This is a genomic window from Streptomyces mangrovisoli, from assembly GCF_000974985.2.
GTDB classification, from domain to species: Bacteria; Actinomycetota; Actinomycetes; order Streptomycetales; family Streptomycetaceae; genus Streptomyces; species Streptomyces mangrovisoli.
On record NZ_LAVA02000001.1, the window covers coordinates 113,459 to 165,670 of the forward strand.

The 52,212-nt window shown below is 73.3% G+C and carries 42 protein-coding genes and 2 pseudogenes (1 of these 44 running past the window's edge); 22 read left to right on the top strand and 22 right to left on the bottom strand.

Annotated features, from left to right (window positions below; all coding sequences use genetic code 11):
- Window positions 1-71, top strand: the 3' portion of a protein-coding gene (locus tag WN71_RS00485; protein ID WP_046582416.1) for a GNAT family N-acetyltransferase. Its footprint begins 787 nt before the window's first position; the window shows 71 of its 858 coding nt (coding positions 788-858); its start codon lies off the left edge, out of view; the stop codon is at window positions 69-71.
- A 355-nt stretch (window positions 72-426) separates the two neighbouring features.
- On the opposite strand, the gene WN71_RS00490 is transcribed toward WN71_RS00485, so the two are convergent.
- Window positions 427-1,098, bottom strand: coding sequence for a pyridoxine/pyridoxamine 5'-phosphate oxidase (locus WN71_RS00490; protein WP_046582414.1), 672 nt, complete (start codon window positions 1,096-1,098; stop codon window positions 427-429).
- Window positions 1,099-1,160: 62 nt separating this feature from the next.
- On the bottom strand, window positions 1,161-2,348 hold the full coding sequence (locus WN71_RS00495; RefSeq protein ID WP_420856436.1) for a thiolase C-terminal domain-containing protein: 1,188 nt from the start codon (window positions 2,346-2,348) through the stop codon (window positions 1,161-1,163).
- A gap of 87 nt (window positions 2,349-2,435) precedes the next feature.
- Between WN71_RS00495 and WN71_RS00500 the strand changes: the two genes are divergently transcribed.
- The 3 genes from WN71_RS00500 to WN71_RS00510 all read left to right on the top strand — a co-directional run bounded on the left by WN71_RS00500 (window position 2,436) and on the right by WN71_RS00510 (window position 4,656).
- On the top strand, window positions 2,436-3,629 hold the full coding sequence (locus WN71_RS00500) for an acyl-CoA dehydrogenase family protein (RefSeq protein ID WP_046582411.1): 1,194 nt from the start codon (window positions 2,436-2,438) through the stop codon (window positions 3,627-3,629).
- Entirely contained in the window at window positions 3,626-4,102 is a 477-nt protein-coding gene (locus WN71_RS00505; protein WP_046582410.1) for a nitroreductase family deazaflavin-dependent oxidoreductase, read from the top strand. Before WN71_RS00500 ends, WN71_RS00505 begins: the two co-directional genes overlap by 4 nt.
- Before the next feature lie 101 nt (window positions 4,103-4,203).
- Window positions 4,204-4,656: an Lrp/AsnC family transcriptional regulator gene (locus tag WN71_RS00510; RefSeq protein ID WP_046582408.1), complete on the top strand. Its 453-nt coding sequence runs from the start codon at window positions 4,204-4,206 to the stop codon at window positions 4,654-4,656.
- 116 nt (window positions 4,657-4,772) lie between these two features.
- Here the strand turns inward: WN71_RS00510 and WN71_RS00515 are convergent, their stop codons facing one another.
- Window positions 4,773-5,420, bottom strand: coding sequence for a TetR family transcriptional regulator (locus WN71_RS00515; protein ID WP_046582407.1), 648 nt, complete (start codon window positions 5,418-5,420; stop codon window positions 4,773-4,775).
- 122 nt (window positions 5,421-5,542) lie between these two features.
- Between WN71_RS00515 and kbpA the strand changes: the two genes are divergently transcribed.
- Both kbpA and WN71_RS00525 read left to right on the top strand, forming a co-directional pair.
- A complete protein-coding gene (gene kbpA, locus WN71_RS00520; protein WP_079177561.1) occupies window positions 5,543-6,277 on the top strand; it encodes an AfsK-binding protein KbpA in 735 nt (244 codons plus the stop codon).
- 181 nt (window positions 6,278-6,458) lie between these two features.
- Window positions 6,459-8,783, top strand: a complete 2,325-nt coding sequence (locus WN71_RS00525; protein ID WP_071369786.1) for a serine/threonine-protein kinase — start codon at window positions 6,459-6,461, stop codon at window positions 8,781-8,783.
- Between the two features lie 211 nt (window positions 8,784-8,994).
- Here WN71_RS00525 and WN71_RS00530 read toward each other — a convergent pair whose 3' ends face one another.
- The 3 genes from WN71_RS00530 to WN71_RS00540 are packed head-to-tail and all read right to left on the bottom strand — an operon-like array spanning window position 8,995 to window position 11,359.
- Entirely contained in the window at window positions 8,995-9,768 is a 774-nt protein-coding gene (locus WN71_RS00530) for an enoyl-CoA hydratase/isomerase family protein (protein WP_240529516.1), read from the bottom strand.
- Window positions 9,765-10,181, bottom strand: a complete 417-nt coding sequence (locus tag WN71_RS00535) for a Zn-ribbon domain-containing OB-fold protein (protein WP_046589767.1) — start codon at window positions 10,179-10,181, stop codon at window positions 9,765-9,767. The genes WN71_RS00530 and WN71_RS00535 overlap by 4 nt, the downstream gene beginning before the upstream one ends.
- An 11-nt stretch (window positions 10,182-10,192) precedes the next feature.
- Window positions 10,193-11,359 carry a lipid-transfer protein gene (locus tag WN71_RS00540; protein WP_046589765.1) on the bottom strand — a complete coding sequence of 389 codons (1,167 nt, stop codon included), beginning with the start codon at window positions 11,357-11,359 and terminating at the stop codon, window positions 10,193-10,195.
- Between the two features lie 98 nt (window positions 11,360-11,457).
- On the opposite strand from WN71_RS00540, the gene WN71_RS00545 reads away from it, so the two are divergent.
- Window positions 11,458-13,059, top strand: a complete 1,602-nt coding sequence (locus WN71_RS00545; RefSeq protein WP_046589780.1) for a FadD3 family acyl-CoA ligase — start codon at window positions 11,458-11,460, stop codon at window positions 13,057-13,059.
- Between the two features lie 125 nt (window positions 13,060-13,184).
- Here the strand turns inward: WN71_RS00545 and WN71_RS41690 are convergent, their stop codons facing one another.
- A complete protein-coding gene (locus WN71_RS41690; RefSeq protein WP_167382881.1) occupies window positions 13,185-13,361 on the bottom strand; it encodes a hypothetical protein in 177 nt (58 codons plus the stop codon).
- Window positions 13,362-13,580: 219 nt separating this feature from the next.
- The gene (gene afsR, locus WN71_RS00550; protein WP_046589762.1) at window positions 13,581-16,550 is read right to left on the bottom strand and encodes an SARP-family global regulator AfsR; all 2,970 of its coding nucleotides are present in this window, start codon (window positions 16,548-16,550) and stop codon (window positions 13,581-13,583) included.
- 197 nt (window positions 16,551-16,747) lie between these two features.
- Between afsR and WN71_RS00555 the strand changes: the two genes are divergently transcribed.
- From WN71_RS00555 to WN71_RS00580, 6 genes are all read left to right on the top strand, one after another.
- Window positions 16,748-17,983 carry an amidohydrolase family protein gene (locus WN71_RS00555; RefSeq protein ID WP_046589760.1) on the top strand — a complete coding sequence of 412 codons (1,236 nt, stop codon included), beginning with the start codon at window positions 16,748-16,750 and terminating at the stop codon, window positions 17,981-17,983.
- Window positions 17,980-18,900, top strand: a complete 921-nt coding sequence (locus WN71_RS00560) for an LLM class F420-dependent oxidoreductase (RefSeq protein ID WP_071369787.1) — start codon at window positions 17,980-17,982, stop codon at window positions 18,898-18,900. The genes WN71_RS00555 and WN71_RS00560 overlap by 4 nt, the downstream gene beginning before the upstream one ends.
- A gap of 10 nt (window positions 18,901-18,910) precedes the next feature.
- Window positions 18,911-19,681: an SDR family NAD(P)-dependent oxidoreductase gene (locus WN71_RS00565; protein WP_046589756.1), complete on the top strand. Its 771-nt coding sequence runs from the start codon at window positions 18,911-18,913 to the stop codon at window positions 19,679-19,681.
- Between the two features lie 109 nt (window positions 19,682-19,790).
- Entirely contained in the window at window positions 19,791-20,915 is a 1,125-nt protein-coding gene (locus tag WN71_RS00570; protein ID WP_079177563.1) for an LLM class flavin-dependent oxidoreductase, read from the top strand.
- A 79-nt stretch (window positions 20,916-20,994) separates the two neighbouring features.
- Window positions 20,995-22,773: an N-acyl-D-amino-acid deacylase family protein gene (locus WN71_RS00575; RefSeq protein WP_276208063.1), complete on the top strand. Its 1,779-nt coding sequence runs from the start codon at window positions 20,995-20,997 to the stop codon at window positions 22,771-22,773.
- Window positions 22,770-24,254 (top strand): aldehyde dehydrogenase family protein, encoded by a 1,485-nt coding sequence (locus WN71_RS00580; protein ID WP_046589752.1) that lies wholly within the window; start codon window positions 22,770-22,772, stop codon window positions 24,252-24,254. Before WN71_RS00575 ends, WN71_RS00580 begins: the two co-directional genes overlap by 4 nt.
- 8 nt (window positions 24,255-24,262) lie before the next feature.
- Here WN71_RS00580 and WN71_RS00585 read toward each other — a convergent pair whose 3' ends face one another.
- Complete coding sequence (locus tag WN71_RS00585) at window positions 24,263-25,690, bottom strand: CehA/McbA family metallohydrolase (protein WP_107469513.1); 1,428 nt, start codon at window positions 25,688-25,690, stop codon at window positions 24,263-24,265.
- A 130-nt stretch (window positions 25,691-25,820) separates the two neighbouring features.
- On the opposite strand from WN71_RS00585, the gene WN71_RS00590 reads away from it, so the two are divergent.
- The 3 genes from WN71_RS00590 (at window position 25,821) to WN71_RS00600 (ending at window position 30,064) form a co-directional block, all read left to right on the top strand.
- Window positions 25,821-26,666: an LLM class F420-dependent oxidoreductase gene (locus WN71_RS00590; RefSeq protein ID WP_046589751.1), complete on the top strand. Its 846-nt coding sequence runs from the start codon at window positions 25,821-25,823 to the stop codon at window positions 26,664-26,666.
- Window positions 26,667-26,822: 156 nt separating this feature from the next.
- Window positions 26,823-29,408 carry a bifunctional FO biosynthesis protein CofGH gene (locus WN71_RS00595; protein WP_046589749.1) on the top strand — a complete coding sequence of 862 codons (2,586 nt, stop codon included), beginning with the start codon at window positions 26,823-26,825 and terminating at the stop codon, window positions 29,406-29,408.
- Between the two features lie 83 nt (window positions 29,409-29,491).
- Entirely contained in the window at window positions 29,492-30,064 is a 573-nt protein-coding gene (locus WN71_RS00600) for a hypothetical protein (protein WP_167382882.1), read from the top strand.
- 6 nt (window positions 30,065-30,070) lie between these two features.
- On the opposite strand, the gene WN71_RS00605 is transcribed toward WN71_RS00600, so the two are convergent.
- Window positions 30,071-30,595 carry a DUF2165 domain-containing protein gene (locus tag WN71_RS00605; protein WP_046589747.1) on the bottom strand — a complete coding sequence of 175 codons (525 nt, stop codon included), beginning with the start codon at window positions 30,593-30,595 and terminating at the stop codon, window positions 30,071-30,073.
- A 173-nt stretch (window positions 30,596-30,768) separates the two neighbouring features.
- Here WN71_RS00605 and WN71_RS00610 point away from each other — a divergent pair, with 173 nt between their 5' ends.
- The gene (locus WN71_RS00610) at window positions 30,769-31,884 is read left to right on the top strand and encodes an ADP-ribosylglycohydrolase family protein (RefSeq protein ID WP_046589745.1); all 1,116 of its coding nucleotides are present in this window, start codon (window positions 30,769-30,771) and stop codon (window positions 31,882-31,884) included.
- Between the two features lie 22 nt (window positions 31,885-31,906).
- Here WN71_RS00610 and WN71_RS00615 read toward each other — a convergent pair whose 3' ends face one another.
- Both WN71_RS00615 and WN71_RS00620 read right to left on the bottom strand, forming a co-directional pair.
- Window positions 31,907-33,496 carry a sodium:solute symporter family protein gene (locus tag WN71_RS00615; RefSeq protein WP_046589743.1) on the bottom strand — a complete coding sequence of 530 codons (1,590 nt, stop codon included), beginning with the start codon at window positions 33,494-33,496 and terminating at the stop codon, window positions 31,907-31,909.
- 162 nt (window positions 33,497-33,658) lie between these two features.
- A complete protein-coding gene (locus tag WN71_RS00620; RefSeq protein WP_046589741.1) occupies window positions 33,659-34,444 on the bottom strand; it encodes an SDR family oxidoreductase in 786 nt (261 codons plus the stop codon).
- Window positions 34,445-34,525: 81 nt separating this feature from the next.
- Here WN71_RS00620 and WN71_RS00625 point away from each other — a divergent pair, with 81 nt between their 5' ends.
- Window positions 34,526-35,365, top strand: a complete 840-nt coding sequence (locus WN71_RS00625; RefSeq protein WP_046589739.1) for a hypothetical protein — start codon at window positions 34,526-34,528, stop codon at window positions 35,363-35,365.
- A gap of 69 nt (window positions 35,366-35,434) precedes the next feature.
- Here WN71_RS00625 and WN71_RS00630 read toward each other — a convergent pair whose 3' ends face one another.
- Together WN71_RS00630 and WN71_RS00635 are read right to left on the bottom strand one after the other, a co-directional pair.
- On the bottom strand, window positions 35,435-37,324 hold the full coding sequence (locus WN71_RS00630) for a hypothetical protein (protein ID WP_046589737.1): 1,890 nt from the start codon (window positions 37,322-37,324) through the stop codon (window positions 35,435-35,437).
- Window positions 37,325-37,486: 162 nt separating this feature from the next.
- Complete coding sequence (locus WN71_RS00635; protein ID WP_046589736.1) at window positions 37,487-39,961, bottom strand: D-alanyl-D-alanine carboxypeptidase; 2,475 nt, start codon at window positions 39,959-39,961, stop codon at window positions 37,487-37,489.
- Window positions 39,962-40,198: 237 nt separating this feature from the next.
- Between WN71_RS00635 and WN71_RS00640 the strand changes: the two genes are divergently transcribed.
- From WN71_RS00640 to WN71_RS00650, 3 genes are all read left to right on the top strand, one after another.
- Window positions 40,199-40,954, top strand: coding sequence for a GOLPH3/VPS74 family protein (locus WN71_RS00640; protein ID WP_046589734.1), 756 nt, complete (start codon window positions 40,199-40,201; stop codon window positions 40,952-40,954).
- 337 nt (window positions 40,955-41,291) lie between these two features.
- Window positions 41,292-42,149: a helix-turn-helix domain-containing protein gene (locus WN71_RS00645; protein WP_046589731.1), complete on the top strand. Its 858-nt coding sequence runs from the start codon at window positions 41,292-41,294 to the stop codon at window positions 42,147-42,149.
- A 203-nt stretch (window positions 42,150-42,352) separates the two neighbouring features.
- On the top strand, window positions 42,353-42,541 hold the full coding sequence (locus WN71_RS00650; RefSeq protein WP_046589729.1) for a DUF397 domain-containing protein: 189 nt from the start codon (window positions 42,353-42,355) through the stop codon (window positions 42,539-42,541).
- A 277-nt stretch (window positions 42,542-42,818) separates the two neighbouring features.
- On the opposite strand, the gene WN71_RS00655 is transcribed toward WN71_RS00650, so the two are convergent.
- The 3 genes from WN71_RS00655 to WN71_RS00665 all read right to left on the bottom strand — a co-directional run bounded on the left by WN71_RS00655 (window position 42,819) and on the right by WN71_RS00665 (window position 45,491).
- Window positions 42,819-43,685, bottom strand: a complete 867-nt coding sequence (locus tag WN71_RS00655) for a MerR family transcriptional regulator (protein ID WP_046589727.1) — start codon at window positions 43,683-43,685, stop codon at window positions 42,819-42,821.
- Window positions 43,686-43,775: 90 nt separating this feature from the next.
- Window positions 43,776-44,285, bottom strand: coding sequence for a glutathione peroxidase (locus tag WN71_RS00660; protein WP_046589725.1), 510 nt, complete (start codon window positions 44,283-44,285; stop codon window positions 43,776-43,778).
- A gap of 231 nt (window positions 44,286-44,516) precedes the next feature.
- Window positions 44,517-45,491: an ArsR/SmtB family transcription factor gene (locus WN71_RS00665; RefSeq protein ID WP_046589724.1), complete on the bottom strand. Its 975-nt coding sequence runs from the start codon at window positions 45,489-45,491 to the stop codon at window positions 44,517-44,519.
- Window positions 45,492-45,559: 68 nt separating this feature from the next.
- Here WN71_RS00665 and WN71_RS00670 point away from each other — a divergent pair, with 68 nt between their 5' ends.
- Window positions 45,560-46,849, top strand: coding sequence for an MFS transporter (locus WN71_RS00670; RefSeq protein WP_107469515.1), 1,290 nt, complete (start codon window positions 45,560-45,562; stop codon window positions 46,847-46,849).
- Window positions 46,850-47,222: 373 nt separating this feature from the next.
- Here the strand turns inward: WN71_RS00670 and WN71_RS00675 are convergent.
- The 5 genes and pseudogenes from WN71_RS00675 to WN71_RS41695 all read right to left on the bottom strand — a co-directional run.
- A pseudogene (locus WN71_RS00675) lies at window positions 47,223-47,747 on the bottom strand (SPFH domain-containing protein); the annotation flags it as partial.
- Between the two features lie 275 nt (window positions 47,748-48,022).
- Window positions 48,023-49,483, bottom strand: coding sequence for an FG-GAP-like repeat-containing protein (locus WN71_RS43160; protein WP_276208062.1), 1,461 nt, complete (start codon window positions 49,481-49,483; stop codon window positions 48,023-48,025).
- Between the two features lie 168 nt (window positions 49,484-49,651).
- The gene (locus WN71_RS00685; RefSeq protein ID WP_046589718.1) at window positions 49,652-50,839 is read right to left on the bottom strand and encodes an SPFH domain-containing protein; all 1,188 of its coding nucleotides are present in this window, start codon (window positions 50,837-50,839) and stop codon (window positions 49,652-49,654) included.
- A gap of 11 nt (window positions 50,840-50,850) precedes the next feature.
- Window positions 50,851-51,102 (bottom strand): hypothetical protein, encoded by a 252-nt coding sequence (locus tag WN71_RS00690; RefSeq protein ID WP_046589770.1) that lies wholly within the window; start codon window positions 51,100-51,102, stop codon window positions 50,851-50,853.
- A 188-nt stretch (window positions 51,103-51,290) separates the two neighbouring features.
- Window positions 51,291-52,212 (bottom strand): annotated as a pseudogene (locus WN71_RS41695) (transcriptional regulator); the annotation flags it as partial.

Consider the following 52,212-nt stretch of genomic DNA (forward strand, 5'->3'; position numbering starts at 1 on the left):
CGAGCAACGCGCTGTATGTGCGGGTGGGTTACCGGCCGGTGGCCGACTTCGCGGTGTACGCCTTCGGCTGAGACGGGGGCGATGGCGGGTCCCGGGGCCGTGGGGGCCGGTGGGGGCCGGTGGGGGTGATCGCGCAGTTCCCCGCGCCCCTGGTCACCTGCGGGCTCGTCGTGGCCGTTCGCGCAGTTCCCCGCGCCCCTGGGGGATGTGTGGCTGGGCGGGGTTTCCTCGTGTGGTGCCTCGCGCCTCTGGGAAAGTGCGGCTGGGTGGGGGTTGCTCGCGCAGTTCCCCGCGCCCCTTTCAGGGGCTTGGGCAGGTGCGCCCCGTCAGGGGCGCGGGGAACTGCGCGACCAGCCACGACGAGCCCGCAGGGAGGCACTTGAGGGGCGCGGGGAACTGCGCGAGGGGCTTGCCGTCGGGGCGCGGCTACGGCCACAGCAGTTCGTGTTGCCAGGTGGAAGCGGCCGTCAGGCGGTAGCGGAGGCGGACGTGGCGGCGGTGGGGCTCCCCCTGGAAGAACTCCACCTCGGTGGGCGCCAGATGGTAGAGCGTCCACGTCGTGGCAGGCGTCGAGGGAGACCGCCGGGCTCGCTCCCACGCCTCCTCGGACGCCGCCCGCAGCTCCTCGACCGAGCCGAGGACCTCGCTCTGCCGGCCGGTCAGCGCCGCCGCCAGCGCTCCCGTGGACCGCACCCGCAGATCCGCGTGCGCGTCCTCGGGCGGCGCGACGGCGACGGGCCCGCGCACCCGCACCTGGCGGCCCAGCACCGGCCAGTAGAAGGCCAGCGCCGCGTACGGGCGGGCGGCCAGGTCCCGCCCCTTCGCGCTGGTGGCGTGCGTCGCGAACGACCAGCCGTGCGCCGCGTCGGCACCGTGCAGCATCACGATCCGTACGTCCGGCCGGCCCTCCGCGTCCGCCGTCGCCAGCGACATCGTGTGCGGCTCGCGCTCGCCCGCGGCCACCGCGTCCGCGAACCACGCGGTGAACAGGTCGAGGGGGCCGTCCGGCGCGGCGGCCGGGTCCAGCTCCGGCAGCGAGGTGACCTCCGGGTCCCACACCCGCAGCGACCGCAGCAGCTCCTGAAGATCCGTTCCCATGGTGCGAGTATCGCCCCCCTCGCAGGGAAGGGTGGATCACCGCCCAGGATCACCGCCCAGGATCACCGCCCCAGGATCACCGTCCCCGACGAGCAGAACCACCCGCCGGTGCCGGACGCCAGGCCCAGTCGGGGTGGGTGGCCGTCCGTCGTGCGTATCTGCCGTGCCCCCGCCTCGCCCCGTAGCTGCCGTACCGCCTCCACCAGCAGGAACAGGCCGCGCATCCCGGGGTGCTGGGCGGACAGCCCGCCGCCGTCGGTGTTCACCGGCAGCGCGCCGCCCGCCACCAGCAGCCGGCCCTTCTCCACGAACGCCCCGCCCTCGCCCTTCGCACAGAAGCCCAGGTCCTCCAGCGTCACCAGCGTCATGTACGTGAAGGCGTCGTAGATCTCCGCGAAGTCGATCTCCGCCGGGCCCACCCCCGCCCGCTCGAAGGCCAGCCGGCCGCTGACCGCTGCCGGGGAGACGGTGAAGTCGGGCCACTGCGACAGGCTCGCGTGCGAGACGTGCTCGCCGGTGCCGAGCACCCACACCGGCGCCGTACGGCAGTCGCGCACGTACTCCTCGGCCGCGAGCAGCACCGCCGCGCCGCCGTCGGAGCGGACGCAGCAGTGCAGCTTCGTGAACGGGTCCGCGATCATCGGGCCGGACAGGACGTCGTCCACCGTGACCGGCTCGCGGAACATCGCGTCCGGGTTCAGCGCCGCGTTGGCCCGCGTCTGGACCGCCACCTCGGCCAACTGCTCGATCGTCGTGCCGTGTTCGATCATGTGGCGGCGGGCCGCCATCGCGTACTTCGCGATCAGCGTGTGGCCGTACGGCACCTCGAACTGGAGCGGCCCGCGCGCGCCGAAGGACAGGTCGCCGGTGCGGCGGCCCGCCCTGATGTCGGCGCGCGCGGTGGAGCCGTAGACCAGCAGCACCGCCTCGGCGTGGCCGCACGCGATCGCGTCCGCCGCGTGGGCGGCCATCACCTCCCAGGTGGAGCCGCCCACCGAGGTCGAGTCGACCCAGGTGGGCCGCAGGCCCAGGTACTCGGCGACCTCCGCGGGCGCCAGGGTGCCGAGGCCCGCGGAGGCGAAGCCGTCCACCACCTCCCGCCCGAGCCCCGCGTCCGCGAGCGCGCGGCGGGCCGCCTGGGCGTGCAGGGCGTACGGCGTGGCGTCCGCCACCCGGCCGCAGTCGGACAGGGACACCCCGACCGCGGCGACTCTCCGCCTGCGGGTGGACACATGGGACACGGCAGACACGACAGGGCTCCTCCCCGGTGCGACGCGCTTCCGTCCTGGCTCTCTCCCTCCTAATATGACGGCCCGTCAGATCCGGAGGGAAGAGCCATGGACGCCACCTTCACCGCCGAGCAGGACGAGATCCGCCGCACGCTGCGCGGCCTGCTGGCCGAGCGGGCGGGGCCGCACGCGCTGCGCGCCGCGCTCGACACCCCCGCCGGACACGACCGTGACCTGTGGTCCGCCCTCGCCGGACAACTCGGCCTGCCGGGGCTCGCGTTGCCCGAGGAGTACGGCGGCGTCGGCTGCTCGGCCACCGAACTCGCCCTCGCCGCCGAGGAGACGGGCCGCGCGCTCGCCCCCAGCCCGCTGCTGGCCACCGCCGTGCTCGCCGCCCCGCTGCTGCTCGCCCTCGGCACCGGCGCGCAACGCGCCGAGCTGCTGCCCCGGCTCGCCTCCGGCGCGCTCACCGCCGCGCTCGCCGTGCCCGGCACCCTGCTCGCCACCGCCCTCGCGCTGACCGGCGGCAACGGTGGCGACTGGGCCGGCGGCGGGCGGGCCGGCGGGGTGCAGGCCACCCGGTCGGCGGACGGCGGCTGGCGGCTGTACGGGCAGGCCGAGCAGGTGCTCGACGGCCACAGCGCCGGACTGCTGCTGGTCGCCGCGCACGCCGGCGGGTTCGCCCGGTCGCGCACCCTGCTCCTCCTCGTGCCGGGGGACGCGGCGGGCCTGGTGCGGGTGCGGCAGACCGCGCTCGACGCCACCCGCCCGCAGGCCCGCATCCAGCTCCGGGACGTGCCCGCCGACCTGCTCGGCGCGGACCCGGACGGCACCGGGGTGTCCGCCGCGCTCGCCGCGTGCGGGGACCTCGCCGCCGCGGTGCTCGCCTGCGAGGCCGCAGGGGCCGCCGCGCGGGCCCTGGAGCGCACGGTCGAGTACGTCGCGCAGCGCGAGCAGTTCGGGCGGGCGGTCGGCTCCTTCCAGGCGGTCAAGCACCGGCTGGCCGACGTCTACGTGCAGGTCCAGGCGGCCAGGTCGGCCGCCTACTACGCGGCCTGGGCGACCGCGCACGGTGAACGGGCCGGCGCCCTCGCGCTCGCCCAGGGCCTCAAGGCGCTGCGCGCGGCGAGCGCCGAGGGCATCCAGCTGCACGGCGGGATCGGTTTCACCTGGGAGCACGAGGCCCATCTGTACTTCAAGCGCGCCGCGGGCGACGAGCTGCTGTTCGGGCCCGTCCACCGGTTGCGCGCCCATGCCGCGGACGCGGCGCGGCTGTTCGAGGCGGCGGAGGTGACGGTGTGACGGCCATCGGCACACGCGTGGTCCAGAAGGTCTCCTCGACCCGCGCCTTCGCCAGGGTCGCGCCCCGGGTCGTCCCGGCCCTCGACCGGGCCGTGCACCGGCTCACCCGTGGAAAGGTGCTGCTCAGCGCGCTGATGCTGCCCGGGGTGATCCTCACGTCCACCGGCGCGCGCAGCGGACTGGCCCGCCGTACTCCCCTCGCGTGCATGCCCGAAACGGGCGGGCGCTCGTGGATCCTGGTCGGCTCCAACTTCGGGCGCGAGGGCCACCCCGCCTGGTCGCACAACCTGCTCGCCCACCCGGAGGCCGACATCAACCGCAAGGGCGCGGACATCCCGGTCACCGCCGTGCTGCTGGAGGGCGACGAGCGGGAGGCCGTCTGGCGCGAGCTGGTCGCCTTCTGGCCGCCGTACGCGACGTACCAGGGGCGGGTGCTGCGGGAGATACGGCTGTTCCGGATCGCCCGGCGGTAGGCGGGGCGGGCGGCCGTTCACCGGCGGACATCAGGCGCGATCCACCCGAAAACGCTTCCGGGATGTGCCCATGATCGCCCCTTGCGAGCAGAATCTCCCCCATGGACGACGTGGACCGGAAAATCCTTGCCGAGCTTCAGCAGGACGGGCGGCTGACCGTGACCGAGCTGGCCGGGCGGGTGCGGCTGAGCGTCTCGCCCTGCCACCGCAGACTGCGCGAGCTGGAGCGCTCGGGCGCCGTGCAGGGGTACCGGGCGGTGGTGGACCCGGCCGCGCTCGGGCTCCGCTTCGAGGCGCTGGTCTTCGTGTCGATGCGGCAGGAGGACCGGGACACGGTCGCCGGGTTCGAGCGGGCCCTCGGCGAGGTGGAGCAGGTGCTGGAGGCGCAGCGGCTGTTCGGGGACCCCGACTACCTGCTGCGGGTGGCCACGGCCGACCTGGCGGCCTTCCAGCGGCTGTACGACGAGCGGCTGGCGACCCTGCCGGGGGTGCAGCGGCTGACGTCCACGCTGGTGATGAAGCACGTGGTGCGGGACCGCCCGCTGCCCATGTGAACGGCGTCCGGTGGGGCGGCCGTCTCGGGGCGCGCGGCAGGCGGCAGTTCACCGAGGTGAACCACCGCCTGTCAGACAGGACTTGGCGCCCGGACGGGGATCTGCGAGCGGCCGGGCTACTTCGTCGGCTTCTTGCCGGTGACACCCAGGTGTACCAACAGCGCGAGATTCGGCTTGAGTTCGGCCTGCTTGACGCCCCAGGTCTGGAAGCCCTTCTGGTGTGCGGCCACCGCCGCGAGCATGGCGACCAGCGAGCCCGCGATCGCGGCCGGGTTCACGTCCTTGTCGATCCGGCCCTTGGCCTGCAACTCGGCGATGGAGTCGGACAGGGAGTTGTTCACGGAGTTCAGGATCTTCATGCGGATCTTGTAGAAGCGCTTGTCGCCCTCGGCGGCGCCGAGGTCGACCACCCGCAGGATCGCGTCGTTCTTGCGCCAGAACTCCAGGAATCCGTCGACGAGTTCCTGTGCCGTCTGCCAGCCCGCCTTGCCGGTCCAGCTGCGTTCGGCGACCAGCTCGGTCAACCCGGCGCCCTCGGCGGCCATTTGTTCGGCGATCTCCAGGACGGCGCCCTCGACGTCCGGGAAGTACTGGTAGAAGGTCGCGGGCGAAGTGCCCGCCTTCCGGGCGACATCGATGACCTTGACGTCCCGGTACGGAGAGGAGCTGAGCATCTCGCTGAGGCATTCGAGCAGCTTCTGCCGCGTCGCCTGCCCACGCCGGCCGGCCACGCGGCCGTCGACGGTACGCACTTGTCCTGTCATGCCGTCAGCTTACCGAGGGGTGATCGGAGCGCGATTCGGCCGACTGCAAATGGGGTGCATGGGGGTGCGGAGGGTGGTGTGCCTGGTCTGCGGGGTGCGGACACGGCCGTTACGTTGGCTGTATGGCCGAAAACAGGGCATCGGTGTACGGAGAGGACGTCCGTGAGGGCGTCCCGTGCTGGGTGGACGCGCAGCTTCCCGACGTGGCGGCGGGGCAGCGGTTCTACGGCGAGCTTTTCGGGTGGACCTTCGAGGAGGCGCGCGGGGAGTCGGTGTGGGCCCGGCTGGGGGGCGAGTTCGTCGCCGGCCTGGAGCACAAGACGGACGGCCGGATGCCGACCGTGTGGACGGTGTACTTCGCCACCCCGGACGCGGAGGGGTTCACCGCCCGGATCGGCCGGGCCGGCGGGCAGGTCGTCACGGCCCCGACGGTGGTCGGCGGGCTGGGCACCGCCGCGCTCGCCGCCGACCCCGAGGGCGCGGTCTTCGGCGTCTGGCAGCCCGCCGCCCACCGCGGCTTCGGCCGCCGCCACGAGCCGGGCACCTTCGGCTGGGTCGAGCTCTACGCCCGCGACACCGAGGCGGCCAACGCCTTCTACGGCGCCCTGTTCCACGAGGCCCTGTTCGGGCCCGGCGCCGACCCCGACTTCGGCCGTGCGCCCGTCTCCGGCGTCTTCGCGGCCGAGATGCCGCCGCACTTCCTCGTCCACTTCCGGGTGACGGACTGCGAGGCCGCCCTCGGCACGGTCCGGCGGCTCGGCGGGCGGGTCCAGGTGCCTCCTTTCGACGCGTCGTACGGAAAGGTGGCCGTCGTCACCGACAATCAGGGGGCGTCCTTCGCGCTGCTCCAGCGCTGAGATGTCTCATTGATCACGGGACATCCCGATATCGGACCGGGTTCGCAACCAGTGCCCGGGCCAGGAAGAATCGGGGTGCGTGCCGCCATGGCGGTGTGGTGGTGAGACGCTGCACGGGGTCGCGTACACAGGTGGGACGACGCGTGGGACGACGCGGCTCGTACGGGGAGGTGGCAGGCAAGTGGTGGATCAGCTGACGCAGCACGATCCGCGGCGGATCGGGCCGTTCGAGGTGCTGGGACGGCTGGGTGCCGGCGGCATGGGGCTGGTCTATCTGGCGCGCTCGGCGTCCGGCCGGCGCGTGGCGATCAAGACGGTCCGCACGGAGCTCGCCGAGGACCAGCTCTTCCGGGTGCGCTTCACCCGTGAGGTGGAGGCGGCGCGGGCGGTCTCCGGCTTCTACACGGCCGCCGTCGTCGACGCCGACCCGCGTGCCGCGGTGCCGTGGCTGGCCACCGCCTACGTTCCGGCGCCCTCCCTCGAGGAGATAGTGAACGAGTGCGGGCCGATGCCCGCCCAGGCCGTGCGCTGGCTCGCGGCGGGCGTCGCGGAGGCGCTCCAGTCGATCCACGGCGCGGGGCTCGTCCACCGCGACCTGAAGCCGTCCAACGTGCTCGTCGTCGAGGACGGCCCGCGCGTCATCGACTTCGGCATCGCCTCCGGTGTTTCGAACACCCGTTTGACGATGACCAATGTCGCCGTCGGCACCCCCGCGTACATGTCACCCGAGCAGGCGAAGGACTCCCGCAGCGTCACCGGCGCCAGCGACGTGTTCTCGCTCGGCTCGATGCTGGTCTTCGCCGCCACCGGCCATCCGCCCTTCCACGGCGCCAACCCGGTCGAGACGGTGTTCATGCTGCTGCGCGAGGGCCCGGACCTGGAAGGCCTGCCGGACGAGCTGCGCCCGCTGATCGAGTCCTGCATGCAGATGGAGGCCACCGGCCGGCCCAACCCCGCCGACCTCCAGGCGCAGCTCGCCCCGCACCTGTTCGGTTCCGGCTCCGACGACAGCGGTACGGCCTCGGCCTGGCTGCCCGAGAAGGCGGTCGGCCTGATCGAGTCCCGGCGCGGCGGCCGCCCGCCGGCCCGGCCCGCCCCGGCGAGCCCGCGCAGCGGCGGCCGGATCGGCGTGCCGCCCCCGCCGTCCCACGACCCCGTGCCGGTCGGCGCCCCGGCCGCCGGCGGCCCGGTCCAGCTGCCCGGCGCCGCCGTGCCGATCGGCCCCGGACCGCGGGTCGCCGACGCCCGCGCCGCGGCCGTCAAGGCGCCCCCGCCGGAGGCCGGTCTGGTCGCCGCCTGGTCCCGCCCCGGCGTCAACGGCGCCGACCCGGCCGTCCCCGCGCCGCAGGCCCCGCTGCCGGCGGAGACCGCGGGCGGCTGGCGCCCCTGGCGCTTCCGGATGTCGAACGACGTCTGGGGCACCCCCGTGGTCGGCGGCGACCTCGTCTACGTCACCTCCTTCGAGGTGCACGCGCTGGACGTGGCGACCGGCCGCCGCCGCTTCAAGACCCGTGACGTGGCCTGGTCGATGGCGGTCGCGGACGGCCGTGTGCACGCCTCCGACGGCCCCACGCTGTTCGCCCTGGACGCCCGCGAGGGCAGCGACCTGTGGCGGCTCCAGACGGACGCCTGGGTGTACTCCCTGCACGCCGACCGGGGCACGGTCGTCACCGGCACCCGCGGCGGCGGCGTCCAGGCCTGGGAGGCCTCCAGCGGGCAGAAGCTGTGGGAGCTGTCCGGTGCCCAGACCGACTTCGAGTCCCCCGAGGCCGGGCCCGCCGTGCACGACGGCACGGTCTACGTCTGGCAGGACGCCCGGCTGCGCGCCCTGGACGCCCGCACCGGCGACGAGCGCTGGTCCTACCCGGTCGGCGACGCCGCCTCCTGCGGCGGGGTCCCGCTGCGGCTGACCGCGGCCCCGGACGGACACGTCTACCTCGCCGCGGGCTCCCGGGTGATCGCCGTGGACGTGGCGAGCGGCATGGTGCGCTGGCACTTCGAGGCGCCCGCGGTCTTCCTCAGCCCGCCCGCCTTCGCGCCCGGCCCCGCCGTCACCGGCGGCGGCGTGTACCTCGCCGACTACCTCGGCACGGTCTACGCCCTCGACGCCACCGACGGCCGCGACCGCTGGCGCATCGCCACCGAGTCCCGTACGTCCATCGAGCCGGTGCTGGTGGCCGCGGGCCATGTGCACGTCGGCAGCGGCAAGGGCGTGTACACCCTGGACGCCGTGACCGGCACGCCCAAGTGGCGCTTCCAGGCGGGCGGCGACATCGTGGGCGCCCCGGCGGTGGCGGAGGGCCGCATCCACTTCGGCTCGACCGACCACCTGCTGTACACGCTGAAGGCGGACGACGGACGGCTGCGCTGGAAGCTGGCCACCGGCGGCGAGATCACCGGCTCCCCGGTGGTCACGGACGGTGTGGTGTACGCGTGCAGCAAGGACCGGTGCGTGTACGCGCTGGACGCGGAGAAGGGCACGGGCACGGCGCGCTCCGCGGGTTGAACCTGGGTCCGTGGCCGGCGTCGTTGTCGGCTGCGGGCCGGTCGTGGCCGTTCGCGCAGTTCCCCGCGCCCCTGAATCCTGCGGGCCGGTGGGGCTTGTTCGCGCAGTTCCCCGCGCCCCTTTCAGGGGCTCGGGCAGGTGCGCCCCGTCAGGGGCGCGGGGAACTGCGCGAACGGCCCACACCGGCCCGCGGAGGACCCCCGGCGCTCGTTCAGCGCACCCGGAACCCGCCCGGCTGGCGCGCCGCGAAGAGTTCCGCCTGTTCGGACGGGGGAAGGCTGCCGAGGGCGATCAGTGCGGGGGCCTGCGCGAAGCCCTGGGCACGGGCGGCCTCCTGGGCCGTCCACAGGGCGCGCACGGTGCCCTGCACGGCGTTCGGCGGATACCCGGCGAGGATGCGCGCGCAGCGGGTCGCGGCGGCCACCGCCTCGCCCGGCGCGGTGAGTTCGGAGACCAGCCCGACCGCGTGCGCCCGCTCGGCGGACAGGCGTTCCGCGGTGCCCATGAGCATCATCCGCGCCACCTCGCCGTAGGGCATCCGGGCGGCCATGAGGACGGATTCGTAGGCGCTGACCATGCCGTAGGCGGTGTGCGGGTCGAAGAAGACGGCGGTGGTGTCGGCGACGACGAACTCGGCCTCCCCGAGCAGGTAGAAGGCGCCCCCGCAGGCCATCCCGGAGACGGCGGCGATCACCGGCTTCCACAGGTCGTTCGCCTTCGGGCCGATCCGCAGCAGCGGATCGTCCTGCATGTACGGCGAGCCGGGCTGACGCACGGCGGCGTCCCGGTCGATCCCGGTGCAGAAGGCCCGCTCCCCGGCCCCGGTGAGGACCACCGCCCGTACGGTGTCGTCGAACCGGAACTCCCGCCACACGGCGGCCAGTTCGTCGGCGGTGCGCAGGTCTATGGCGTTGAGCCGGTGGGGCCGGTCGAGCGTGACGACGGCGACCCCGGAGTCCTTGTCGGCGCCGACCCTGAGGCTCACGACCGCTCCAGCACCCAGGCGGGCAGCCCGGAGCCGTCGAACACGGCCTGCACGCGCGCGCCGATGCGCACCCGGCCGGGCGGGACGGAGTCCAGCGGCGCCCCGGCGCGGGTGACCACGTTGCCGACGAGCCGGATTCCCGGCGCGTCCTCCAGCTCCACCAGCACCACGTTGTACGGCGCCACGGCCGCGTAGTCGGCCAGCAGCGGCGGGTGCGGGACGACGTACGACCACAGCCGGCCGCGGCCGCTCACGAGCCGCCACTCGGTGTCGAAGGACCGGCAGCGCGGGCAGCAGGGCCGGGGCGGGAAGCGGAGGGTGCCGCAGCCGGCGCAGGCCTGGACGCGCAGCTCGCCTCGGGCGGCGTACGCCCAGAAGGGGGCGCCGTCGGTGTCGGTGACCGGTTCCAGCATGGCGCTCTCCCTCAGTTCCTCAGCAGCAGCGCGGACGTGGGGACCCCCTCGCCCGCCGTGACCAGGCAGGTGGCGGCGCCGGGCACCTGGGCGGTGCTGGTGCCGCGCAGCTGTTTCACGCCCTCGTTGATGAGGTTGAAGCCGTGCACGTAGGCCTCCGACAGGCCGCCCCCGCCGGTGTTCAGCGGCAGCCGCCCGCCGATCTCCAGCGCGCCCTGCTCGGTGAAGGCGCCGCCCTCGCCGCGGCCGCAGAAGCCGTAGCCCTCCAGGGACAGCGGTATCAGCGCCGTGAACGCGTCGTAGATCTGGGCGACGTCGACGTCCTCGGGGGTCAGGTCGGCGTGCTTCCACAGGTGCCGTGCGGCGGTCCAGGCGGGGCCGGTGAGCGGGTCGTCGGTCCAGTAGTTGACCATGCCGTGGTGCTGCGCGGGCAGGCCCTGGGCGGCGGCGTGGACGTAGACGGGGGCGCCTCGGCAGTCGCGGGCCCGCTCGGCCGAGACCACCACGCAGGCGAGCGCGCCGTCCGTCTCCAGGCAGTTGTCGAACAGGCAGAGCGGCTCGCTGATCCAGCGCGAGGTCATGTACATCTCGCGGGTCAGCGGGCGGTCGTACATGACGGCGGCCGGGTTCTGGTTGGCGCGGTTGCGGCAGGCGAGGGCGACGTTGAAGAGGTGGTCGCGGGTCGCGCCGTACTCGTGCATGTAGCGGCGGGCGAGCATGGCGATCTCGTCGGCGGGCCGCAGCAGGCCGAAGGGGCGGGTCCACTGGCCCGGAGTGGCCAGCTGCACGGCCGTGTTGGTCCAGGGGCGCGGTCCGCTGCCCCGCTTGCGCGAGCGCCAGGCCACCCCGACGGTGGCCTGCCCGGTGGCGACGGCGGCGGCGAGATGGGCGACGGTGGCGCACGAACCGCCGCCCCCGTAGCCGACCTTGCTGAAGAAGGTGAGGTCGCCGAGGCCGACCGCCTTGGCCAGCTCCACCTCGTCGGTCTCCTCCATCGTGTAGGAGGCCAGCGCGTCGACCTCGCCCGGGTCGATGCCGGCGTCGTCGAGGGCGGCCAGCACCGCGCGGCAGGCGAGGGTGCGTTCGTCCTCGTCGAGGTGTTTCGCGAACGCGGTCTGGCCGATGCCGACGATGGCGGTGGCGTCCTTGAGCCCCTGCCCGCTGCCCGGTCCTGGCATGGTGCACGCACCTCCGCACGACGACGGCCCCTGTGCTGACAGGCCGTCAGGTTACAGCTAATCTGACGGACAGTCAGCTACGCGTGGGGAGACCGATGATGCGCGGTGACAAGGCATGGGGCAGCGTTTGGGGCCTGGTGCGGTCGGCGGCCGAGCGGTACGCGCACGACGATGCGGTCGTCGACGGCCGCACCCGGATCACGTACGCGGAACTGGGCACCCGCGTCGAACGCTCCGCGGCGGCCTGCCTCGCGCACGGCGTCGAACCCGGCGACCGCGTCGCGGTCTGGGCGCCCAACTCCCTGGACTGGATGGTCGCGGCGCTCGGCGCGGTCTCGGCGGGCGCGGTCCTCGTGCCGCTCAACACCCGCTTCAAGGGCGCGGAGGCCGCGGACGTGCTGCGCCGCAGCGGCACCCGGCTGCTCTTCGTGACCGGCACCTTCCTCGGCACGTCGTACGTGGCCTCGCTGCGCCGCGCGGCGGGGGAGGGGCCGGGCACCGGTCCGCTGCCCGGACTGCCGGAACTGGAGCGGGTGGTGGTCCTCTCCGACGACGCCCCCGCGGACTTCGGCACCTGGAAGGACTTCCTCGCGGGCGGCGAGGGCGTCGGGGAGAAGGAGGTGCGGGCGCGGGCGGAGTCCATACCGCCCGAGGCGCCGTCGGACATCGTCTTCACCTCCGGCACCACCGGCCGCCCCAAGGGCGCGGTGATCACCCACGCGCAGACCCTCAGGGCGTACGAGATCTGGTGCGACCTCGCGGGACTGCGCCGCGGCGACCGCTACCTGATCGTCAACCCGTTCTTCCACACCTTCGGCTACAAGGCCGGGGTGATCGCCTGCCTGATGCGCGGGGCGACGATGATCCCGCAGAGCGTGTTCAACGTGGACACGGCGCTCGCGAACATCGCCGCCGAACGCGTCTCCGTGCTGCCGGGCCCGCCCACCCTGCACCAGTCCCTGCTCGACCACCCCGCGCGCGACTCCTACGACCTCTCCGCGCTCAGGCTCGTCGTGACGGGCGCGGCCGTGGTGCCGCTGCGGCTGGTCCAGCGACTGCGCGACGAACTGGGCGTCGGCACGGTCCTGACCGCCTACGGCCTCTCCGAGGCGAGCGGGATCGTCACGATGTGCCGGCGCGGCGACGCCCCCGCGGTGATCGCCTCGACGTCCGGCCGGGCGATACCCGGCACCGAGGTCCGCGTGGTGGACGCCGAGGGCGCCGTCCTGGACCCCGGCCTGCCGGGCGAGGTGCTGGTGCGCGGCTTCACCGTCATGCGCGGCTACTACGAGGACCCGGCGGCCACCGCCGAGGCGGTCACCGGCGAGGGCTGGCTGCGCACCGGCGACCTGGGCGTCCTGGACGCGGCCGGGAACCTGCGCATCACCGACCGGATCAAGGACATGTTCATCGTCGGCGGCTTCAACGCCTACCCGGCGGAGATCGAGCAACTCCTCGGCCTGCACCCGGACGTGGCCGACGTCGCCGTGATCGGCGTGGCCGACGCCCGGCTCGGCGAGTGCGGCAAGGCGTTCGTGGTGCGCAGGCCCGGCTCGGTGCTCACCGCCGACGACCTGATCGCCTGGGCGCGGCGGGAGATGGCCAACTACAAGGTGCCGCGGGCGGTGGAGTTCGTCGCCGCACTGCCGCGCAACGCGAGCGGCAAAGTGGTGAAGGGCGAGCTGCGGGGCGGGAGTTGACGTACGCCCGCCTCCGCCGGAGGAGGGAACGCGCGCCGGCTGCCGGACGCCCCCGGACGCACCCCGGCCGCGGCGGCTCCCCTCCGCGCCGCCGCGGCCGTCCCCGTGGTGGCGAGAAGGCCCCGTCAGGCCTTCTCGTCCGTGACGTGCACGTTGTCCGGCGTGACCGTGCCGGTCGTCGCCTTGGCGGCGAGCAGCGGCTCGTCCGTGACATGGACGTTGTCGGGCGTGACCGTCGTGTCGGCGGCCGTCAGCGGCTCGTCGGTGACGTGCACGTTGTCGGTGGTGTTCTGGTCGCTCATCTCGCATGCTCCCCTGATGTGGTGGGCGGTGGATCGACGGGAACCGTCCGGCCGCTCCCCCGAGACGGCCGGACGGATCCCGTGGGGCCGGTACACCCTAGAGGTCCGGCCCGCGGCCGTTCCGTCTGCCCCCCGACGCGACGGCCCGGCAGGACAGAGCCTGCCGCAGCGCGATAAACGAACGATGAACGCCACAGCCCGCGAGCCGCGTTGACGCCCTCAGGCCACAGCGGTCGGCTTCAGCAGGCCCCTGACCTCGTCGGCCTCCGGCGCGCCCAGCGTCGCGAAGATGTCCAGGGCCTCCGCCCAGCACACCCGCGCCCGGTCCAGCTGCCCGATGCCGTGCAGGGCGCGCCCGAGGACCGTCAGCACGTTGCCGCGCCGCCACTCCCCGCCGATCGCGCGCAGCAGCGTCAGCGCCAGCTCGGCGTTGGCCGCCGCCTGCGCCGGGCGCCGTGCCGTCAGGTGCAGTTCGGCGAGCCGGAACAGGGTCATGCCCTCCCACAGGCGCTGCCTGCTGTCCCGGAACACCCCGAGCGCCTGCTGGAGGCACTCGGCGGCCTCGGCCAGCCGGCCGCTGCTGGTGAGCGCGAGGCCCAGCGCGTAGCGGCCGTTGGCGCCCTTGAGGTCGTGGCCCATGTCGTCGTACATGCCGGTGCCCTGCCGGGCCAGCGCCACCGCGCTGTCGGTGCGGCCGGTCGCGAGCTGCACGCGGGAGAGGTTGCACAGCGCGCTCGCCTCGCCCGCCCGGTCCCCGAGCACCCTGAAGTGCTCGACGGCGCTGGTGAAATGGCCCTCGGCGTCCGGATAGCGGTTCTGGTACATCGCCACCGCCCCGGCGATGTTCGACGACCAGCAGCCGGTGAGCGGATCGCCCGCCGACGTCGCCAGCTCGATGGCGCGTACGGCCTCCTCGCCCGCGACGTCGAACCGGCTGCCGGAGATGTGGTGCACGAACGCCAGCGCCATCCTCGCCCGCGCCTCGGAGCGGGCGTCCCCGGCGTCGCGGGCCGCGTCCCGCAGCCGCGCCGCGACCGCCTCGTACTCCTTGGAGTTGGCGCCCGACTCGGCGAGGTCGACCGCCGCCCACAGCACGTCGACGGCGCGCCGCAGGGTGCCCGGAGCCGCCGACTGGCGCACGCACGCCAGCAGCGAGACCGCCTCGGCGTAGAGCCAGTCCTGCGCCCGGTGCCGTTCGGAGAAGGCGAGGCCGGGGTGGGCCGGGCGCTCCAGGTGGTCCACCAGCCGGTCCTCGGGGCGCTCGATCAGGTAGACGCCCGCGACCGTGGACAGATAGAAGTCCAGCAGCCGCGACAGCGCCGCCTGCTGCCCGCTCGGCGGGTCCTCGTCGCGCTCCGCGCAGGAGCGCGCGTACAGCCGCACCAGGTCGTGGTAGCGGTAGCGGCCGGGCGCCGCCGACTCCACCAGCGAGGTGTCGACCAGGGCCTCCAGCAGCTCCTCGGTGTCGTCGGCCGGCAGGTCCAGCAGGGCGGCCGCGGCGGCGAGGGAGATGTCAGGTCCGTCCGCGAGACCCAGCAGCCGGAAGGCGCGCGCCTGGGCGGGCTCCAGCTGCCCGTAGCCGAGTTCGAAGGTGGCCTTCACGGCGAGGTCGCCCGCCTGGAGCTCGTCCAGGCGGCGCCGCTCGTCGGCGAGCTTCGCCGCCAGCACCGACACCGTCCAGGTGCGGCGCGCGGCCAGCCGGGAGGCGGCGATGCGGATGGCCAGCGGCAGGAACCCGCAGGCCGCGACCACGTCGAGGGCGGCGGTGCGCTCCGCGCGCACCCGCTCCTCGCCGACGATCTTCGTGAACAGGGCCAGCGCCTCGTCCGGGGCCATCACGTCCAGGTCCACCAGATGCGCCCCGGCGAGGTCGACCATCCGCACCCGGGAGGTCACCAGCGCCGCGCAGCCCTCGGTGCCCGGCAGCAGCGGCCGCACCTGGGCCGCGTCGCGCGCGTTGTCCAGCAGGACCAGGACGCGGCGCCCGTCGAGGACCGAGCGGTACAGCGCGGCCCGCTCCTGGAGCGAGTCGGGTATCGCGGAGTCGGCGGTGCCGAGGGCGCGCAGGAACGCGCCGAGCACCGTCTCCGGTTCCGCGGCCCGGGCGCCCGCGCCCTGGAGGTCGACGTAGAGCTGCCCGTCGGGGAAGGCGGTGCGCGCCCGGTGGGCCACGTGCACGGCGAGGGTCGTCTTGCCCACGCCGCCGATCCCGGCCAGCGCCGACACGGCCATCACCCGGCCGTCGCCCTCCGCCTCGGACGCCGACGCGAGCACCTCGCTCAGCTCGGCCACGAACGCCTCGCGCCCGGTGAAGTCGGGCACGGTGGCGGGCAGTTGCGCGGGGCGTACGACGACCGGGGCCGGTTCGGCGACCGGCGCGGAGGGCTGCGCGAGCCCGGGGTCGGCGCGCAGGATGCGCTGCTGGAGCTCGCCGAGCCCCGGACGCGGGTCCACGCCCAGCTCCTCGGCGAGCAGCCGGCGGGTGTCGGCGTACACGGCGAGCGCCTCGGCCTGCCGGCCGCTGCGGTACAGCGCCAGCATCAGCAGCTCGCGCGGCCGTTCGCGCAGCGGATGCGCGGCGGTCAGCGCGGTCAGCTCCGAGACGGCCTCCGCGTGGCAGCCCTGTTCGAGGTCCATGTCCAGCCGGGATTCGAGGAGTTGCAGCCGCCACTCCTCCAGGCGGACCCGCTGCGCGTCCGCGTAGGGCCCCGGCACGCCCGCGAGCGGCTCCCCGTCCCACAGGGCCAGCGCGCGGTTCAGCGCGTCCCGGGCCCGGGTGAGGTCGCCCGCGCCCCGCGCCTTCTCGGCCTCCGCGGCCAGGTCCTGCGCCTCGGCCAGGTCCAGCACGCCGTCGCCGAGGCCGCGCACCGCGTAGCCGCCGGACTCGCTGACCAGCACGCCCGCGGCCAGCACCTTGCGCAGCCGGGACGCGTAGGTGCGGACCGCCGCGAGGGCCTGCGAGGGCGGTTCCGGGCCCCACAGGGCGTCGATCAGCTCGGCAGCGGTCGCGGTACGGCCCTCGCGCAGCAACAGGGCGGCGAGCAGCGCGCGTTGCTGCGGTGAGCCCATGGGCAGCGGCTCGCCGTCCCGCCAGGCGCGCACCGGGCCGAGCACGCCGAAGCGCAGCTGCGACGGCTCCTGAGCGGGACCGGGCCGCCACTGCTCCGGTACTCGCGGTCCACCGTCCATCGCCGTCCCCCCTGGGCCCACTGCGTCGGACGCAAGTCTGCCTTGTTCTCCTGTGATGCGTCAGCCGTGCGAGACGCCGATCACAGGTCGGCGCACGGGCGTCCACGAACCCCTCACACCCCGCGCCCGTGATCGGGGGCGGAGAGTGGGCGGCAGCGTAGCTGACGGGTCGTCAGATCGGCGCTACGGTGAGCGCCATGGACACCCACGAGAGTCACATCCCCCTGATCATCTCGGTGGACGACCACACCGTCGAACCGGCCGGCGTATGGCAGGACCGGCTGCCGAAGAAGCATCTCGACGCGGCCCCCCGGATCGTGCGGGCGCCGCTGAAGGAGATGTCGTTCCTCGGCGGCCGCTTCAAGCCCGTGATGGGCGCGCCGGGCGACGAGGGCCCGGTCGGCGACTGGTGGATCTACGAGGACCTGCGCCGCCCGCTGACCCGCCTGGACACCGCCGTCGGCTACAGCAGGGACGAGATCAGGCTGGAGGTCATCACCTACGAGCAGATGCGCCCCGGCTCCTACGACGTGGAGCGGCGCCTCGCCGACATGGACGTCAACCACGTCCAGTCCGCCGTCTGCTTCCCCACCTTCCCGCGCTTCTGCGGCCAGACCTTCACCGAGGCGGGGGACCGCGAACTCGCCCTGCTGTGCGTGCGCGCGTACAACGACTGGATGGTGGAGGAGTGGTGCGGGCCCGCCGCCGGGGGCCGCCTGATCCCGCTCACCCTCATCCCCCTGTGGGACGCCGAACTGGCCGCGCAGGAGGTCCGCCGCAACGCCGAACGCGGGGTGCGCGCCGTCGCGTTCTCCGAGATACCCCCGCACCTCGGCCTGCCCTCCGTGCACACCGACGCCTGGGACCCCTTCCTCGCCGCGTGCGCGGAGACCGGCACGGTCGTCGCCATGCACATCGGCTCCAGCAGCCGGATGCCGTCCACCTCCGCCGACGCCCCGCCCGCCGTCGGCTCCACCATCACCTTCGCCAACTGCTGCTTCTCGATGGTCGACTGGCTGATGAGCGGCAAGTTCGAGCAGTTCCCCGGCCTGAAGGTGATGTACGCCGAGGGCCAGATCGGCTGGATCCCCTACATCCTCGAACGCGCCGACGTGGTCTGGGAGGAGAACCGCGGCTGGGGCGGCGTCGCCGACAAGGTGCACCGGCCGCCGTCCGAGACCTTCCCCGGCCATGTGTACGGCTGCTTCTTCGACGACGCCTTCGGGCTGCGCAACCTGGACTCCATCGGCGTCGGCAACGTCCTGTACGAGACCGACTACCCGCACTCCGACTCCACCTGGCCGAAGTCCCGCGAGGTCGCCGAGGCCCAGATGGGCCACCTCGCGCCGGACGTCGTCGAGCGGATCGTGCGCGGCAACGCCATCGACCTGCTCGGCCTCACCGCCGACGGACTGTGGCGGGGCCCGAAGTGAGTCTCTCCTACGGCATCCAGCTGCCCGTGCAGTCCCAGAGCACGCTCTACGCCGAGCCCTGGGAGGCCGCGGCCGGCGCGGACGACCTCGTGGAGATCGCCCGCGCCGCCGACCGGGCCGGCTTCGCCTACCTGGCGGCCTGCGACCACGTCGGCGTCCCGCGCCGCCTCGCCTCCGCGATGAGCACCGTCTGGTACGACCCCGTCGCCACCCTCGCCTTCCTCGCGGGCGTCACCCGTCGCGCCCGGCTGCTCAGCCATGTCGCGGTCGTCGGCCTGCGCCACCCGCTGCTCACCGCCAAGAGCTACGCCACCCTCGACCACCTCAGCGGCGGCCGGCTCGTCCTCGGGGTGGGCGCAGGGCACGTGCGGGAGGAGTTCGAGGCGCTCGGCACCGACTTCGACCGGCGCGGGGCCGTCCTCGACGAGTCGATCGACGCGCTGCGGGCCGCCCTCGGCAGCGAGGAGTTCCCCGAACACCACGGCAAGTACTACGACTTCGCCGGCCTCGGCCAGCGCCCCCGGCCCACCCAGGAACGCGTGCCGGTCTGGGTGGGCGGCTCCTCGCCCGCCGCGGTGCGACGGGCCGCGCTGCGCGGCGACGGCTGGCTGCCGCAGGGGGACCCGCGCGAGCGGCTGCCCGGCCAGATCGAGAAGCTGCTGCGGCTGCGCGCCGAGGCCGGCGTCGAGGCGCCGTTCACCGTCGGCGCGATCACCGAGCCGCTCTACGTCGGCCGCCCCGGCTGGGAGGTCGGCCGCCGCACCCTCAGCGGCGCCCCCGCGGCCCTCGCCGAGTCGCTGCGCGCCTACCGCGCCATGGGCGTCCACCAGATCCAGGTGCGCTTCCGCAGCCGCGGCCGCACCGAACTCCTCGACCAGATCGCCGCGTTCGCCGCCGACGTGGCCCCCGACCTCTGAAGGAGCAGGCATGGGCAAGCTGGACGGACGCGTCGTGATCGTCACCGGCGCGGCGCGCGGGCAGGGTGAGCAGGAGGCCCGGCTGTTCCGCGCGGAGGGCGCCGAGGTCGTGCTGACCGACGTCCTCGACGAGCAGGGCGAGGCCCTCGCCCGCGAACTCGGCGCCCGCTACGTCCACCTGGACGTCGGCGACGAGACCGACTGGAAGGCCGCCGCGCGCACCGCGAAGGACACGTACGGCCATCTCGACGGACTGGTCAACAACGCGGGCATCCTGCGCTTCAACGCCCTGGTGGACACCCCGCTGGAGGAGTTCATGCAGGTCGTCCGGGTCAACCAGGTCGGCTGCTTCCTCGGGATCAGGACGGTCGCCCCGCTCCTGGAGGACGGTTCCACCATCGTCAACACCGCCTCCTACACGGCGGTCACCGGGATGGCGGCGGTGGGCGCGTACGCGGCGACCAAGCACGCCATCCTCGGGCTGACCCGGGTGGCCGCGCTGGAACTCGCCCACCGGCGCATCCGGGTCAACGCGGTCTGCCCCGGAGCCGTCGACACCGCGATGTCCAACCCGGCGCAGCTGGACCCCGGCGCGGACGCCGAGGAGACCTCCCGCGCCCTGGACGAGCTGTACCGCAAGCTCGTGCCGCTCGGCCGGATCGGCCGGCCCGACGAGGTGGCCCGGCTCGCGCTGTTCCTCACCGGTGAGGACTCCGCCTACATCACCGGCCAGCCGTTCGTGATCGACGGCGGGTGGCTGGCGGGGGTCAGCGTCATCTGACAGTCCGTCAGCTATTGACGCTGCATGCGGCCGCTGCCACAGTCGGCCCAACGAGATCTGACGATACGTCAGATGCCGAGTGCATCAGAACCGGGGACGGTGAACCTCCGTGGAATTCGGGCTCTTTGTACAGGGATACGTAGGCAAGCGCGCCGAGACCGACCCGCTGGCCGAACACAAGGCGCTGATGGAGGAGACCGAGTACGTCATCGAGGCGGACCGCTCCGGCTTCAAGTACGCCTGGGCGTCCGAGCACCACTTCCTGGAGGAGTACTCCCACCTCTCCGCCAACGACGTCTACCTCGGCTACCTCGCGCACGCCACCGAGCGCATCCACCTCGGCTCAGGGATCTTCAACCCGCTGGCCCAGGTCAACCACCCGGTCAAGGTCGCCGAGAAGGTCGCCATGCTCGACCACCTCACCGGCAACCGCTTCGAGTTCGGCAGCGGGCGCGGCGCCGGCTCGCACGAGATCCTCGGCTTCCTCCCCGGCATCACCGACATGAACCACACCAAGGAGATCTGGGAGGAGACGATCGCCGAGTTCCCCAAGATGTGGCTCCAGGACGAGTACGAGGGCTTCCAGGGCAAGCACTGGCAGCTGCCCCCGCGCAAGATCCTGCCCAAGCCCTTCGGGAAGTCGCACCCGGCGATGTGGTACGCGGCCGGCTCCCCGCCCTCGTACGCGATGGCCGCCCGCAAGGGACTCGGCGTGCTCGGCTTCTCCATCCAGAAGGTCTCCGACATGGAGTGGGTGCTGGAGCAGTACAAGACGGCGATCGTGGACGCCGAACCGGTCGGCGACTTCGTCAACGACAACGTCATGGTCACCACGACCGCGATCTGCGCGCCCACGCACGCCGAGGCGATCGACATCGCGGTGCGCGGGGGACTGCACTACCTGCCCTCGCTGGTCTTCCGCTACCACGACACGTTTCCTCGTCCCGAGGGGTTTCCGGTGTGGCCGGAGACGCTGCCGGAGTACAACGCCGAGTTCGTCGAGCTGCTCATCGAGGAGGAACTCCTCATCTGCGGCGATCCGGACGAGGTGCTGCGGCAGTGCAAGCGGTGGGAGCAGGCGGGGGCGGATCAGCTGAGCTTCGGGTTGCCGGTGGGGGTTCCCAAGTCGGAGACCCTGCAGACGATTCGGCTGATCGGGGAGCACGTGATTCCGAAGATCGACACGGATCCCGTCCACCGGACGTCGCGGTTCCGGGCAGGGGCAGGGTCCTGATCGCCGTCGCGGGGTGCGGGTGTGTGGGGGCTGGTCGCGCCCGCGCGGCGGAGCCGCATGTCGAAACCGCCCCGCGCCCCTGAAAAGCAGGTCGGCCACCGCATCGCAGGTTGAGGAGACCAGGGTCATGCTCGATCACGTCATCAAAGGGGCGACCGTAGTCGACGGGACGGGCGCACCCGCGTTCACCGCCGACGTAGGCATCCGGGACGGACGGATCGCCGTGGTCGGCAGGGTCACCGAGGCGTCCGGCGCCACTGAGGACGGCTCCGGGCTCGTGCTCGCGCCCGGGTTCGTCGATCCGCATACGCATTACGACGCCCAGTTGTTCTGGGATCCGTACGCGACGCCCTCGCTCAATCACGGGGTGACCACCGTCGCCGCCGGGAACTGCGGGTTCACGCTGGCGCCGCTCAACCCCGCGCGGCCCGAGGATGCCGACTACACGCGGCGGATGATGTCCAAGGTCGAGGGGATGTCGCTGGTCGCGCTGGAGGAGGGGGCGCCCTGGAGCTGGCACGGGTTCGGGGAGTACCTGGACGCCCTGGAGGGCCGCATCGCCGTCAACGCGGGCTTCATGGTGGGCCATTGCGCGCTCCGGCGGTACGTCATGGGCGCCGACGCGGTGGGCGGGCAGCCGTCGGCGGCCCAGCTCGAGGAGATGCTGCGGATCTTCCACGAGGCCATGGACGCGGGCGCCTGGGGGCTGTCCACCACCCAGTCCAGCACCCACTCCGACGGCGACGGGAAGCCGGTCGCCTCGCGGCACGCGCTCCCCGCCGAGCTGCTCGCCCTGTCGAAGGCGGTCGGCGAGCACGAGGGCACCCAGATCGAGGCGATCGTGGCGGGCTGCCTCGACCAGTTCGGCGACGACGAGATCGACCTGCTCGTGGAGATGAGCGCGGCCGCCGGACGCCCCCTGAACTGGAACGTCCTCACCGTCGACGCCGCCGTCCCCGAGCGGGTGCCCCGGCAGCTGAGCGCGAGCGAACGGGCGCGCAAGGCGGGCGGACGGATCGTCGCCCTCACCATGCCGATCCTCACGCCCATGAACATGTCGCTCGGCACGTTCTGCGCGCTCAACCTCATCCCCGGCTGGGGGCCGATCCTCGGACTGCCGGTCCCGGAACGGATCGCGCGGCTGCGGGACGCCGACGTACGGGCCGAGATGCTGCGGCGCGCGCAGTCCAAGGAGGCGGGCGTCTTCCGGCGGCTCGCGAACTTCGGGCGCTACGTCATCGGCGACACCTACAGCGAGGCCAACGCCGGACTGACCGGCCGGGTGGTCCGCGACATCGCCGGCGAGCGCGGCCAGGAACCCTTCCACTGCCTGGTGGAGATCTGCGCCGCCGACGACCTGCGGACGGTCCTGTGGCCCATGCCCACCGACAACGACCCGGCCTCCTGGGCGCTGCGCGCCGAGACCTGGCGCCACGAGGACGTCATGCTGGGCGGCTCGGACGCCGGCGCCCACCTGGACCGCATGTGCGGGGCGCCGTACACCACCCGCTTCCTCGGCGACTGCCTGCGCGGCCGCGGACTGCTGGGCCTGGAGCAGGCCGTGAAGATGCTGACGGACGACCCGGCGCGGCTGTTCGGGCTGCGCGAGCGCGGCCGGATCCGGGAGGGCTTCCACGCCGACCTGGTGCTCTTCGACCCGGAGCGGATCGACGCGGGCCAGGCCACCCTGGTGCACGACCTGCCCGGCGACAGCCCGCGCCTCGACTCCCGGGCGATCGGGGTGCGGGCCGTGTGGGTCAACGGCGTCGAGGCGATCCGGGACGACGTGGTGAGCGGGGCCGTACCGGGCCGGGTGCTGCGTTCGGGGCGGGACACGAGGACGGTGAGCACCCGGTGACCTCCTCGCCCGCCCGTCCGGGGACCTCCTCGCCCGCCGGGCAGCGGCTGTTCGTCGGCGGCGACTGGACCGAGCCGGACGACGGCCACTACCCGGTGACCGACCCGGCCACCGAGGAGACCGTCGGCCTCGCCCCCGAGGCCTCGCGCGCCCAGGCCCGCGCCGCCTGCGCCGCCGCCCGCGAGGCCCTCGGCCCCTGGTCGCGGACCCCGCCCGAGGAACGCGCCGCCGTGCTCGCGCGGGCCGCCGCCGCCATCCGCTCGCGCGCGCGGCCGTACACCGAACTCGCCGTGGCCGAGACCGGCGCGACCACCGGGACCGCGCGCGCGATGCAGGTCGGCGTGGCCGCCGCCCGCTTCCAGCGCTACGCGCGCGTCGAGAGCGCCGAGTGGGCGATCCCGCCGCAGGTCAACGAGGCCGGACCGATGGGCAGGGCGGGCGTGTTCGGGGCGCTCGCGGTGCGCCAGCCGGTCGGGGTCGTCGCCTGCGTCACCTCGTACAACAACCCGTGGGCCAACCCGGCCGGGAAGGTCGCCCCCGCCCTCGCGATGGGCAACACGGTGGTGGTCAAACCCGCCCCGCAGGATCCGCTGTCGGTCTACCGGATGGCCGAGGCGCTGGAGGCGGCGGGCGTGCCGAGGGGGGTCGTCAACGTCGTCTCCGGCCGCTCGCCCGGGGTCGGGGAGGCCGTGGTCGAGTCGCCGGACGTCGACATGGTCAGCTTCACCGGTTCCACCGCCGTCGGACAGAGGATCGCCGAGGTCGCCGGGCGCAGCATGAAACGCCAGCTGATGGAGCTGGGCGGCAAGGGCGCGGCGCTCGTCCTCGACGACGCCGACCTCGGCGCCGCGGTCGCCGGGATCGGCACCACCTTCTCCTTCTACAGCGGCCAGATCTGCACCGCGCCCACCCGGGTGCTGGCACAGCGGTCCGTGTACGGCCGGCTGGTCGAGCAACTGGCCGCCTATGCGGGCAGGTTGAAGATCGGTGACCCCAGGGCGCCGGGCACGGTGGTCGGGCCGGTGATCTCCCGCGAGCACCGCGACCGCGTCGAGTCGTACGTCGAACTCGGCCGCAAGGAAGGCGCGGTGGTGGTCGCGGGAGGGGAACGCCCGCCGATGGAGCGCGGGTTCTATGTCGCGCCCACCCTGCTCGCGGACTGCACCGGCGACATGCGGGTGGCCCGCGAGGAGATCTTCGGACCCGTCGTGGTGGTGATCCCCTTCGACGACGAGGAGGAGGGCGTCGCCCTGGCCGACGACACCGACTACGGACTGATCGACTACGTCTTCACCGCCGACGTCGCCCGCGCCTTCCGCGTCGCCCGCCGGCTGCGCGCGGGCGGCGTCGGCATCAACACCGTGGGCCGCAACATGGAGGCCCCGTTCGGCGGCTTCAAGCGCAGCGGCGTGGGCCGCGACGTGGGCTCCTACGCCCTGCACGCGTACAGCGAGGTGCAGGCGATCGTGTGGCCGGGCTGACCCCCGCGCTACGCCCGCACCGGTCCGAGGAACACCGGATTGGTGAACGCGGCCATCACGCCCGGGACGGGGCCCGCCGCCGTCTCGTGGCGGACCTCGGCGCGGACGTACGACGCCTGCGCCGGGGTCGTACGCCACCGGAGGGACCCCGTGCCGGACACCGGGAGCGGGCCGCTCGTGAGCAGCACGCCCTGGTCGGTGACGAGCCGCAGGGAGCAGCGCGGCGAGCCCGTCACCTCCAGCGCGACGGTCACCGGGGTGTCCGGTGGCGCGGTCAGCCGCTCCCCGACGCCCGCGTGGCGGCCGTCCGGCGCGGTGGCCGTGAGCGCGACGGTGACCGTGCGGGACTCGGCGACGTAGGAGCGGCCCGCGCGCAGGCCCGCCAGGACGGCGGCGCGGGTCAGGCCGTCGGCGAGCACGACCGTCTGGGGCAGCCCGACCGTGTCCGGGTCCCGGTGGGCGTCGCTGTTGCCCATCGCGGGCAGCGGGCGTCCGCCCTCGCGCACCGACGTCACCAGCGCCGCGTCCCAGGCCGCGAGCGCCGCCTCGTCGTCCGGGGTCCAGGGGCCGTTCCACACCTCGACCGCGTCCGCCTCCGCGAAGCCGAACCGCCAGCCGCAGCCCACGCAGTCGGCGCACGGGTGCGCGGGGACGACCAGACCGCCCGCTTCCCGGACCTGGCGCGCCACGGAGCCGAACACGCCGTCCCGGGCCCGGTAGCGCCAGTCGACGAAGGTGCCCGGGTCGGTGCCGAGCGCGAGCACGTGCCCGTTGCGGGTGGTGACCTCCTCGCCCAGCATGACCAGCAGGTCGTCGCCCGCCGCGTCGGCCCAGTGCGGGTGCGACGCGGGGGTGTTGTGGTCGGAGGAGTGCACGAAGTCAAGCCCGGCGGCGCGCGCGAGGGCGGCGATCTCGGCGGGCGTGCGGCGGCCGTCGGAGTGCCAGGAGTGCAGATGGCAGTCGCCCCGGTACCAGTCCCGGCCCCGCCCCGCGGCCCGCTCCGGCGGATACACCGGCACGGGCGTCACACCGGGTGCACCGGCGGTGAGCGTCACGGTGATCTCGTACGACAGCCCCTGCGGGGCCACCGTGTACGGGCCGAGGGCGAGGTGCCAGGTGCCCGCGCCGAGCGGGCCGGGGAGGTATCCCGGGGTCGCGTCGTCGGCGCGCAGGAAGAACTCCGTGCGCGCCCCGCCCGACCAGCCGCGGAACCCACCGCCGCCGAGGTCGGTGCCGCGCTCGTCGAAGACGCCGATGTCGAGCGCGTTGCCCGGGGTGCCCGCGGGCACGGAGGGCCGGTCGTAGGCGTAGGAGACGGCGATCTCGCGCGTCCCGGGCGGTACCTCGAAGGGTACGTACACGTGGTCGGGGGAGCCGGGCGGCAGCGTGCCGCGCAGGGTCCGGGTGTCCGCCGGTGCGAAGCTCACGGTGTCCACGGTAGGCGGGGACCCCGCGCGCCGTCACGGGCCGGCCCGGCCGGGAATGGTCGATGCCGACCGGTCGGTATGGACACCGGACCCGGCTGCCGGTACAGATGGACCAGCCACCCGCGGACGAAAGGCCGACATGCGCATCTCCGTCACGATCTTCCTCACCGACGAGACCGTCACCCCGGTCCGCCTCGCCCGTGAGCTGGAGGAACGCGGCTTCGCCGGACTCTGGCTGCCCGAGCACACCCACATCCCGGCCGAGCGCGCCACCCCCTACCCGGCCGGCGGGGAGCTGCCGCGCGAGTACACCCGCACCCTCGACCCGTTCGTCGCGCTCGGGCAGGCGGCGGCCGTCACCGAGCGGCTCGGCCTCGGCACCGGCATCACCCTGGTCGCCCAGCACGACCCGATCGACCTCGCCAAGCAGATCGCGACCGTGGACCACCTCTCCGGCGGCCGCCTCACCCTCGGCGTCGGCTATGGCTGGAACGTCGAGGAGGCCGCCGACCACGGCGTCGAGTGGCGCACCCGGCGCGAGCTGGTGCGCGACCGGATGGCGCTGATGCGGGCCCTGTGGTCCGACGAACCGACCGCCTACGAGGGCGAGTTCGGCAGCGTGCGGGCGAGCCACGCCTTCCCCAAGCCGGTGCAGAAGCCGCGCGGCCCGGTGGTGGGCCCGCGCACCCTGGTCGGCGGGATGGCGGGCCCGAAGCTGTTCGCCCACATCAGCGAGTACGCCGACGGCTGGCTCCCGATCGGCGGCCGCGGCCTGACGGAGTCCCTGCCGGTCCTGCGCACGGCCTGGGAGGAAGCGGGCCGAGACCCGCAGGCACTCCAGGTCGTCCCCTACGCCATCCTCCCCACCCCCGGAAAGCTGGCCCACTACGCCGAGTTGGGCATCGAGGAAGTCGTGATCCAACTCCCCCCGGCGGGAGAGTCGGAGATCCTCAACACCCTGGACGCACTGGCCACGTACCTGTAACCCCCTGCCTTTAAGGGGCGCGAGGCTGTATCGATATGCGGCTCCGCCGCGTGGGCGCGACCAGCCCAGACGGCGCCGCACCCGGCACTCGACCAGCACCCCCGCGGCGCCAGCCCGTCCCCCCGAACCGACGGAGTCCCTTCGTATGCTCGCCTCATGACGACTTCCGCGACCCCCGGAACCGGCCCCACCGAGAACTCCCTGCGGCGCGCCCTCAAACGCGCCCGCGACGGCGTCGCCCTCGACGTCACCGAGGCGGCGGTGCTGCTCCAGGCCCGCGGTGCCGACCTGGAGGACCTGTGCGCGTCCGCGGCGCGGGTGCGCGACGCGGGTCTTCGGGCGGCGGGCCGCCCCGGCGTCATCACGTACTCGAAGAGCGTCTTCATTCCCCTGACCCGGCTGTGCCGGGACAAGTGCCACTACTGCACCTTCGTCACCGTGCCCGGCAAGCTCCGCAAGGCCGGGCACGGGATGTTCATGTCGCCCGACGAGGTGCTCGACATCGCGCGCAAGGGCGCCGCCCTCGGCTGCAAGGAAGCCCTCATCACCCTCGGCGACAAGCCCGAGGACCGCTGGCCCGAGGCGCGCGAGTGGCTCGACGCGCACGGCTACGACGACACCATCGCCTACGTCCGCGCGATCTCGATCCGCATCCTGGAGGAGACGGGGCTGCTGCCCCACCTCAACCCGGGCGTCATGACCTGGACGGACTTCCAGCGCCTGAAGCCGGTCGCGCCCAGCATGGGCATGATGCTGGAGACGACGGCGACCCGGCTGTGGTCCGAGCCCGGCGGCCCGCACCACGGCTCCCCGGACAAGGAACCCGCCGTGCGGCTCAGGGTCCTTGAGGACGCCGGCCGCTCCTCCGTGCCGTTCACCTCCGGCATCCTGCTCGGCATCGGGGAGACGTACGAGGAGCGCGCGGAGTCGCTGTTCGCGCTGCGCAAGGTCGCCCGCGCGCACCACGGCATCCAGGAACTGATCATCCAGAACTTCCGCGCCAAGCCGGACACGGCGATGCGCGCGGCGCCGGACGCCGAACTCGACGAGCTGGTCGCCGCGGTGGCGGTCGCCCGGCACATCATGGGCCCGGGCGCCTGCCTCCAGGCCCCGCCCAACCTGGTCGACAGCGCCTACGAGCGCCTGATCCGGGCCGGCATCGACGACTGGGGCGGCGTCTCCCCGCTCACCATCGACCACGTCAACCCCGAGCGCCCCTGGCCGCAGATCGACGAACTCGCCGAGCGCTCCCGGGCGGCCGGCTTCGAGCTGCGCGAACGCCTCTGCGTCTACCCGGAGTTCGTCACCCGCGGCGAGCCCTGGCTGGACCCGCGGCTGCTGCCGCACGTCCGCGCGCTCGCCGACCCGGAGACCGGCCTGGCCCGCCCGGACGCGGTGGTCGAGGGGCATCCCTGGCAGGAGCCGGAGGACGCCTTCACCGCGTCCGGCCGCACCGACCTGCACGCCACGATCGACACCGACGGCCGCACCGGCGACCGGCGCGAGGACTTCGACGAGGTCTACGGCGACTGGGGCGCCCTGCGCGAGGCGGCCGCGCCCGGCATGGTCCCGCAGCGCATCGACACCGACGTCCGCCAGGCCCTCGCCACCGCCGCCGACGACCCGACCCGGCTCACCGACGCGGAGGCGCTCGCGCTGCTGCACGCCGACGGCCCGGCCCTCGACGCGCTGACGAAGATCGCGGACGACGTACGGAAGGCGGCCGTGGGCGACGACGTCACCTACATCGTCACCCGCAACATCAACTTCACCAACGTCTGCTACACCGGCTGCCGCTTCTGCGCCTTCGCCCAGCGCCGCACCGACGCCGACGCCTACACCCTCTCCCTCGACCAGGTCGCCGACCGCGCCCAGCAGGCCTGGGAGGTGGGCGCGGTCGAGGTGTGCATGCAGGGCGGCATCCACCCCGACCTGCCGGGGACGGCGTACTTCGACATCGCGAAGGCGGTCAAGGAACGCGTCCCGGGGATGCACGTGCACGCCTTCTCCCCGATGGAGGTCGTCAACGGCGCCACCCGCACGGGCCTGTCGATCCGTGAGTGGCTGACCGCCGCCAAGGAGGCGGGCCTCGACACCATCCCCGGCACCGCGGCGGAGATCCTCGACGACGAGGTCCGCTGGGTGCTGACCAAGGGCAAGCTGCCCGCGGCCACCTGGATCGAGGTCGTCACCACCGCCCACGAACTCGGCATCCGCTCGTCGTCGACGATGATGTACGGCCATGTCGACCAGCCCCGCCACTGGCTCGGGCACCTGCGCACGCTGGCCGAGGTGCAGCGCGAGACCGGCGGGTTCACCGAGTTCGTCACGCTGCCGTTCATCCACACCAACGCGCCGGTCTACCTGGCGGGCATCGCCCGGCCGGGCCCGACGGTGCGCGACAACCGGGCGGTCACCGCGATGGCCCGGCTGCTGCTGCACCCCTGGATCCCGAACATCCAGACCAGCTGGGTCAAGCTCGGCACGGAGGGCGCGGCCGAGATGCTCCGCTCCGGCGCCAACGACCTCGGCGGCACGCTGATGGAGGAGACGATCTCGCGCATGGCGGGCTCGTCGTACGGCTCCTACAAGTCGGTGCGGGACCTGGTCGCGGTGGCGGAGGCGGCCGGCCGCCCGGCCCGCCCGCGCACCACCCTGTACGGGGAGGTGTCCGAGGAGCGGCAGCGCGCGGCGGCGGCCTCGGACGGGCACCTGCCGGAGCTGCTGCCGGTGCTGGACTGAGCCGACGGACCGCGCGGCGGCGGGCGGGCAGTACGATGATCCGACCCCCGATGGCGGGGGCCGAGTAGCTGAGGAGATGCGCCGTGCCTGGCCGAATACCCTCGTGGGCCTGGGTCAGCGGACTGACCGTGGGGGCCACCGCCGCGGTCCTCGTCCTGGCCGCCCAGGCGAACCACGGGACGCACCCCACGGCGTCGGCCACCCGCCCGCACGCCACCGCGTCCGCGTCCCCGCACGCCTCCACCACGCACGCGCCGAAGAAGAAGGCCTCCGCCGCCGCGGTCCCGGCCTCCTCCGGCAGCGGCCGCCGGGTCGTCTACTCGCTCGCGCAGAAGCGGGTGTGGCTGGTGGACGGGGACGACGTGGCGAGCCGCACCTTCACGGTGTGGCCGGGCACGGTCTCGCCCGACCCCGGCAGCTACACGGTCTCCGTGCGCCGGGACTCCACGACCGGCTCGGACGGGGTGAAGATCGAGCACATCGTCTACTTCGCCGCCAAGTCCGGCCTGAACATCGCCTTCTCCAACGCGGTCGACGGCTCCGAGCCGTCGCCCGCGTCCGGCACGCAGACGGGCGGCATCCGGATGCACACGGCGGACGGGGCGGCGCTGTGGACGTTCGGCTCGACCGGCACCAAGGTGACCGTCGTCAAGTAGGGCGGGTCAGTCGTCCCGGCCGGACGGCAGGTGGTTCACGATCAGGACGACCCCGCTCAGCACGATGACGCGGGTCGCCGCGTCGAGGCCGTTCCAGGTCTTGGACTGCCACATCGCGAACCACTCCCCGCCGACGGCCACGAACCCGGCGCCGAACAGCAGCAACAGCATCAGCAGCCCGTACGTCGACACCTGGCGCGCGCGGGCGGTGTCGCGCCGCGCCCACAGCCAGGTCCCGGCGGTCAGCACCAGCGCGGCGACGGTCTCCCACACGATGATCGCGACGTAGGCGGCGTCCTGGAGCCCCTTGCTGGTGATCGCCCGCCACATCAGGTCGTCGTCCCCGAACGTGGTGTCCATCGCGAGGACATGCCGGACGAACTGCTGGTTCGTCCCGAAATCGGTGATGTTCCCGAAGGCGACCAGGGCGATGTAGAGGGCCACGGTGCCGGTGAGCAGCGTGGCGGCGAGCGGAAGCGCGCTCCGGGCGGCGGAGGGCGCGGCTGTGGTCGAAGTGGTGGGGGTGGCCATGGCGGTTTCCTTCCCAGCCCCGCGGGCCGCCACCCGGGCGGCATTGAGCCACGACCGGACGGCATCTGGCCACGACCGGACACAGGTGGGCACCCGCACGCCAGAACCGGCCGTTCGCGGTCCATTACAGTGCTGAACTGTCGTAGGTACGGCGGTGCCATGAGGAGGTCGGTGTGGCCGCGACATCCGGTGCCGTCTGGGGCCGCACCGAGCAGCAGGACTTCCGCAGCAGGGTGCGCGGCACCCTGCTCGGGGCCGCGGTCGGCGACGCACTCGGCGCGCCCGTCGACGCCCTGACCGCCGAGGAGATCCGGGCCGCGTACGGCGCGGAGGGCCTGACCGACCTGGCCGGCGCCTACGGCAGGCGCGGCGCCGTCACCCACCACACCCAGCTCACCCTGTTCACCGTGGACGGGCTGATACGGGCCCAGGTCCGCCGCGACAGCGGCGCCTGGCATCCGCCGACCGATCTGCACCGGGCCTATCTGCGCTGGGCCGCCACCCAGCACGACTGGGGCCCCGACCTGCGGCGCAAGGACGACGGCTGGCTGGCCCGCGAGGAGTGGCTCTACGCCCGCCGCGACCCGACCAGGGCCCTGCTGACCGGCTTCGGCGACGAGACCATGGGCACGCTCGACGCGCCGCGCAACCCCGGCGAGGCCGGACCCGAACCGGTCGCCCGCTCCGCCCCGTTCGGGCTGCTCGTCGGCTGGGAGCCGCAGCTCGTCGGGCAACTCGCCCTGGAGTGCGCCGCGCAGAGCCACGGCCATCCGGTCGCCTGCCTCGCGGCGGCCGCCTACGCGGTGATCGTGCACGCCCTCGCGCTCGGCGACAGCCTCGACGCGGCCGTGCAGCGCAGCCTCGCCCTGCTCGTCGCCCGGCCCGGCCACCAGCCGGTGTCGGACGCCCTCCAGCACGCGCTGGGTGCGGTGCGCCAGGGGATGCCGACACCGGCCAGGGTGGAGGAGCTGACCGGCGCCGGCACCGCGGCCGGGCTGCTGTCCGCCGCGGTCTACTGCGCCCTGGTCGGCGAGGACGTACGGCACGGGCTGTGTCTCGCGGTCAACCAGGGCGGCCCGTCCGGCGCGGCCGGCGCGCTGACCGGGGCCCTGCTCGGCGCCCTGCACGGCGAGACGGCCCTCCCGCCGGCCTGGCTGGCCGAACTGGAGGGCCGCGCGACGATCCTGGAGCTCGCCGACGACTTCGCCATGGAGATGACCCAGGGCCCGGCCCTGCACACCCCCGCGGGCGCGTCCCCCGGCTGGCTGGCCCGCTACCCGCGGGGCTGACCGGCCGTCAGGGAGCCTGCGATCAGGGCTGGTTGTCGACCGCGGAGCCGGTCACCGTGCCCTCCGCCGCCGGGGCCTGGGCGGGCGCCGGGACCGGGGCGGCCACCGCGGCGCCGTCGTCGTCGGTGTTGATCCGTTCGATGATCGCGACCCGCTCCGGGGTGTCCTCGGGCCGGATCAGGCCGATGACCAGGTACAGCACCAGCGAGATGACCATCGGCACGGACACCTGGTACTCCAGCTTCACGTCGGTGCGCTGCGAGAAGTCCAGGTGGTAGTTGACGAAGAAGAACGCGAGCAGTCCGCACGCCCAGCTGGTGAGCGCCGCCGTCGGGCCGGAGCGGCGCAGCGGCCGCAGCAGACCGAGGATGAACGGGATCGCGATCGGGCCCATCAGGCCGGCCACCCACTTGATGACGACCGTGATGATGTCCTTGAACGTGGGGGAGTTGACCTGGGTCGCGACCGCCATCGACAGGCCGAGGAAGGCGACCGTGGTGACCCGCCCGGCGATCAGCCCGGCCCGGTTGTTCCAGGCCCGCGCCGCCCGCGACAGCACGGGTGCCACGTCCCGGGTGAACACCGCCGAGATGGCGTTGGCGTCCGAGGAGCACATCGCCATGGTGTGGGAGAAGAACCCGACCACGACCAGGCCCAACAGACCGTGCGGCAGCAGCTGTTCGGCCATCAGTCCGTAGGAGTCGGAGCCGTCCGGCTTCTGCGCGGTCACCAGCAGCGGCGACAGCCACATCGGCGTGAACAGGATCACCGGCCAGACGAACCACAGGCCCGCCGACAGCAGTGCCGAGCGCGTGGCCTCCTTGGCGCTGCCGGTCGCCATGTAGCGCTGCGCCTGGTTCCACATGCCGCCGTTGTACTCGAACAGCTTGATGAACAGGTACGCGATGAAGAAGACCGTCAGATACGGCCCCGCGAACCCGTCGCCGTGACCGTGCAGCTTCGGCGAGTCCAGCGCCTTCGACAGGCCGCCCTGCTCGGAGATCTTGTGCAGCGTGATGATCAGCATGGCGAGACCCGCCAGCAACTGGATGACGAACTGGCCGAGTTCGGTCAGCGCATCGGCCCAGAGCCCGCCGATCGTGCAGTACACGGCCGTGATGCCGCCGGTGATGATGATGCCCTGGGTGAGGGTGACACCGGTGAAGACGCTCAACAGGGTGGCGATCGCGGCCCACTTGGCGCCGACGTCGACGATCTTCAGCAGGATGCCGGACCAGGCGAGCGCCTGCTGGGTCGGCACGTTGTACCGGTCCTTCAGGTACTCCAGCGGCGAGGCCACGTGGAGCCGTGAGCGGAGCCGGTTGAGCCGGGGCGCGAACGCCTTGGCGCCGATGAGCACGCCGATGGCGATGGGCAGCGCCCAGGTGACGTACGACGTGATGCCGTAGGTGTACGCGATACCGGCGTACCCGGTGAACATCACCGCGCTGTAGCCCGACATGTGGTGCGAGATGCCGGAGAGCCACCACGGCATCTTGCCGCCGGCGGTGAAGAAGTCGCTGACGTCGTCCACACGTTTGTGGGACCAGACACCGATCGCCGTCATGACGCCGAAGTACGCGACCAGGACGGCCCAGTCGAGACCGTTCATGTGCCCCCTTCCAGGGTCCACCGCCTTGGGGTCAGGCATGTGAACTGTGGGCGGGGTGGCGTGCTCACGGCAAGCAAGCGTAAGGTCAAGAGCGAGCAAAAATGTTCGGCTCGATGACCTGGATTCACACATATGAACTTGCCCAAAGGTGGCGCGGAGCCCTCAGCGCATCAGCTCCCCCGCGTTGACCAGCAACGACTGCCCCGTGATGGCCCGCGCGCGGTCGGACGCCAGAAAGACCGCCGCGTCCGCCACGTCCCCGTCGGTGGCCAGCTCCGGCAGGGCCATCCGGCCCGTCAGCCGCGCCAGCACCTCCGCCTCGGCCACCGCCTCGGTCTGCGCCGTGAACTGGACGAAGGCCTGCACCGGCGGCCCCCACATCCAGCCCGGCAGCACCGTGTTGACCCGGATCCGGTCCGGCCCGAGCTCCCGGGCCAGCGAGTACATCGCGCTGGTCAGCGCCCCCTTCGACGCCGCGTAGGCCGCCTGCCTGACCTGCGTCGGCGCCGCCACCGCGGACTGCGTCCCGATGAACACCACCGAACCGCCGCGCTCCTTCAGCCCCGGCAGGCACGCCCGCGTCATCCGCAACGTGCCCAGCAGATTCACGTCGACCACCGACGCCCAGGTCGCGAAGTCCGCGTCCTGGAGCCCGCCGAAGTACGCGTCCCACGCGGCCACATGGACCACCGCGTCGATCCGCCCGAACCGCTCCCGCGCCAGCTCCGCGAGCGCCGCGCACTGCCCCTCGTCCCGGATGTCCGTCGCCCGCAGCGCGGTCCGCGCCCCCTCCGGGTCGATCTCCGCCGCGCTCTTGGCGAGGTTGGCCTCGGTGCGCGCGCCGAGCACGGCGTTGCCGCCCTCGCGCACCACGGCCGCCGCGACCTGATGGCCGAGCCCCGCGCCCACCCCGGAGACGACGACGGTCTTGCCCGCGAGCAGTGACATGGCGGCCCTCCCGGCCCCTGGCGTTCCATCTGACGGAGCGTCAGAGTATGGGCGAGCACCGGAGGAAGGAAGGGGAACGGCATGAGCGAGGACACCCGCAGCGAGACCTACGCCGAACTGGCCGCCGTCGGCCCGTACGGGGTGCGTCCGGGCCACGCCCTGATCACCATGGTCGAACCGCACCCGGGCCACGAGTACGCCTACAACCGCTGGTACGAGGACGACCACTACTACGCCGGCGCCATGGCCATGCCCTGGATGTACGCCGGCCGCCGCTGGGTCGCCACCCGGGACCTCCAGCTGCTGCGCCGCCCGGAGAAGTCCGCGATCGCCGAGCCGGTCGGCGCGGGCTGCTACCTCTCCACGTACTGGATCACCGACGGCCGCTACGACGACCACATGCGCTGGACCGTCGCCATCAACAAGCGCCTCAACCGCGACGCCCGCGTCCACCAGGCCCGCACCCACGTCTTCACGGCGTTCCACGACCACGCGGCGACGGTCTACCGCGACGGCGCCGCGGGCCCCCGCGACGTCCACGCCCTCGACCACCCCTACGCGGGCCTGGTCCTGGAGGTGATCGACGCCGACTCCCCGGAGCAGTGCGAGGAACTCCTCGACCGGCTGCGCACCCGCCACCTCCCGCGCCACCTGGCGGGCTCCCCGGCCGCGATGGTGACCGTCTTCCGCCCCACCCCGCTCCCCGGCGACCGCATGACGTACGTCAAACAGGTGGAGGGCGTGGGCACCCGGCTGACCCTCCTGTGGTTCCTGGAGACGGACCCACGGGAGTGCTGGGACGACCTGTCCACCGGCCTGGAGGACCAGGTGACCGAGTCCGGCCTGGGCAGGGTCGAGCTACTCGCCCCCTTCATCCCGACGATCCCGGGCACGGACCGCTACGTGGACCAGCTCCGCTGACCCTGAGGACGAGGCCGTTCAGGCCGACACGGGGGTCCGGGGGCGGCGCCCCCGGAGACCCACCCGAGCTCACTTCAGCTCGTCGGGACAGGGCGTCCCCCGGGGCAGCTGGTAGGGCGCCGCCAGGTGATACGTCCCGGCCCGCGGAGCGACAAGCATCGTCCACTTGTCCCCCTTCGCGTCCTCGGCCGTCTCCATCAGACACCCGTTGACGTTGTCGAACGTCTTCGGCGTGCCGTCGGCCCGGTGCTTCGACGCCTGCGTCTCCTGCGGAGCCTTCAGGCTCTTGCCCTGCGCGTCGACGATGCTCAGCCAGGGCGAGTACGGGATGCGGATCAGGATCCGCCCCGCCTTGCGCACCTCGATCGTCAGCTCCCCCTGCTCGGCGCTGTCGACCACCGCGTTCGGCTCCGCCATCGGCGCCGGGTCGGTGACCTGGAACAGCTGCCAGTTCGCGTCGCCCCAGATCTGCTTCAGATACGGCATCCCGCGCTGCACCAGCGCCCGCTCGCGCTCGCCGCCGTCCCCGTCCGGCTCGTCCTTGGGCAGCACCACGAAGTGCACCGCCCAGCGCTGGAGCCACTCGTGGTAGTTCGCCGAGTTGAGGGTGTCGTCGTAGAAGAGCGGATTGCGCTCCATGTCGGCCTGCCGGTTCCAGCCCCGGGCCAGGTTGACGTAGGGCGCGAGCGCGGACGCCTCGCGGTGCGAGCGGGCCGGTACGACCTCCACGCGGCCCTTCTCGGCGCCGACCTTCTGCAACTCGTTGACCAGCGGCGCGAGCTCGCGGGCCCAGGAGGCCGCCGGGGTGGTGTGGATGATGTCGTCGACGGCCTTGAAGCCTATCCAGCCGACCGAGCCGAGGAAGGCCAGCACGGTCGCGTACCAGCGGCGCGAGCGCGGCTCGTGGAAGGGCAGCGCGGCGATCAGCGTCGCCCCCGCGAACAGCATCGGCAGCCGGGAGATGTTCGAGCCGATCTGGGAACTGACCACCCACACGCCGACCACGGACAGGCCGTACACCGCGGACGTCAGCCGCACCGTCCGCCACTGCCTGGGCACGAGGACGAAGCACAGGATCGCGTACGACAGGGGCAGCAGGACGGACCAGATCGTCATCGGCTGGGTGCCCGAGAAGGGGAACAGCCAGGCGGAGACGGCCACCACCGCGGTGGGCGCGAGCCCCAGCGCCCAGGCGCCCGGCCTGCGCTTCTGCAGGAACAGCGAGACCGCGATGAGCCCGACGAACAGCCCCGCGACCGGCGAGGACATGGTGGCGAGCGCGGCCAGCGGGGCCGCGCACAGCGCCTTCGCCCAGCGTTTGTAGCGCCAGCGGTGCGGCCAGCAGAAGACGGCGGCGACCGCGCCCAGCGCGAACATCGTGCCGAGCCCGAAGGTCACCCGGCCGGACGCCGCGTTGCACAGGAACGCGAACACCCCGGCCAGCGCGGCCCACAGGGGGTTGCGCACCGCACGGCTGCGGATCAGCACCAGCGTGAGCAGACCGGCCGAGAGCGTCCCGGCGATCATCATGGTCGTCCGCACGCCGAGCACGGACATCAGGTACGGCGACACCACGCTGTACGAGACCGGGTGCATCCCGCCGTACCAGGCGAGGTTGTACGCCGAGTCCGGGTGCCGGCCGACGAACTCCGCCCACGCGTCCTGCGCGGCGAGATCGCCACCGCTGTTCGCGAACGTGAAGAACCAGACGATGTGCAGCACGCCGGCGAGCGCGGTGACCGACAGCACGGGGTGCAGCAGCAGCCGCATCCGCAGGCCGAGGAGCGCGGCACGGGCACGGCTGATCGGGACCGCGGTGGACGCGTCGTCAGGCGCGGCCCGGTCGGCCGACGGGTCTGTGGGCGTGCCGTCCGCGGGGTGTGCGGGCATGCGTATTCGCGGGCTGGTGTCCGGGCCCGGACCGGTGTCGTCGGCCTGTGTCGGCTCCGCAGTCGCCACCTGTTGGCACTCCCCGTGATCCCGTCTTTTCTTCTCGGCCCCGTTCCGTTCGCCGTCCGGTGGCCTGCCCCGGTTCGTGACGCTAGCACGCACCCCGCCGGGCGGCGCCCGGGCGGGGCGCGGCCCGACGGGGTGCGGGGGCGCTGGGAAGGGGGGTGCGGATCAGCCGATGCGCTTGAGCTTCGCCGTGAACGCGGGCTCCGTCAGGTCCTTCTGAAGGGCCACCGGCACCTTGACGGCCCCGTTCGAGCCGTCGCCGACGGTCAGGGTGCCGACCTCGGTCCCCGCCTTCGCCGTGTGCGGGACGTCACCGGTCCTGAAGGACAGCTCGACCTTGAGACCGGCCCAGCCGACCGCGCTGACGTCCTTGGTCACCACGACGGGCGTGTGGCCGCCGAGCTGGTCGTCCACATACCCGACGACGTCACCCTTCTTCAGGATCTTCTGCGACGTCAGGGCGTTCTGCGCGCCGAGCATCGCGGTCTTGCTGACGGCGTTGACGGTGTCGATGATCGGCGCCGTGTGCTGCCCGAGGATCGCGCCGACCACGGTCACCGTCTGGCCGTCGACCACCTTGGTGGCGGCGAACAGCAGGTTGCCGCCCGCCTTGGTGGTGGTGCCGGTCTTCAGGCCGATGGCGCCGTTGTAGGGGACCAGCCGGTTGTAGTTGTTCCACTTCTGCCCGGACGGGTCCGTCCAGCTGGGCAGCTTGGTGATGTCGATCAGCGCCGGGATCTTCACCAGCTCGTCGCCGAGCTTCACCTGGTCCTCGGCGGTCGAGACGGTGGTCTCGATCAGACCCGAGGGGTCCGTGTAGGTGGTGTGGTCCATGCCGAGTTCCTTGGCGGTGGCGTTCATCTTCTTGACGAACGCGGCCTCGGATCCGGCGTCCCAGCGGGCCAGCAGACGGGCGATGTTGTTGGCCGACGGGATCATGATCGCCGACAGCGCCTGCTTCTCGGAGAGCTTGTCGCCCTCCTTGACGGTGTTGAGGGTGGACTCGCCGTCCTTGTCGTAGCCGCCCTCCTTCTCGGCGGTGGCGTCGACGGTGATGGCCGGGCCCTCCTCGCCGGACTTCAGCGGGTGGTCCTTGAGCACGATGTAGGCGGTCATGGCCTTCGCCACGGAGCCGATGGCGACCGGCGTCTGGTCACCGAAGTTGCCCATCGTCCCGATGCCCTCGACGTCCATCCAGCCCTGGCCCTCGCTCGGCCACGGCAGGGACGCCTTGCTGCCCTCGAAGGTGTACGAGTCGTCGGCGGTGAGCGCCAGCGTGGGCGCGGGCAGCGGACGTACGGCCTGCACGATCGCAAAGACGACCGCGAGCAGCAGGACCAGAGGCGTCCAGATCTTGAACCGCCGCACGAGGGTGCGGACGGCGGTCTCCGGCGGCGGAGGCGTGTTGGTCAGCTCGGCCAGCAGGTCGATCGGCGGCTTCGGCGGCAGCGGCACCTGCCGGGTCCGCTCGGGGCCGACCTGGGGCACGGCCCGGGTGGCGTCCGGCGCCTTGGTCCCCGGCTCGTCGAGCGGCTTCAGCGCGACGAACCTGCTGGTCCGCTCGGGGTCCCCGGCGGGAGCCTGCGGCGGCTTCGGCGCCTTGAGCATGGTCGTCGGCTGATCGACGGCGGGCTTGGGCGGCCGTACGGCCTTGAAGACGGTGGTGGGGTGATCGAGGGCGGGGGCGGACCCGGCGTCGGAGCTGGAGCCGGCGTCGGAGACGGGGCCGGAGTCCGAGCCGGGGCCGGCGTCGGGCTCGGGGGAGTCCGGTCCGGCGTCGTCCTGGTCCCCGTCCTGGTCCTCGGCCTTGGAGGCGGCGGCGGGCTCGGGGGCGTCCTCGGGCCCGGCGTCCTCGGGCTCGGCGTCCTCGGGTTCGGCGTCCTGGGGTTCGGCGTCGCGCGGTGCGGCGTCCGCCGGTTCGGCGTCCTCGGGCCCGGTGGAGTCCGAGGCGTCGGCCCCGCTCGCGTCCGCGTCCTCGGCGGTGTCGCCGTCGGTGTCCTCGGGCGCGTCCACGGGGTCGGCGTCCGCGACGGGCTCGTCCTCCGGCTCCGCGGACGCGGAACCGTCCGCGGCGTCGCCGGTGTCGTCCCCGTCGGCTCCGCCGTCCGCGTCGGCGGCAGCGGCGGGCTCCGGCTCGGCGCCGTCCTCCGGCCCGCCGTCCTCGCGGTCGGACTCGGCCGTGGCCTCGTCCTCGTCCGCGTCCGCTTCCTCGGTCCCGGTCCCGGTCCCGGTCGCGGCGTCGGCCCGTCCCGGACCGCCCGCCGAGCGCACCCAGGCCGAGACGGCCGCCCGGAGGCGGTCGTCGCCCCCGCCGGCCGCCGACGCGTCGCCGGAGCCCTCCGCGGAGTCCGCGGAGTCCGCGGAGTCCGCGGCGTCCGAGCCGTCCGCGGAGTCCGAGGCGTCGGCGTCAGCGTCCGCGCCGGGCTCCCGGTCGCGGACGGACAGCACCGTGGTCGCCGTGTCCACACCGCCCCCGCGGGGCTTCGCCGCCGCGTCCTCGCGGGCCATCGCCAGGCGAGGATCGCGCGCCTCGCCCCTGGCCTCGGGAACCGGACCCGCGCTCCCCGACGTCGGTTCCGCCGACGACTCGCGCTGCTTCGACCTGTCGGGGGACTCGCCCGCCACCGATGCCTCCTCCATGCGCCGCACGGCCTCCGTGCGCGTATCGAACCAACCGCTTCACAACCGCTTGTTCCCGCTCGGGCACCGCATCCATACCGCTGTCCGAACCATGTACCAGTGTCCTGTGTGCGGGCTTGCCCTCAGTGGTAGACGAGAACGACATACCTACCGGTTCCCTCACGAACTGGTCACGCGCTCTCGACAGACCAATGTGAGAGGGGTCACCCTGTCATTCATCCACGCGGGGAGGCATGGATGGGCAGGAGCCGCAGAACACTTCCGGAGGAGCTTCTGCTGCTGGCATTGGACCCGGCCACGGGTACCACTGCGCAGCCGCAGTCGCTCGACCTCGGTCTGGCCGGAGCGCAGCTAGTGGAGCTGGCGCTGGCCGGACGGATAGCCCCAGACGGGGATCGTATCGCCGTGGTGGCGCCACGGCCGACTGGAGATCCGACTTTGGACTGCGCGTTGGAGTTGCTGCGAAGGCGTGGCGCTCCCGTGCGTGCGGTCAACTGGATCGGAGGGCCGCGCCTCGGCCTCCGCCAGACCTACCTTTCGCATCTGGAGCGCTGCGGCATGGTCCATGCCGTACCGGGCCAGATGTGCGGGGTGCTGCCGACCACGCGCTATCAGGCGACGGACACCGCCATCAGCCGGGAGATCCGTGCCCGGCTGGATTCCGCGATCCGCACCGGCGTACCGCCGGACCCGCGGACCGCGGCGCTCGCCGCCCTGGCGCACGCGGTCGGCCTCGGCAAGCACCTGTACCCGGGCAACGAGGGGCGTTCCTCTCGATCCCGGCTCAGGGACCTGATCCGGCACGACCCGATGGGCGGCCTCGTCGCGCACGCGGTGATGGACGTCCAGAACGGCGTAGGGGCGCAGCAGCGCCGCAACCCGGCCCCGGCCGGCCGGCAGGCCGCACCGGGCGCCAGGCCCGCACCGGAACCCGCTCGTGGGGTTCCCATGCAGCCGCACCGCAGTTCCATGGCGCGTGTCGTGGCGCACTGAGCCTCACGCGTGGCACGAACGACCCGCACGACCACACAGCCGCACCCAGTCCCCAGAAGACCGGTCCGGGAGCCGCTGGTCCGAGCGGGGTGGGGCGTCCTCGGCACGGGGGCGCTCCACCCCGCTCGACCGCTTTCCCGCGCCCGGCGGACCGCGCCCTGTGCCCCGGCGCACCGGGTCCGGGGGCCGGCGGAGCGGACGGAGCCGTCCGTCGTGCCCGAACTGACGCGTACGCGCCGCATATCCACCGTTTGCCAGCGGTAATAAGCACCTGGGTGGCAGTCTGCTCAACAGCAGATACGCAAAGTGGAATTATGCAGGCGGAGGTGCACGTCCCGTGGCGTCCAATGTCAATCCGACCGTCAGGCGACGCCGTCTGGGTCAGGAGTTGCGGCGGCTTCGCGAGCTCAAGGGCATGACGGCCGAGGAGGTCGCCGAGCGGCTGCTGGTGTCGCAGTCGAAGATCAGCCGCCTGGAGAACGGCAGGCGCAGCATCAGCCAGCGCGACGTCCGCGATTTGTGCGGGGTGTACGAGGTCGAGGACCAGCGGGTCGTCGACTCGCTGATGGAGATGGCCCGGGACTCCCGCCAGCAGGGCTGGTGGCACGCGTTCGGGGACATTCCCTACAGCGTCTATATCGGTCTGGAGACCGACGCCGAGTCCCTGCGGGTGTACGAGCCCCAGATCGTCACGGGCCTCCTGCAGACCCGGGCGTACGCCGAGGCGCTGGTGCAGGGCGCGCTGCCGGAGACCTCTCCCGCCGACATCGAGAAGCGGGTCCAGGTGCGGTTGCGCCGTCAGGAGCGGATCGGCGCCGACGGCAACCCGCTGCGGCTGTGGGTGGTGCTCGACGAGGCGGCCCTGAAGCGGGTGGTGGGCGACAAGCTGGTGATGCGCGAGCAGTTGGAGTACCTGATCGAGATGTCCCGGCTGCCCCATGTCACCGTGCAGGTGCTGCCGTTCGACGTCGGCGCGCATCCCGGGCTCAACGGGCAGTACGCCATCCTGGAGTTCGCGGACGCGGCCGACTCCAGCGTGGTCTACCTGGAGGGCGTCACCAGCGACCTGTACCTGGAGAAGGCGCACGACGTGCAGAAGTACGCGGTGATGTACGAGCACCTCAGGGCGCAGTCGCTGAACGTGGAACAGTCGCGGCAGTACATCGCGGACGTGGCCAAGGCCTACGCGGCGTAAGCGAGTTGAGCCGAGTTTCGGATGGGGCGGCGGATCTTACACTGGTGGTACCTCTGAGCGTAAGTGTCCTCTGGAATATGCCACCCGGTTGAGTGAACGACTCCTCCGGCGGGCGGAGTTGGCGAGTAGCTTCGATCAGGCCAACCCGGAGCAAAGGTTGGCGGGAAAGCGTTCGAACTCAGCAACTCGCAACAGGAGTGAACATGTCAGTTCGGCAGGGCGCCACGGACACGTGGACCAAGTCCTCCTACTCCGCAGGCAACGGCGCGTGCGTCGAGGTCAAGTCGCCCACCGCGAACCTCGCCGTCCGTGACTCGAAGGTCCACGAGGGACCCGTCCTGTCCTTCCCCGCCGAGGCGTGGACCGCCTTCGTGGCGTCGGTCAAGGCGTAGGGGAGGCTCTCCCCCATAAACGGCAATCCACCTCTGATCCCACGACGACAACTTCACATGCGTCACCTGAGCCCTCTCGACCAGCCCGCCGTCCTTGCCGAGGGGGCTCGGCTCGTCCCCGGACGTCCGTGCGGGCGAAAGCCCGGACGGCCGGCCGCCCGGACGCCCTGAGCCGGGCCGTGCCCGACGGGCCGGCCGGCGCGGAGGGGGCGCCGGCCGGCCCGTGAGCGAGGCCGGGGCGGGGGGCCGACCGCGCCCCCCGCCCCGGCCCGGCGGCTCACCGCACCGGGAACGCCACGTCGCACACAGGGTCCTGGGCGCCCGCCGCGTCCCAGTCGGCGAAGTACACCTCCCGGCACGGGCCGTCGTAGGCCAGGCCCTGCGCGGCGACCCACCGCTCGACGGCCTCGAAGGCCGCCAGGATCTGCGGATGCGCCACCTGCGCCTTGGTGATCCTGGTGTATGCCAGCCGCCGGGCGGGCTCCACCCGGACGGCCGTCTGCCAGGCCCGCCCGCTCCGCTCGGCCCAGGCCCGGGCCGCCGCCTCGTCGGCCACCGGCACGCAGGACTCGGCCGGTCCGTCGCTCTCCATCGACACCTCGGCGTGGTAGGCCACGAACGGCGCGCCCGTCACCCCTCCGCACTCCCGCGCCGCCGCCTCCAGCCGGCCGAGCGACGCGCCGATCCAGGCGGGCAGCTCGTCGGCCAGGGTGTGCCGCTTCTCGGTGATGACCACCTGCGCGGGCACGTCCACGGTCTCGATCACGTAGTTCTCGTCCATCTCGGAGCTCCTCCCCGACAGTCGTCCACGGAGGTACGCGGCGAGCGTCCGCTGCCCGGCCACCCGCGCCTCGACGTCCGCCCAGTACGCGGCGAGCCGCTCCGCGGCCGTGTCGCCGTCCGCGTCCAGCACGTCGGCGATCGTGGCGAGGGGCATGTCGAGCTGCCGCAGCAGGGCCACCAGCCGGGCGCGGTCCGCTTGGCCGGCGCGGTAGTAGCGGTAGCCGCTGGCCTCGTCCACCTGGGCCGGCGCGAGCAGACCGAGCCGGTCGTACAGCCGCAGGGCCTTCGGCGACAGCCGGGACCGCGCGGCGAACGCGCCGATGGTGAGCAGGTCGTCGTCCACGGGTGAATCCTCCGTCACCGGGCGGTTCCTCCGCCCGGCGACATGGACGCTCTCCCTTGTCCCAGGGGCAAGGTCAACCGGAGCGGTCCGGTCGAGGAGTGCCGGGGCTCAGGCGCCGAGCGCGGCCTCGACCGCCGTCACGACCTCCGCCGCGTCCGGCTCGGTGCGCGGGGAGAAGCGGGCGACCACGGAGCCGTCCCGCCCGACGAGGAACTTCTCGAAGTTCCAGCGGATGTCGCCGTCGTGGCCCTCGGCGTCCGCGAAACCGGTGAGCCGGCCGTACAGCGGGTGCCGGCCCTCGCCGTTCACGTCGACCTTCTCGGTCAGCGGGAAGGTCACGCCGTACGTCGCCGAGCAGAACTCGGCGATCTCCTCCGCGCTGCCCGGCTCCTGGCCCATGAACTGGTTGCAGGGCACCCCGAGCACGGTGAAGCCGCGCTCGGCGTACTGCTCCTGGAGCTTCTCCAGGCCGGTGTACTGCGGGGTCAGCCCGCACTTGGAGGCCACGTTCACGATGAGCACGACCTGGCCCGCGTACTGGGAGAGGTCCGCGGGGCCGCCCCGCAGCGTGCCGATCTCGACGTCGAGCACGGAACCGTTGCTGTCTGCATTCGTCATGCCTCGGATGCTATGCCGCTCGCCGCGCGAAGCCGGCCCCGGGCCCGTCGGCCCCGCACCCCTGAGAATCCGGCCGCGGGCCGGTGGGGCCGAGCGCGCAGTTCCCCGCGCCCCTGGGGACGCCGGGGCCGCAGCCGACCAAGGGGCGCGGGGAACTGCGCGACAAGCCCCCACCGGCCCGCAGCCGGGTTCTCAGGGGCGCGGGGGAACCGCGCGACCGTCCCATCGGGCCTACGGCGGCCCCGGCGCCCCGGCCCGCAGCAGCACGTCCCCGGCCGCCGTGCGCGTGTACAGGACCGAGCGGCCCGCGCGGCGGCGGTCCGCCAGGCCCGCCTCCATCAGCACCTTCAGATGGCGGCCGACCGAGCCGAGGCCCTGGCCGGTCACGGCGGTCAGCTGGGTGGTGCTCAGGGGCGAGGCGAGCAGGACGAGCACCTCGGCCCGCGCGGTCCCGAGCAGCGCGCCGAGCGCCGCGGGGACCGCCCTCCGGTCCCGGTCGGCGAGCGCCCCGGCGCAGGAGTACACGAGGGCGTACCGGTCCGGTTCCTCCCAGGACACCCAGCCCGCCTTCGGCGTCACCGGCACGAACAGCAGCTCGGCGCCGGCCACCGAACGCGGCGGGTAGGCGTGCGCGTTGACCTGGAGCCGGTTCTCGCCGAGCCAGCGGGTGCGCCCCGGGCGCAGCCGGTCGAGGACCTCCGCCCAGCCGCCGCGGCTCACCTGCGCCGTGCGCGCGACCACGTCGGCCTCCAGCACCCGGCGGCGCCGCTCCCAGTACGGCAGTACGGTCTCGGTCCACACCCAGGTCAGCAGCGCGGCCGCGCGGTCCGGCAGGTCGTCGCGGTCCAGGGCGGCGGGCAGCGGCCCCGCGAGGGAGGTCCGCAGATGCGCGCGGGCGTCCTCCGGGCGGACCGCGGCCACCCGCGCGACGGTGTCCGGGGCGCTCTCGCCGTCCCGGGGCACCGGCGTGAAGAAGTCGGCGATCCACTCCCGCCCGAGCCCGGCCCGCACCAGCGGCGCGGTGACCGGGTCCGCGGCCAGCAGCGCCCGGTAGGCCGGCCGGTGGGCGCGCAGCCAGCGCTGGTCGCCGGGGTGGGCCGCGTCGCCGACGTGCAGCAGCCGCAGGCACGCGAAGGTCTCCGCGTACGGCGACAGCACGAACCGGCTGCGCGCGAGCGTGTCCGCGTTCACCTCCCACCAGCCCATGAACTCCCGTCCTTTCGCGTCCGCGCGAAACAATAACGGCCGCGCGCACGGCATTTGAGACTCCGGGCATGCCCAGCTATCAAGCCCTCTTCCGCACGCCCGAGTTCACGCCCCTGTTCCTGTCCGCCGCCGCGCAGACCGCCGCCCAGACGGTCGGCGGGCTCGCGCTCGGCACGCTGGTGTACCGGGCGACGGGCTCGCCGCTGCTCTCCGCGGTCAGCATGTTCGGGCCCTCCCTGGCCCAAGTGCTCGGCGCGACAATGCTGTTGTCGGGCGCCGACCGGCTGCGGCCGCGCGCCGCGCTGACCGCCGTACCGCTCGCCTACGCCGCCGGTACGGGCCTGCTCGCCGCCCCCGGCCTGCCGACGGCGGCGATCCTCGCGGTGGTCCTGCTGCAGGGCCTGGTGGCCTCCCTGGGCGGCGGCGTCCGCTGGGGGCTGCTCCACCAGATCCTCGCCAAGGACGGCTATCTGCTGGGGCGTTCGACGTTCAACATGATGAGCGGGATCATGCAGATCACCGGGTACGCCACCGGCGGCGCCCTGGTGGCCGCGCTGTCCCCGCGGGTGGCCCTGCTGATCGCGGCCGCCCTCTACCTGGCGGCGGCGCTCGGCGCCCGCCTCGGCCTGACCGCCCGCCCGCCGCGTGTCCAGGGCCGGCCCTCGGTCGCGGCGACCCGCCGCACCAACGCCCTGCTGTGGTCGTCCCGTCCGCGCCGGCTGACCTACCTCGGCCTGTGGCTCCCCAACGGCCTGGTCGTGGGCTGCGAATCGCTGTTCGTGTCGTACGACCCCGGGGCCGCGGGCACCCTGTTCGCGTGTGCGGCGCTCGGCATGTTCGCGGGGGACGTCACGGTCGGCCGCCTGCTGTCACCGGCCCGCCGCGGCCGCCTGGCCCTGCCCCTGCTCCTGCTGCTGGCGGCCCCGTACCTGCTGTTCGCCCTGCACCCGCCGCTCGCCCTGGCCGCGGTGTGCGCGGCGGTCGCCTCCGTCGGCTTCGGCGCGAGCCTCGTGCAGCAGGAACGGCTGATGGAGCTGACCCCGGACGACCTCGGCGGACACGCCCTCGGCCTGCACTCGGCCGGAATGCTCACCGCGCAGGGCCTGAGCGCGTCCCTGGCGGGCGGGGTGGCCCAGCTCACCTCGCCCGCCACGGCGACGGCCGCGATGGCGGCCGCGTCGATCGCGGTGACGCTGGCGCTGGCTACGGCCGCCCGGCGGGAGCCGTCCCGGCGCCCTCACCCGGAGCGGCCTGCGCCTGTGCCGGCTCCCCGTCCTGCGTCCCCTCCTGAGGCCCCTCCTGCGTCCCGTCCTGCGTCCCGCCCGGCAGAGCGGCCGGATCCGCGTCCGGGCCGCTGAGCGCGGGGGCCGGGACCAGCTTGTCGGCCAGCGCCGCGATCTGCTCGATCCCCGCCTTCAGCTCCTTGCCGCCGCGGTCGCCGGAGCCCTCCGCGGCCTCGGCCCGCTCGACCTCGCCCTTCTCGACCTCCTGGTCGAGCTTCTTGGTGGCCCGGTCGAAGTAGCGCAGCAGCTCCACCGGGAACGGCATCACCAGCGTGGAGTTCTTCTCCGCGGCGACCTCCACGACCGTCTGGAGCAGCCGCAGCTGCATCGCCTCGGGGGTGTCGGACATGATCCGCGACGCGTTGGCGAGCTGCTGCGCCGCCTGGAACTCGCCGTCCGCGGTGATCACCCGGGCGCGGCGCTCCCGCTCGGCCTCGGCCTGCCGCGACATGGACCGCTTCAGCGACTCCGGCAGCTGTACGTCCTTGATCTCCACGCGGTCGATGTGGATGCCCCACTGCGCGGCCGGGCTGTCGATCATCAGCGCGAGCCCCTCGTGCAGCCGCTCCCGGTCGCTGAGCAGGTCGTCGAGGTCGCTCTTGCCGATGATCGACCGCAGCGAGGACTGCGCGACCTGGCCCACGGCGAACATGTAGTCCTGCACCTCGATGGCGGCCCGCACCGGGTCGGTGACCCGGAAGTACACGACGGCGTCCACCTTGACCGAGACGTTGTCCCGGGTGATGCCCTCCTGCGTGGGCACCGGCATGGTGATCACCTGCACGTTCACCTTCCGCATCCGGTCGGCGAACGGGATCAGGAAGGTGATGCCGGGCTGCCGGTACTTCGGCAGCGCCTTGCCCAGGCGGAACACCACTCCGCGCTCGATCTGGTTGACCACTTTCATCCCGCTGCGCAGGACGAGCAGGGCCAGCACGGCCACGACCACCCCGGCTACGACGGCGCCATCCATCGGTTACTCCATTCCACGGCAGTGCACGCTGATCGAGACATGGAGAAGGACTCTGCCCGGGCCCGTACGGATGCACACCCGACCGTCAGGGACGCGTAAAGAAACATCCGCCCCGGCCCCGAACCGGTCACGCGGCAGCGGAGTTGAGGGATGCCCAGGACAGCGCGTGGTTCAACCGGCCGCGGTTCCTCGTGCCGCCGCACCTGCGCGCGGAGATCGGTGTGGTCACGGAGCGGTGGATCCGCCCGCCGCGCGGCGGGCGGATCCGGTGACCGTCACCGGCCGCCGAGGTACCTGCCGAACGCGAGCGCGCTCGTCGGGGAGGGCAGGTGGAGCTTGGCCGGGGTGAAGGCGGTGGAGCCGGCCGCGCCCGCCCGGGGCAGGAACCACACGCCGCCCGAGCCGGCGTTCTCGCCCGGGGAGCCGACCGCCAGGTCCACCCGGCCGTCGTGGTCGTAGTCCCCGGTGGCGAGCGCGGCGCCGAACGCGTCGCCGGACTCCGCCACGCCCGGCACATGGGCGGTGTCCTGCTGGAGCCCGGCCGAGCGGGCCGTGCCCTTCGCGTCGAGCAGCCCGGCCGCGGAGCCGTACAGGACCGTCGCGGCCCCCGCACCCGCCCGCGAGCCGATCGCCTCGCCGGGGGCGCCCGCGATCAGGTCGTCGCGGCCGTCGTGGTCGACGTCCCCGACGGCGAGCGCGGCGCCGAAGTGGTCGGCGTCCTCCGCGACGCCCGCCACTCCGGCGGTGTCCTGGTTCAGGGTCTGCTGCCGGTAACCGAAACTGCCGCCCGCGGCGGCGCCGTAGTGGATGTGGATGCCGCCGCCCTTCGCCAGCGCCTCGGGACCGCACGGGTCGTCGATGTTCTCGTCGGCGTACTCCCGGCACTCGCCGAGGGCCAGGTCGTCGTGGCCGTCGCCGTCGAAGTCGCCCGCGGCGAGCGCGGAGACCCCGGTGTTGTCGGTGTTCCACGTGTTGGCGAAGGCCTGCTCGGCCGGGTCCCAGGCCCAGATGCGCACATGGGACTGGGTGGAGGGGGTGGTCGACCGGTACGCGACCGCGAGGTCCGCCCGGCCGTCCCCGGTGAAGTCGCCGGTCGCGAGGATCGGGGCGCGCCCGCCCATGGGAGCGGTGACGACCGTGGCGACCATGCTGTCCTCGCCCTGGGCGACCCGGGCGACGACCTTGTCCTTGCCGCCGATCACGATCTCCTTGTTGCCGTCGCCGGTCACGTCGGCCGCGGTCACCGCGAGGCCGTACTGGGCGGAGTCCGTGGTTCCGTCGAGGACGACGGAACCGGACGAGGTGCCGGTCTTCGTGCCGCTCACCGCCTCGACCATGCCGACGTCCGTGCCGAGCCCCGTGATGTCCTCGCCGGGGGTGCCCACGAGGAGCAGCGCCTTGCCGCCGGTGCCGATCGGGAGGAGCGCCACGGAGGCGCCGAACCGGTCACCCGCCTCGGGGCTGCCGGGCACCTCGGCGGTGGCCTGGCTGACGCGGATGCTGCCGTAGGCGCCGATCCCCTTCGGGCCGCCGTAGACGATGGTGACGTAACCGGCCTTCGCCTTGCCGTCGACCGTGCCGTCGGGCACGCCCACGGCGAGATCCGCGTAGCCGTCCCCGTTGAAGTCCCCGCCGGTGGGCGCGGCGGCGGCGGCCGACGCGGGCAGGGACAGGCCGGCGGTGACCGCGGCGGCGACGGCGGCCGCCGAGACGTAGGTCCTCATCCGTGTGCGCAAGGGATCTCCCAGGTGTAGGTAATGCCGCCGAGATGCCGAGACATCGGGGTTCACCTGTGGGACACCTCGATGCCGCCGAGGGTTGTACCGGCGGAGGGTGTCCGGCGCGGCGGGCCCACGCAAAAGGCCCCGCTCCCGGACGGGGAACGGGGCCTGCGCGCGCGAGCGCTACTGCTCGACGTCCACCGGACCGTCGTCGGACCTGCGTCCCTTGTGGGACGGCAGCTGGAGCAGGCCCTTGTTCTCGCCGCCCGCGGGCCGCTGCCCGTCGGACTCCTGGCCGCTCAGGTTCTGCCGGACCGAGTCGAGGATCGTCAGACCCTGGGAGACCAGGCCGGCCGCGATCTCGCCGAGGCCGTCCGCGCCGTTGAGGACGTTGACATTGGCGCCCGCGAGGCCACCGGCGGCCTCCTTGACGATCTGCGGAAGCTGGTCGATCAGCATCCGGTCGAGCGCGACACGGTCGTACGACGCCGCCGCCTCCGCCTGGATCTTCATCCGCTGCGCCTCGGCGGCGGCGAGGATGCGGACCCGCTCGGCCTCGGCCTCGGCAGGCTTCACGACCTCGGCGACCAGCTGCTGCTGGCGCAACTTGGCCTGCCGCAGCGCCAGTTCCGTCTGCGCCTGGAGCACCTCCTGCTGGGCGTGCGCCTGCGCCAGCGGACCGGCCTGCGCGGCCTGCGCCTGCGCGCGGTCGACCTCGGCCGAGTACTCGGCCTTCACGACGGCGGTCTTCCGGGCGTACTCGGCCTGCTGCCGGGCCGCCTCCTGCTCCGCCTCGGCGGCGGCCTGGGTGGCCTGCGCCTGAGCGATCTGCGCCTGCCGCTGGATGGCGGCCTTGTGCGGCGCGGACATGGCGTCGATGTAGCCGGTGTCGCCGTCGTCGATGGACTGGATCTGGAGCGAGTCGACGATGAGGCCGATCTTCGCCATCTCCATCTTCGACGTGTCGAGGACCTCGGCGGCGAGCTTCTGCCGCTCGGTGACGATCTCCTCGACGGTCATCGAGCCGATGATCGCGCGCAGGTGACCGGCGAAGATCCGGCCGGTCAGGACCGACATCTGCTCCTGGTCGGAGAGGAAGCGCTGACCGGCGTTGATGATGCTCTCGTGGTCGTTGCCGACCTTGAAGGCGATGACGGCGCGGACGTGCAGCGCGATGCCCTGTCTGGTCACACAGGTCTCGGTGACCTCGGACTCGCACATCGACAGGGTGAGGAAGCGGGTCTTGCGGAAGACGGGCAGCACGAACTTGCCGTGCCCCGTGACCACTCGGAACGGCGCGCCCCCCAGTCCCCGCCTGCCACCCGAGATCAGCATCGCCTCGTCTGGAGCGGGAACGCGATATCCGAACATGCCTGTACTCCTCAGCCGGCGCCGGCGGTTCCCCCGTCGAGCGCGTCCAATGGATCCACCCACTCGATGACGCCGATCTCGCGGCATCCCCGTGATTCGATCACGAGCACCGTCGCCCCCGCGGGCAGGGGGTCCTCCGACCAGGCGAGGAAGGTCTCGGAGCCGCCCCTGACCCGTACCAGGACCTCGCCGGGGCCCGTGGAACCACGCGTCCCGATGAGCACCTTCCCCGTGCAGCCGATCACGGCCTCGTCCTGCGGCATCATCGGCCGTCCTCCTCGTCCTGGCCCCGCGTTTCCGACGATAGACCCAGCGGGGCCGGGACCCAACGGCCGGGCGGGAACCACCTGGGACGACCGGCGGCAGGCAGCCGCCGAGCGACGGCAGACGACCGCCGACCGCCGACCGACGGCAGGCGACCGGCGGTCGGCGCCCGGGCCGGAGCGGCGCCTCATGAGCCGGTGGGCTTCCACTGGAAGGTGTTCTGCTCGTTCCTGCCGTACCAGTAGTGGGGCAGGCCCTTGATGCTGCTGGTGCGGAAGGGCTGTCCGTGGTCGTCGATGCGGAGCGTGCCGGTGCGGCCCTGGGAGGACCAGTCGAGCTCCAGGTACCACCGGCAGTCGTACGTCTCGGTCGTCGCGGAGACGTTCAGGACCTCCGGGTCCTCGGCGGAGACCCGGAAGGGGAACCGCCCGGACTGCGCGTGCGCGATCGGGCGGTCGATGTCCAGGTCGATACGGAACTCGCGGGGCGCGAGATCCCCGCCGCACCCCTGGCCCATCGCGTACGCGTTGCCGCCGACCGGTGCGGTGCGGCTGACGACGCGGACCCTCAGGGCCTCCAGGACGACGGCCGTCGACGACTTTCCCTGCACCGACACCTGCACCAGCGTCTGCCGCCCCGGCACCGCCTTCTGGGTCGCCGCCCACACCGCCGCGTCCTGCTCCACCGGCGGCGGGGGCACCTGGTCCGGCTCCTTGCCGATGACGTAGTCGTAGCCGCATCCCCCGTCCCAGATCTGCGAGTCGACCGTCGAGGCGAGCGGCACACCGGCCGCGGATCCGCCGCCCGCGGCGCCCGCCGACGGTCCCGCCGTCCCCGCGGGGGTCCCGGAGGCCCGCGCGCCCGCGGACGGCGAGGCCGGTGAACCGCTGGGGGAGGGGCCGGCCGCACCGGCCGAGGAGCGGGGGGACGTACCGGTGCCCGCCGTACGGGACGGGCCGGAGGCGGTCGCCTGCGAGCCGCCGCCGGACCGGTCGTCCGACAGCGCCGACAGACTCCCCAACGTCACCAGCAGCACGGTCGCGGTGGCGGCGCCGACGACGCTACGGCGGCGGCGGTACCAGGGCCGGCGGGCGGGGGGAGCGTCGGCG

Excerpts from the sequence above, each read along its gene's own strand:
- WN71_RS00490 (WP_046582414.1), bottom strand. The coding sequence starts at position 1,098 with ATGGGAACGGATCTTCAGGAGCTGCTGCGGTCGCTGCGGGTGTGGGAC.
- WN71_RS00500 (WP_046582411.1), top strand. The coding sequence starts at position 2,436 with ATGGACGCCACCTTCACCGCCGAGCAGGACGAGATCCGCCGCACGCTG.
- WN71_RS00510 (WP_046582408.1), top strand. The coding sequence starts at position 4,204 with ATGGACGACGTGGACCGGAAAATCCTTGCCGAGCTTCAGCAGGACGGG.
- WN71_RS00515 (WP_046582407.1), bottom strand. The coding sequence starts at position 5,420 with ATGACAGGACAAGTGCGTACCGTCGACGGCCGCGTGGCCGGCCGGCGT.
- kbpA (WP_079177561.1), top strand. The coding sequence starts at position 5,543 with ATGGCCGAAAACAGGGCATCGGTGTACGGAGAGGACGTCCGTGAGGGC.
- WN71_RS00535 (WP_046589767.1), bottom strand. The coding sequence starts at position 10,181 with ATGCTGGAACCGGTCACCGACACCGACGGCGCCCCCTTCTGGGCGTAC.
- WN71_RS00540 (WP_046589765.1), bottom strand. The coding sequence starts at position 11,359 with ATGCCAGGACCGGGCAGCGGGCAGGGGCTCAAGGACGCCACCGCCATC.
- WN71_RS00545 (WP_046589780.1), top strand. The coding sequence starts at position 11,458 with ATGCGCGGTGACAAGGCATGGGGCAGCGTTTGGGGCCTGGTGCGGTCG.
- WN71_RS41690 (WP_167382881.1), bottom strand. The coding sequence starts at position 13,361 with ATGAGCGACCAGAACACCACCGACAACGTGCACGTCACCGACGAGCCG.
- afsR (WP_046589762.1), bottom strand. The coding sequence starts at position 16,550 with ATGGACGGTGGACCGCGAGTACCGGAGCAGTGGCGGCCCGGTCCCGCT.
- WN71_RS00555 (WP_046589760.1), top strand. The coding sequence starts at position 16,748 with ATGGACACCCACGAGAGTCACATCCCCCTGATCATCTCGGTGGACGAC.
- WN71_RS00565 (WP_046589756.1), top strand. The coding sequence starts at position 18,911 with ATGGGCAAGCTGGACGGACGCGTCGTGATCGTCACCGGCGCGGCGCGC.
- WN71_RS00590 (WP_046589751.1), top strand. The coding sequence starts at position 25,821 with ATGCGCATCTCCGTCACGATCTTCCTCACCGACGAGACCGTCACCCCG.
- WN71_RS00595 (WP_046589749.1), top strand. The coding sequence starts at position 26,823 with ATGACGACTTCCGCGACCCCCGGAACCGGCCCCACCGAGAACTCCCTG.
- WN71_RS00605 (WP_046589747.1), bottom strand. The coding sequence starts at position 30,595 with ATGGCCACCCCCACCACTTCGACCACAGCCGCGCCCTCCGCCGCCCGG.
- WN71_RS00615 (WP_046589743.1), bottom strand. The coding sequence starts at position 33,496 with ATGAACGGTCTCGACTGGGCCGTCCTGGTCGCGTACTTCGGCGTCATG.
- WN71_RS00620 (WP_046589741.1), bottom strand. The coding sequence starts at position 34,444 with ATGTCACTGCTCGCGGGCAAGACCGTCGTCGTCTCCGGGGTGGGCGCG.
- WN71_RS00625 (WP_046589739.1), top strand. The coding sequence starts at position 34,526 with ATGAGCGAGGACACCCGCAGCGAGACCTACGCCGAACTGGCCGCCGTC.
- WN71_RS00635 (WP_046589736.1), bottom strand. The coding sequence starts at position 39,961 with ATGGAGGAGGCATCGGTGGCGGGCGAGTCCCCCGACAGGTCGAAGCAG.
- WN71_RS00640 (WP_046589734.1), top strand. The coding sequence starts at position 40,199 with ATGGGCAGGAGCCGCAGAACACTTCCGGAGGAGCTTCTGCTGCTGGCA.
- WN71_RS00650 (WP_046589729.1), top strand. The coding sequence starts at position 42,353 with ATGTCAGTTCGGCAGGGCGCCACGGACACGTGGACCAAGTCCTCCTAC.
- WN71_RS00660 (WP_046589725.1), bottom strand. The coding sequence starts at position 44,285 with ATGACGAATGCAGACAGCAACGGTTCCGTGCTCGACGTCGAGATCGGC.
- WN71_RS00665 (WP_046589724.1), bottom strand. The coding sequence starts at position 45,491 with ATGGGCTGGTGGGAGGTGAACGCGGACACGCTCGCGCGCAGCCGGTTC.
- WN71_RS00670 (WP_107469515.1), top strand. The coding sequence starts at position 45,560 with ATGCCCAGCTATCAAGCCCTCTTCCGCACGCCCGAGTTCACGCCCCTG.
- WN71_RS00685 (WP_046589718.1), bottom strand. The coding sequence starts at position 50,839 with ATGTTCGGATATCGCGTTCCCGCTCCAGACGAGGCGATGCTGATCTCG.
- WN71_RS00690 (WP_046589770.1), bottom strand. The coding sequence starts at position 51,102 with ATGCCGCAGGACGAGGCCGTGATCGGCTGCACGGGGAAGGTGCTCATC.